The 55,542-nt window shown below is 74.6% G+C and carries 52 protein-coding genes and 2 pseudogenes (2 of these 54 running past the window's edge); 22 read left to right on the top strand and 32 right to left on the bottom strand.

Annotated elements, in window-relative coordinates:
• Positions 1 to 43, top strand: the end of a protein-coding gene (locus tag OO63_RS19635) for a DUF885 domain-containing protein (RefSeq protein WP_030358688.1). Its footprint begins 1,670 nt before the window's first position; the window shows 43 of its 1,713 coding nt (coding positions 1,671-1,713); the start codon falls outside the window, past its left edge; its stop codon occupies positions 41 to 43.
• A gap of 83 nt (positions 44 to 126) precedes the next feature.
• Here the strand turns inward: OO63_RS19635 and OO63_RS19630 are convergent, their stop codons facing one another.
• Entirely contained in the window at positions 127 to 969 is an 843-nt protein-coding gene (locus OO63_RS19630; RefSeq protein WP_030358687.1) for an SDR family oxidoreductase, read from the bottom strand.
• A 138-nt stretch (positions 970 to 1,107) separates the two neighbouring features.
• Between OO63_RS19630 and OO63_RS19625 the strand changes: the two genes are divergently transcribed.
• A complete protein-coding gene (locus OO63_RS19625; RefSeq protein WP_030358686.1) occupies positions 1,108 to 1,485 on the top strand; it encodes a nuclear transport factor 2 family protein in 378 nt (125 codons plus the stop codon).
• Positions 1,486 to 1,513: 28 nt separating this feature from the next.
• Here the strand turns inward: OO63_RS19625 and OO63_RS19620 are convergent, their stop codons facing one another.
• Complete coding sequence (locus OO63_RS19620) at positions 1,514 to 2,068, bottom strand: rhodanese-like domain-containing protein (protein ID WP_078619232.1); 555 nt, start codon at positions 2,066 to 2,068, stop codon at positions 1,514 to 1,516.
• Between the two features lie 94 nt (positions 2,069 to 2,162).
• Here OO63_RS19620 and OO63_RS19615 point away from each other — a divergent pair, with 94 nt between their 5' ends.
• On the top strand, positions 2,163 to 2,609 hold the full coding sequence (locus tag OO63_RS19615) for an Lrp/AsnC family transcriptional regulator (RefSeq protein WP_030358684.1): 447 nt from the start codon (positions 2,163 to 2,165) through the stop codon (positions 2,607 to 2,609).
• Between the two features lie 36 nt (positions 2,610 to 2,645).
• Here OO63_RS19615 and OO63_RS19610 read toward each other — a convergent pair whose 3' ends face one another.
• From OO63_RS19610 to OO63_RS19600, 3 genes are all read right to left on the bottom strand, one after another.
• A complete protein-coding gene (locus tag OO63_RS19610; protein ID WP_078619231.1) occupies positions 2,646 to 5,882 on the bottom strand; it encodes an AAA family ATPase in 3,237 nt (1,078 codons plus the stop codon).
• The gene (locus OO63_RS19605; RefSeq protein ID WP_030358682.1) at positions 5,879 to 7,042 is read right to left on the bottom strand and encodes an exonuclease SbcCD subunit D; all 1,164 of its coding nucleotides are present in this window, start codon (positions 7,040 to 7,042) and stop codon (positions 5,879 to 5,881) included. The genes OO63_RS19610 and OO63_RS19605 overlap by 4 nt, the downstream gene beginning before the upstream one ends.
• 141 nt (positions 7,043 to 7,183) lie before the next feature.
• The gene (locus OO63_RS19600) at positions 7,184 to 8,389 is read right to left on the bottom strand and encodes a DUF6777 domain-containing protein (RefSeq protein ID WP_234311181.1); all 1,206 of its coding nucleotides are present in this window, start codon (positions 8,387 to 8,389) and stop codon (positions 7,184 to 7,186) included.
• A 179-nt stretch (positions 8,390 to 8,568) separates the two neighbouring features.
• Between OO63_RS19600 and OO63_RS19595 the strand changes: the two genes are divergently transcribed.
• A complete protein-coding gene (locus OO63_RS19595) occupies positions 8,569 to 9,870 on the top strand; it encodes a streptophobe family protein (protein ID WP_030358680.1) in 1,302 nt (433 codons plus the stop codon).
• Between the two features lie 95 nt (positions 9,871 to 9,965).
• Here OO63_RS19595 and OO63_RS19590 read toward each other — a convergent pair whose 3' ends face one another.
• The 4 genes from OO63_RS19590 to OO63_RS19575 all read right to left on the bottom strand — a co-directional run bounded on the left by OO63_RS19590 (position 9,966) and on the right by OO63_RS19575 (position 14,970).
• Positions 9,966 to 10,985 (bottom strand): serine/threonine-protein kinase, encoded by a 1,020-nt coding sequence (locus tag OO63_RS19590; RefSeq protein WP_030358679.1) that lies wholly within the window; start codon positions 10,983 to 10,985, stop codon positions 9,966 to 9,968.
• Positions 10,985 to 11,794, bottom strand: a complete 810-nt coding sequence (locus OO63_RS43635; protein WP_033264265.1) for a hypothetical protein — start codon at positions 11,792 to 11,794, stop codon at positions 10,985 to 10,987. The genes OO63_RS19590 and OO63_RS43635 overlap by 1 nt, the downstream gene beginning before the upstream one ends.
• A gap of 76 nt (positions 11,795 to 11,870) precedes the next feature.
• Complete coding sequence (locus tag OO63_RS19580) at positions 11,871 to 14,243, bottom strand: FHA domain-containing protein (RefSeq protein ID WP_030358677.1); 2,373 nt, start codon at positions 14,241 to 14,243, stop codon at positions 11,871 to 11,873.
• 100 nt (positions 14,244 to 14,343) lie between these two features.
• Complete coding sequence (locus OO63_RS19575) at positions 14,344 to 14,970, bottom strand: YigZ family protein (protein ID WP_030358676.1); 627 nt, start codon at positions 14,968 to 14,970, stop codon at positions 14,344 to 14,346.
• A gap of 157 nt (positions 14,971 to 15,127) precedes the next feature.
• Between OO63_RS19575 and OO63_RS19570 the strand changes: the two genes are divergently transcribed.
• Positions 15,128 to 15,796 (top strand): 4'-phosphopantetheinyl transferase family protein, encoded by a 669-nt coding sequence (locus tag OO63_RS19570; protein ID WP_106983354.1) that lies wholly within the window; start codon positions 15,128 to 15,130, stop codon positions 15,794 to 15,796.
• Between the two features lie 42 nt (positions 15,797 to 15,838).
• On the opposite strand, the gene OO63_RS19565 is transcribed toward OO63_RS19570, so the two are convergent.
• The gene (locus OO63_RS19565; protein ID WP_030358674.1) at positions 15,839 to 16,531 is read right to left on the bottom strand and encodes a heme oxygenase-like domain-containing protein; all 693 of its coding nucleotides are present in this window, start codon (positions 16,529 to 16,531) and stop codon (positions 15,839 to 15,841) included.
• 172 nt (positions 16,532 to 16,703) lie between these two features.
• On the opposite strand from OO63_RS19565, the gene OO63_RS19560 reads away from it, so the two are divergent.
• The gene (locus OO63_RS19560) at positions 16,704 to 17,159 is read left to right on the top strand and encodes a tellurite resistance TerB family protein (protein WP_030358673.1); all 456 of its coding nucleotides are present in this window, start codon (positions 16,704 to 16,706) and stop codon (positions 17,157 to 17,159) included.
• A 32-nt stretch (positions 17,160 to 17,191) separates the two neighbouring features.
• On the opposite strand, the gene OO63_RS19555 is transcribed toward OO63_RS19560, so the two are convergent.
• Together OO63_RS19555 and OO63_RS19550 are read right to left on the bottom strand one after the other, a co-directional pair.
• Entirely contained in the window at positions 17,192 to 18,190 is a 999-nt protein-coding gene (locus tag OO63_RS19555; protein WP_030358672.1) for a M48 family metalloprotease, read from the bottom strand.
• A 9-nt stretch (positions 18,191 to 18,199) separates the two neighbouring features.
• Positions 18,200 to 18,610, bottom strand: a complete 411-nt coding sequence (locus OO63_RS19550) for a BlaI/MecI/CopY family transcriptional regulator (protein WP_030358671.1) — start codon at positions 18,608 to 18,610, stop codon at positions 18,200 to 18,202.
• A 243-nt stretch (positions 18,611 to 18,853) separates the two neighbouring features.
• Here OO63_RS19550 and OO63_RS19545 point away from each other — a divergent pair, with 243 nt between their 5' ends.
• From OO63_RS19545 to OO63_RS19535, 3 genes are all read left to right on the top strand, one after another.
• A complete protein-coding gene (locus OO63_RS19545) occupies positions 18,854 to 19,429 on the top strand; it encodes a TerD family protein (protein WP_030358670.1) in 576 nt (191 codons plus the stop codon).
• 125 nt (positions 19,430 to 19,554) lie between these two features.
• Positions 19,555 to 19,971, top strand: a complete 417-nt coding sequence (locus tag OO63_RS19540; protein ID WP_030358669.1) for a CoA-binding protein — start codon at positions 19,555 to 19,557, stop codon at positions 19,969 to 19,971.
• Positions 19,972 to 20,184: 213 nt separating this feature from the next.
• Positions 20,185 to 20,535 carry a hypothetical protein gene (locus tag OO63_RS19535; RefSeq protein ID WP_030358668.1) on the top strand — a complete coding sequence of 117 codons (351 nt, stop codon included), beginning with the start codon at positions 20,185 to 20,187 and terminating at the stop codon, positions 20,533 to 20,535.
• 74 nt (positions 20,536 to 20,609) lie between these two features.
• Here the strand turns inward: OO63_RS19535 and OO63_RS19530 are convergent, their stop codons facing one another.
• Positions 20,610 to 21,311, bottom strand: a complete 702-nt coding sequence (locus OO63_RS19530) for a hypothetical protein (RefSeq protein WP_234311180.1) — start codon at positions 21,309 to 21,311, stop codon at positions 20,610 to 20,612.
• Between the two features lie 611 nt (positions 21,312 to 21,922).
• Here OO63_RS19530 and OO63_RS19525 point away from each other — a divergent pair.
• A complete protein-coding gene (locus OO63_RS19525) occupies positions 21,923 to 22,963 on the top strand; it encodes a helix-turn-helix transcriptional regulator (RefSeq protein ID WP_063750427.1) in 1,041 nt (346 codons plus the stop codon).
• A 53-nt stretch (positions 22,964 to 23,016) separates the two neighbouring features.
• Positions 23,017 to 24,069 (top strand): NAD-dependent epimerase/dehydratase family protein, encoded by a 1,053-nt coding sequence (locus OO63_RS19520; RefSeq protein WP_030358665.1) that lies wholly within the window; start codon positions 23,017 to 23,019, stop codon positions 24,067 to 24,069.
• 434 nt (positions 24,070 to 24,503) lie between these two features.
• Here the strand turns inward: OO63_RS19520 and OO63_RS19515 are convergent, their stop codons facing one another.
• Together OO63_RS19515 and OO63_RS19510 are read right to left on the bottom strand one after the other, a co-directional pair.
• Positions 24,504 to 25,619, bottom strand: coding sequence for a sensor histidine kinase (locus OO63_RS19515; RefSeq protein ID WP_030358664.1), 1,116 nt, complete (start codon positions 25,617 to 25,619; stop codon positions 24,504 to 24,506).
• 428 nt (positions 25,620 to 26,047) lie between these two features.
• Positions 26,048 to 26,788: pseudogene (locus OO63_RS19510) on the bottom strand (response regulator transcription factor); the annotation flags it as partial.
• 373 nt (positions 26,789 to 27,161) lie between these two features.
• Between OO63_RS19510 and OO63_RS19505 the strand changes: the two are divergent.
• The 3 genes and pseudogenes from OO63_RS19505 to OO63_RS41490 form a co-directional block, all read left to right on the top strand.
• Positions 27,162 to 27,839, top strand: a complete 678-nt coding sequence (locus OO63_RS19505) for a glycosyltransferase family 2 protein (protein ID WP_051811006.1) — start codon at positions 27,162 to 27,164, stop codon at positions 27,837 to 27,839.
• Positions 27,836 to 28,477 carry a TIGR04282 family arsenosugar biosynthesis glycosyltransferase gene (locus OO63_RS19500; protein WP_030358661.1) on the top strand — a complete coding sequence of 214 codons (642 nt, stop codon included), beginning with the start codon at positions 27,836 to 27,838 and terminating at the stop codon, positions 28,475 to 28,477. Before OO63_RS19505 ends, OO63_RS19500 begins: the two co-directional genes overlap by 4 nt.
• Positions 28,474 to 29,235: pseudogene (locus OO63_RS41490) on the top strand (methyltransferase domain-containing protein); the annotation flags it as partial. The gene OO63_RS19500 and the pseudogene OO63_RS41490, both read left to right, overlap by 4 nt.
• 86 nt (positions 29,236 to 29,321) lie before the next feature.
• Here OO63_RS41490 and OO63_RS19490 read toward each other — a convergent pair.
• Together OO63_RS19490 and OO63_RS19485 are read right to left on the bottom strand one after the other, a co-directional pair.
• Positions 29,322 to 29,864, bottom strand: a complete 543-nt coding sequence (locus OO63_RS19490; protein WP_234311179.1) for a hypothetical protein — start codon at positions 29,862 to 29,864, stop codon at positions 29,322 to 29,324.
• Positions 29,864 to 31,201, bottom strand: a complete 1,338-nt coding sequence (locus OO63_RS19485; RefSeq protein WP_078619230.1) for a molybdopterin-dependent oxidoreductase — start codon at positions 31,199 to 31,201, stop codon at positions 29,864 to 29,866. Before OO63_RS19485 ends, OO63_RS19490 begins: the two co-directional genes overlap by 1 nt.
• Before the next feature lie 193 nt (positions 31,202 to 31,394).
• On the opposite strand from OO63_RS19485, the gene OO63_RS19480 reads away from it, so the two are divergent.
• Entirely contained in the window at positions 31,395 to 32,762 is a 1,368-nt protein-coding gene (locus OO63_RS19480; protein ID WP_030358657.1) for a hypothetical protein, read from the top strand.
• 12 nt (positions 32,763 to 32,774) lie between these two features.
• Here the strand turns inward: OO63_RS19480 and OO63_RS19475 are convergent, their stop codons facing one another.
• The 3 genes from OO63_RS19475 to OO63_RS19465 all read right to left on the bottom strand — a co-directional run bounded on the left by OO63_RS19475 (position 32,775) and on the right by OO63_RS19465 (position 35,592).
• Positions 32,775 to 33,812, bottom strand: coding sequence for a phytase (locus OO63_RS19475; protein WP_030358656.1), 1,038 nt, complete (start codon positions 33,810 to 33,812; stop codon positions 32,775 to 32,777).
• 104 nt (positions 33,813 to 33,916) lie between these two features.
• On the bottom strand, positions 33,917 to 34,741 hold the full coding sequence (locus tag OO63_RS19470) for a lysophospholipid acyltransferase family protein (protein ID WP_234311178.1): 825 nt from the start codon (positions 34,739 to 34,741) through the stop codon (positions 33,917 to 33,919).
• Positions 34,738 to 35,592 carry a GNAT family N-acetyltransferase gene (locus OO63_RS19465; protein WP_030358654.1) on the bottom strand — a complete coding sequence of 285 codons (855 nt, stop codon included), beginning with the start codon at positions 35,590 to 35,592 and terminating at the stop codon, positions 34,738 to 34,740. Before OO63_RS19465 ends, OO63_RS19470 begins: the two co-directional genes overlap by 4 nt.
• 382 nt (positions 35,593 to 35,974) lie before the next feature.
• Between OO63_RS19465 and OO63_RS19460 the strand changes: the two genes are divergently transcribed.
• Both OO63_RS19460 and OO63_RS19455 read left to right on the top strand, forming a co-directional pair.
• Positions 35,975 to 36,388, top strand: coding sequence for a VOC family protein (locus OO63_RS19460; protein ID WP_199819491.1), 414 nt, complete (start codon positions 35,975 to 35,977; stop codon positions 36,386 to 36,388).
• A gap of 5 nt (positions 36,389 to 36,393) precedes the next feature.
• Positions 36,394 to 37,590 (top strand): CaiB/BaiF CoA transferase family protein, encoded by a 1,197-nt coding sequence (locus tag OO63_RS19455; RefSeq protein ID WP_030358652.1) that lies wholly within the window; start codon positions 36,394 to 36,396, stop codon positions 37,588 to 37,590.
• A 61-nt stretch (positions 37,591 to 37,651) separates the two neighbouring features.
• Here OO63_RS19455 and OO63_RS19450 read toward each other — a convergent pair whose 3' ends face one another.
• Complete coding sequence (locus tag OO63_RS19450; RefSeq protein WP_030358651.1) at positions 37,652 to 38,206, bottom strand: YbaK/EbsC family protein; 555 nt, start codon at positions 38,204 to 38,206, stop codon at positions 37,652 to 37,654.
• Between the two features lie 14 nt (positions 38,207 to 38,220).
• Positions 38,221 to 38,805, bottom strand: a complete 585-nt coding sequence (locus OO63_RS19445; protein WP_030358650.1) for a helix-turn-helix domain-containing protein — start codon at positions 38,803 to 38,805, stop codon at positions 38,221 to 38,223.
• A gap of 112 nt (positions 38,806 to 38,917) precedes the next feature.
• Here OO63_RS19445 and OO63_RS19440 point away from each other — a divergent pair, with 112 nt between their 5' ends.
• A complete protein-coding gene (locus OO63_RS19440) occupies positions 38,918 to 39,784 on the top strand; it encodes a DMT family transporter (protein WP_030358649.1) in 867 nt (288 codons plus the stop codon).
• 40 nt (positions 39,785 to 39,824) lie between these two features.
• Here the strand turns inward: OO63_RS19440 and OO63_RS19435 are convergent, their stop codons facing one another.
• Positions 39,825 to 40,598, bottom strand: coding sequence for an acyltransferase (locus tag OO63_RS19435; RefSeq protein ID WP_030358648.1), 774 nt, complete (start codon positions 40,596 to 40,598; stop codon positions 39,825 to 39,827).
• A 164-nt stretch (positions 40,599 to 40,762) separates the two neighbouring features.
• On the opposite strand from OO63_RS19435, the gene OO63_RS19430 reads away from it, so the two are divergent.
• Positions 40,763 to 41,317 (top strand): gamma carbonic anhydrase family protein, encoded by a 555-nt coding sequence (locus tag OO63_RS19430; RefSeq protein WP_030358647.1) that lies wholly within the window; start codon positions 40,763 to 40,765, stop codon positions 41,315 to 41,317.
• Between the two features lie 80 nt (positions 41,318 to 41,397).
• On the opposite strand, the gene OO63_RS19425 is transcribed toward OO63_RS19430, so the two are convergent.
• The 7 genes from OO63_RS19425 to OO63_RS19395 all read right to left on the bottom strand — a co-directional run bounded on the left by OO63_RS19425 (position 41,398) and on the right by OO63_RS19395 (position 49,214).
• Positions 41,398 to 43,008 carry an alpha/beta hydrolase gene (locus OO63_RS19425; RefSeq protein WP_030358646.1) on the bottom strand — a complete coding sequence of 537 codons (1,611 nt, stop codon included), beginning with the start codon at positions 43,006 to 43,008 and terminating at the stop codon, positions 41,398 to 41,400.
• Positions 43,005 to 44,342, bottom strand: a complete 1,338-nt coding sequence (locus OO63_RS19420) for a serine hydrolase domain-containing protein (RefSeq protein ID WP_063750426.1) — start codon at positions 44,340 to 44,342, stop codon at positions 43,005 to 43,007. The genes OO63_RS19425 and OO63_RS19420 overlap by 4 nt, the downstream gene beginning before the upstream one ends.
• Before the next feature lie 274 nt (positions 44,343 to 44,616).
• Complete coding sequence (locus OO63_RS19415) at positions 44,617 to 45,369, bottom strand: DedA family protein (protein ID WP_078619229.1); 753 nt, start codon at positions 45,367 to 45,369, stop codon at positions 44,617 to 44,619.
• An 81-nt stretch (positions 45,370 to 45,450) separates the two neighbouring features.
• On the bottom strand, positions 45,451 to 47,199 hold the full coding sequence (locus tag OO63_RS19410; protein WP_234311177.1) for a carboxylesterase/lipase family protein: 1,749 nt from the start codon (positions 47,197 to 47,199) through the stop codon (positions 45,451 to 45,453).
• Positions 47,200 to 47,550: 351 nt separating this feature from the next.
• Positions 47,551 to 48,105, bottom strand: a complete 555-nt coding sequence (locus tag OO63_RS19405; RefSeq protein WP_030358642.1) for a hypothetical protein — start codon at positions 48,103 to 48,105, stop codon at positions 47,551 to 47,553.
• 93 nt (positions 48,106 to 48,198) lie between these two features.
• Entirely contained in the window at positions 48,199 to 48,666 is a 468-nt protein-coding gene (locus OO63_RS19400) for a DUF6234 family protein (RefSeq protein WP_157854016.1), read from the bottom strand.
• A gap of 89 nt (positions 48,667 to 48,755) precedes the next feature.
• Positions 48,756 to 49,214 carry a DUF4442 domain-containing protein gene (locus tag OO63_RS19395; protein WP_199819490.1) on the bottom strand — a complete coding sequence of 153 codons (459 nt, stop codon included), beginning with the start codon at positions 49,212 to 49,214 and terminating at the stop codon, positions 48,756 to 48,758.
• Between the two features lie 191 nt (positions 49,215 to 49,405).
• Here OO63_RS19395 and OO63_RS19390 point away from each other — a divergent pair, with 191 nt between their 5' ends.
• From OO63_RS19390 to OO63_RS19380, 3 genes are all read left to right on the top strand, one after another.
• Entirely contained in the window at positions 49,406 to 50,425 is a 1,020-nt protein-coding gene (locus OO63_RS19390) for a DUF8017 domain-containing protein (RefSeq protein WP_030358639.1), read from the top strand.
• A 192-nt stretch (positions 50,426 to 50,617) separates the two neighbouring features.
• Positions 50,618 to 51,721 (top strand): DUF8017 domain-containing protein, encoded by a 1,104-nt coding sequence (locus OO63_RS19385; protein ID WP_030358638.1) that lies wholly within the window; start codon positions 50,618 to 50,620, stop codon positions 51,719 to 51,721.
• Between the two features lie 81 nt (positions 51,722 to 51,802).
• Entirely contained in the window at positions 51,803 to 53,107 is a 1,305-nt protein-coding gene (locus OO63_RS19380; protein WP_030358637.1) for an MFS transporter, read from the top strand.
• Positions 53,108 to 53,227: 120 nt separating this feature from the next.
• Here the strand turns inward: OO63_RS19380 and OO63_RS19375 are convergent, their stop codons facing one another.
• Positions 53,228 to 54,022 (bottom strand): spermidine synthase, encoded by a 795-nt coding sequence (locus OO63_RS19375; RefSeq protein WP_051811001.1) that lies wholly within the window; start codon positions 54,020 to 54,022, stop codon positions 53,228 to 53,230.
• Between the two features lie 584 nt (positions 54,023 to 54,606).
• On the bottom strand, positions 54,607 to 55,542 hold the 3' portion of the coding sequence (gene tuf / locus OO63_RS19370; protein WP_030358635.1) for an elongation factor Tu. Its footprint extends 240 nt past the window's final position; the window shows 936 of its 1,176 coding nt (coding positions 241-1,176); its start codon lies beyond the right edge, outside the window; its stop codon occupies positions 54,607 to 54,609.

Genomic DNA, 55,542 nt, shown 5'->3' with positions numbered 1-55,542 from the left:
GCTGGGGCTCGACGACCTGGTGGACGAGCTCTCGGCGCTCTGAGGCGGGCGGGGCGGGCGCCTTCGGGCTCCCGCCCCGTCTCCCCCGGCCTCGTCGGTCTCCCCGGTCCCGGACCGGGGCCTGCGTCAGCGGATGCCGCCCTCCGAGTTGATGACCTGCCCCGTGATCCACTCGGCCTCGTCCGTGGCGAGCCAGGCGAGCAGGCGGGCCGGGTCGTCGGGCATGCCCCAGCGGCCCGCCGGGAAGAGGGCGGCGATGTTCTCGTACGCCTCCCCGGACATGTAGCCCGTGTCCACGGGGCCGGGGTTGACGGTGTTCACCGTGACGGCGAGGTCGGACAGCGAGGTGGCGAGCGAGCGGGTCACCGAGGCGAGGGCGCCCTTCTGCAGGCTGTAGGCGATCTCGTCCGGCATGCCGCCCGCGCTGTCCTGGCCGGACGTCATCATCATGACGCGGCCGCCGGGCGTGCGCGGCGGGAGCCCGGCGCGCAACCGCGCGTACGCCTGCACGAGCAGGATCACCGAGCGAGTGTCGACCGCCCAGTGCACGTCGAGCATGGCCGCGTCGATCTCGTCGAGGGTGCCGTCCATGCCGCTGCGGGCGTGGTTGGCGACGAGGATGTCCAGGCGCCCGCCGAGGGCTTCGGCCGCCGTGGCGACGAGTGCGGCGGGCGCGTCGGCGTCGGCGAGGTCGGCCGGGCCGTGACGAACGAGGGCGTCCGGGTCGGCCCGCGCCTCGCGGACGGAGGCGGCGACGTCCTCCGGCCGGTCGGCACCCCAGGGCATCTCGGCGTCGTGCGGGACGTGGTGGTGCAGATAGACGCTCGCCCCGTACGCGGCGAGGCGGCGGGCGACGGCGTAGCCGATGCCCCCGCGACGGCTCGCGCCGGTGACGAGGGCGGTGCGCCCCCGCAACGGCAGCGGGTCGCGGCGGAGTTCGGCTGCGGTGGGCTGGGGAAGCTGAGGCATGACAGATCATGATGGGGCTCGCGGCTGGCGGGCGCACCCGATTAATCCGGGCACGGCCAGGACCAGGGCGCCCAGGGCGGACACGTCCGGGGCCCGGGCAGGCGCCCGTTGTCAGTGGCTGCTGCCACGATGCCCGTCATGACACCTACGGAGATCGTCACGGCGTTGTGGGACCGCATGCAGGCACGGGACTGGGCGGGGGTGGAGGCGCTGCTCGCCGAGGACATCGTCGTCGAGTGGCCGGTCAGCGCCGAGCGCATCGTGGGCAGGGACAACTACCTGCGTGTGAACGCGGAGTATCCGGAAGGCTGGTCGATCCGGCTGCTGCGGACCGTCGCGGCCGGCGACACGGTGGTCTCGGAGGTGGAGGTGCCGCACGAGACCATGGGGATACATCGCGTGGCGTCCTTCTGGACGGTGTGGGACGGGCGGATCGTGGCGGGCCGCGAGTACTGGAGCGAGCTGGGATCGGACCCGTCGCCCCCGTGGCGGGCGGACTTCGTGCAGCCGATGTGAGCCGGGGCCCGCCCTCCGTCCGCGCGGCTCAGCAGCCGCAGTCCGCCTCGTCCGCGGGAGCCGTCAGCGGGTCAGCGGCGCGCCGCTCGGGGCCCTCCCAGGTCTCGTACGCGAAGCCCTCCCTGACCCAGTACTCGAAGCCGCCGAGCATCTCCTTGACCTGGAAGCCCAGCTGGGCGAGGGCCAGGGCGGCGCGGGTCGCGCCGTTGCAGCCGGGACCCCAGCAGTACGTGACGACGGGGACCGACTTGTCCAGGATCTGCTCGGCCTGGGCCGGTATGAGCGCGGTGGGCAGGTGGACGGCGCCGGGGACGTGGCCCTGGTCCCAGGACGCGGTGGAGCGGGAGTCGAGGACGACGAAGCCGGGGTCGCCGTCGGCGGCGAGCGCGGAGGCGACGTCGGACACGTCCGCGTGGAAGGCGAGGCTCGCGCCGAAGTAGGCGGCTGCTGCGGCGGGGGCGGCCGCGGGGACGCGCAGGACGGCGTTCGTGACGCCGGGGTTCGCGCCGTCCGTGGCGCCGGGGTTCGCGGCGTCCGTGCTGGTCGCGGCGTTCGTGAGAGGTGCGGAAGCGGTGTGGTTCATGGCCAAAAATCTATGGCCATGGCCGTCTGTCCTGAAGGGGCGATTCCCTGTCCACCTCTTGATCAGCCGGGGTTTTCCCTGTTTCCTCTCGGACATGACCGCTTATTCCACGGACGCCACCGACTGGCGCATCCTCGACGTCCTCCAACGGCAGGGCCGAGCCAGTTACGCCGAGCTGGCGCGCGCCGTCTCCATGTCCCCGAGCGCGGTCACCGAACGCGTGCGGCGCCTGGAGGAGGCCGGGGTGATCCAGGGCTACGCGGCCGTGGTCGACCCGGAGCGCCTCGGCCTGCCGGTGCTCGCGTTCGTACGGCTCCGCTATCCGAACGGCAACTACAAACCGTTCCACGACCTGGTCGAGGCGACGCCTGAGATCCTGGAGGCGCACCACGTGACCGGCGACGACTGCTTCGTGATCAAGGTCACCGCGCGCTCGATGCGGCACCTGGAGGAGGTCTCCGGCAAGATCGGCGCCCTCGGCTCGGTGACGACGAGCGTTGTCTACTCCTCACCGCTGACCAGGCGGCCCCTGGGCCAGTGAGGCACCACGCGGCCCCGCGTCAGCCGACGTCCCGCCTCAGCCCGCGCCCCGCTGCCGCACCACCGACCCCGCCCTGCCCTTCACGACCTCCAGCTGCGCGTGCACCCGGCGCCGCAGATCCGCGACGTGGCTGACGATGCCCACGCTGCGGTCCCGCTCGCGCAGGGCGTCCAGGACGTCGAGGACCTCGTCGAGCGTCTGGTCGTCCAGGGAGCCGAAGCCCTCGTCGACGAAGAGGGTGTCCAGGCGCACGCCGCCCGCCTCGTCCGTGACGACGTCCGCGAGGCCGAGGGCGAGCGCGAGGGAGGCGAAGAACGTCTCGCCGCCGGAGAGGGTGCTCGCGTCGCGCTCCCGGCCCGTCCACGCGTCGACCACGTGCAGGCCGAGGCCCGAACGGCCGCGGCCGGTGCGGTCGTCGGAGTGGACGAGGGTGTAGCGGCCCGACGACATCCGGTGCAGCCGGGCCGTCGCCGCCGCGGCGACCTGCTCCAGGCGGGCCGCGAGGACGTACGACTCCAGGCGCATCCGGCGTTCGTTGTCGGCGGAGGTGCCCGCGGCCAGCGTGGCGAGGCGGGCCACGCGGTCGTGGCTCTCGCGCAGCGGGGCGAGCCGCCGGGCGGCGGCGGCCGACCGTGCGGAGAGCCGTTCGAGCTCGGAGCGGCGGCGGGCGGCGGCGTCGCACGCGGACGCGACCGTGCGCAAGCGGGCGGCGGCCGCCCCGGCGGCGGACTCGGCGGCGGCGAGCCGCGCGGGGGGTTGCTGCGCCGCGGCGGCCGTGTCGGGCTCGGCGAGCAGTGCGCGGACAGCGGCCTGTTCGTGTCGCCAGGCGTCGATGCGGTGCTGGAGCTCGCGGTGGCCGGAGTCGTCGATGAGGGCCGCCGACGCGGCGGCCGGGGTGTCGAAGCCGGCGCGGTAGGCGGCGTCGGCGAGCCGGGCGTCGGCGTCCTTGAGGCGCTGGGCGGACTCGTCGGCGGCGCGCGCGGCGTCGGCGGCGGCGGTGAGGAGGGCGGCCTGCCGCTCCAGTTGCGCGGCGCGCTGGGCGACGCTCGCGGCGGTGCCGCGCGCACGGGCCAACTCCTCCTCCAGGCCCGTCTGTTCGGCGGCGATGGCGTCCCGGAGTGCAGCGCGCGAGTCCACGCGGCGGGCGGCCTCCTGCTGCGCGGTGACCCGGCGGTCGTGCTCGCGCTCGGCCTGGGCCAGCGCCTCGCGGGCCGCGTGCAGCCGCGAAGCGCGGTCCCGGGCCTCGGTGTGCGCGCCGCGCAACTCCTCGACGGCCGTGGCGAGTTCGGTGACCGGCGTGCCGGAGGCGGCCGCGGTGGCGGCGGCGAGCGACTCCCGTACGGCGGCGAGGTCCCGCTCGGCCGTGCCGCGCGCCTCGTCCGCGCGCTGGTGGGCGGCGAGGGCGGCCTCTTCGGCGGCGCGGTCGACGTGGCCCGCGGACTTCCGCGCGGGGGCGGGGTGTTCGGTGCCGCCGCAGACGGCGCAGGGGGCGCCGGGTTCGAGGTTCGCGGCGAGTTCGGCGGCGATGTCCGCGAGGCGCTGCTCCTTGAGGCCGAGCCAGTGCTCGCGGGCCGACCCGGCGCGCTCGCGGGCGGCGAGGGAGCGTTCCTGGGCGGCGTCGGCCTCCTGGGCGAGGCGGTCGCGGCTGCGGGCGGCGTCGAGCTTCTCCTGCGCCGGCTGGAGCCGTCCCGCGAGGTGCTCGGCACGGGCGGCGGCGTCCTGGGCTTCCTCGATGGCGTCGCGCATCCGGGTCCTGCGGGCGTCCCAGTCGGCGAGCCAGCCCCCGGCCTCGGCGAGGAGTTCGTCGTCGGACCGCTCCTGCTGGTCCAGGTCGGCGCGCTGGGCGGTCAGTTCGGCGAGGCGCGGCTCGGCGCGGCGGGCGGAGGCGAGGCCGCCCAGCTCCTCGCTGGCCCGGCGGGCGGCGTTCGCGAGGCCCGCGGCGCCCTCGTCGGCGTACGTGGCGGGGAGGTACGCCCGCGCCCGCGCCTCCTCGGCCGTGGCGCGGTGGTGCTCCTCGTCGGCCTCGGCGCGCAGGGCGAGGGCCGGGGCGACGGTCTCGGCCTTGCGGGCCTGCTCCATGCGGGCGGTGAGCTCGCGGTGGTCGTCGGCGCGCTCCTCAAGCCGGGCCGCGCGCTCCGTGGCGTCGGCGAACCGCCGTTGCAGCCGCGCCAGTTCGCGTACGTCGTCGAGCTCGGCGGCCGCCGCGGCGTGCGCGGACTCGGCGTGGGCGAGGGCACTGCGGGCGATGTCGAGGCGCTCGCGGGCGCCCGCGCGGGCCACGGCGGCCCACCCGAGCACGGCGTCCGCGAGCCCCGGGTCACCGGGGGCGGCGTCCGGCAGCGGCAGCTCGGCGCCCGCGCCCCCTGCCTCCGCCGCCTGCTGCATGCGGTGCGCGTCCGCGAGCAGTTCCGCGTCGCCCTCGCGCACCCGTGCCTCCGCCGCGCGCCGCTGTTCGGCGAGGCGCGCCTCGACGGCGGCGAACCGGCGGGTGTCGAAGAGCCTGCCGAGGAGCTTGCCGCGGGCCTCGGCGTCCGCCCGCAGGAAGCGCGAGAAGTCGCCCTGCGGCAGGAGCACGACCTGGCAGAACTGCTCCTTGCTCATGCCGAGCAGCTGGCTGATCTCCTCGCCGATCTCCTGGTGGGAACGGCTGAGGTCCCGCCATCCGCCCGCGTCGCCGGAACCGGCGGACACGCCCGCCTCCGTGGCGGGACTCGGCTCCATCGCGGCGTCCGGCCCCGTTGCGGGACCCGGCTCCATCGCGGCGTCCGACCCCGTGGCGGGGTCCGGCTCGACCGAGGCACCCCCGGCCGGGGCGCCCCCCACGGCGACGGCACCCTCGACCCCGGCGCCAGAAGCGCCACCGGCACCCGCGCCGGACGTCCGGTCGGCCCGCGCCCCACCCCCGTACTCCCGCAGCCAGCTCTGCGCCTTGTCCGTCGTCGTGCCCGTGCCGCGCTTCTTCGGGCGCTCCCAGGGCGGCTGCCGGGTGATCTCCAACCGGCGCCCCGCGACGGTCAGTTCGAGGCGCACCTCGGTGCGGGTGTCCGGGCTCGCGTGGTCGCTGCGCAGCGTCGCGCCCTGGCCGCCGCCCTGGCGGGGTCCGGGGACGGAGCCGTACAGGGCGTAGCACACGGCGTCCAGGACGGAGGTCTTCCCGGCGCCCGTCGGGCCGTGCAGCAGGAAGAGCCCGGCGGCCGAGAGCTCGTCGAAGTCGATGTCCTGGGTGGTGCCGAAGGGGCCGAAGGCGGTGATCCGCAGCCGGTGCAGCCTCATCGGGCCACCTCGCGCAGCACGTCGTCGGCGCGGACGGCGTCGAAGGCGTCCCGCAGCACGTCCCGCTCGCGCGCGTCGGGGCCCGCGCCGCGCACATGGGTCACGAAGTCCTCCGCGATCTGCTGGTCGTCGCGGCCCTTGAGCCGCTGGGCGTACGACACGTCGGGGTCCTCTGGGGCGCGGTCCGGGTCGAAGGCGAGGCTGAGGGTGTGCGGGAAGCGCTGGCAGAGGCGGGCCATGGGGTCGTCGGGGCGCACCGGGTCGGTGAGCGTCACCTCGACCCAGGCGTCCTCGTGGCGGGCGAGGTCCGGGTCGGTGAGGAGCGTCTCGATGTCTCCCCGGATGCGGGCGAGGGACCGCGGCACCGGGCAGTCGATCCGCTCGGCCTCGATCTCCCCGGCCGCGCCGAGGTCGAGCAGCCACATGGTCTTGCGGTGGGCGGACTCGGAGAAGGAGTACGGCAGCGGGGAGCCGCTGTAGCGCACGCGCTCGCTGATGGCCTGGCTGCCGTGCAGATGGCCGAGCGCCACATAGTCGACGCCGTCGAAGACTCCGGCGGGCACGGCGGCCACACCGCCGATCGTGATGTCCCGCTCGCTGTCGCTGGCCTCGCCGCCGGTCACGAAGGCGTGGGCGAGGACGACGGACCTGGTGCCCATGGGCCGGTCGGCGAGGTCGGCGCGGACCCGCTCCATGGCGGCGCCGAGCACTGCCTCGTGGCCCGCCCTGCGCACCCCGAACTCGTCCTTGACCAGCGCCGGTTCGAGATACGGCAGGCCGTAGAACGCGACGTCCCCGTGTGTGTCGGCCAGCACCACGGGCTGCCCGCAGCCCGCGGGGTCCGTCCGCAGGTGGATGCCCGCGCGGTCGATGAGCCCGGCGCCGACGCCGAGGCGGCGCGCCGAGTCGTGGTTCCCGGAGATCATCACGGTCGGCACGCCGAGGTCGGCGAGCCGGTGCAGCGCGTCGTCGAACAACTCGACGGCGGCGAGCGGCGGCACCGCCCTGTCGTACACGTCTCCCGACACGACGACGGCGTCCACCTCGCGTTCACGTGCCGTGGCGACGAGGTGGCCGATGAACTCGGCCTGGGCGTCGAGCATGTTCACGCGGTGGAACGCCCGGCCCAGGTGCCAGTCGGACGTGTGCAGAATTCTCAAGACGCCGCTCCGGCCCGCATGCTCGCTCATCCCTCCCGTGCCTCGGATCGAGGACCGCCGGATCGCGGACCGTCCCAGCACGGGCCCCGCCGACAGCACCCACCACGCTAGCGCCTGTCGGCACCTGCTCGATCACGGACCTCAATATGCCCCGGGCGACGGCTGCTCTTCCGGGGACCGGTACTCGGGCGGCTGCTCCTGCTCGGCGGAGGGCGACGCGGACGAGGGGGACGGCGAGGACGGGGAGGCGGACGGCGAGGGGGACGAGACCGAGGGGGACGGGGACGACGGGGACGACGGGGACGACGGGGACATGGACAGGGACGGCGACGGGGACGGCTGGTCCGGCGGCGGCTGCGTCTCCTTGTCGCCGGCGCCCGTGTCGCCCTTGTCGCGCTCGAACCACTTGCCGCTCTTCGGGTCGTACATGACGAACACGTTGACGACGTGGGCGGCGGGTGCCACGAACACGACGTTCGACGAGCGGTAGCCGGGCCAGGCGTCGCCCGTCCGCTTCGGGGTGCCCTGCTGCGCGACGGGCGGCAGCAGCGGGTTGCCGCAGGCGCAGCGCACCCGCGGCACGCCCCGGTCGTCGACGAGCACGGCGGTGCCCGCCTGCAGGACCGCCTGGTAGGCGGTGGGGGCGCCGTCGCGGTAGCCGTGGTTGGTGACGCGGGTGTCCATGCGCAGCTGCGCGGGCGTGAGCGCCCGCAGGTACGCGGGGACGGCGGCCGCCTCGATGTCGAGGACCGAGGCGAACGCCTTGTTCTTCGCCGGGTCCTTCCCGAGGACGTCGACCTGCTTCTCCACGTCGCAGGCCCCGACCTTGCGCGTCCCGCCGTAGAGGCCGGGCGCGGCGCCGTCGACGCCGCGCGTCACGTTGGCCGACGCCGAGGTGCTGGCCACGGGCGTAGGGGACGGCGGGGTGTCGTCGTCCCGGGCCGTCGACTCGGTGAAGGGGTCGGGGCCCGACTTGCCCGCGGCCTGGAGGAGTACCTCGCCGCGGGACTCCTTGGTGCCCTCGGGCCGGGTGAGGACGACGATGAGCGCCACGGCGGCCACGACGGCGAGGCCGAGCACGGCCACGCGTGGCGCCGACCGCCACCAGGGGCGCTCCGGCTCCGGGCGCCCGCCGGGAGGCTCGTGCGGTCCCCCGTCCCCGCCTCCGCCCGGTCCCTGGCCGCCCGGCGGACCCGAAGGCCGGTCCCCGCCGGGCGGCGGCGTCGCACCGGGCGGACCCGCGCCCGGGGTGCCGCTGTGCTGGGTGGCGCCCGGCTGCGAGGGGCCCGAGAGCGGGCCGGACGGGGGTCCTGTGGGGCGACCTGACGAGGGCGGTTCGACGCTCACGGCACTTCTTCCCTGCGTAGGGGACTGCGATGTGCGGGACCGGTCATCACATTTCAACCGTTTCGCACGTTCTATTCCATTACGCGCCCATTGTGTGTACCGGTTCGTGGGAGCCCGCAAGCCGACGCGGTCGGCCCTCCCGAGGGGCGCGCCGACGCGGTGCTGCTTAGCGTGACAACGTGAGTCACCAGACACCGCCCGGCCGGGCGGGCACGCCGAGCGCGCCGCAGAGCCGACGGGACCCCCACGGCTGGCCGCACGCCGTCCTCGCCGTGCTCGCCTCGCTGGTGGCCATGGCCGTCGTCGCCGGGCTCGGCCTGTGGGCCGCCGGGGCCGGGGACCTGCCGGACGGCGCGTTCCCCGCCGTCGTCGCCGCGGTCGTCGTCATGGCGGTCGGCGGCTCCGTCGGCCTCTCCGGCGGCGCCGGGGGGATCGCCGACACGGACGCGGGTCTTTCCGTGGTCCCGCTCTCGGTCTCCCTCGTCGGCGCGCTGGTGATCGCCGCGGGGTTCCTCAGGCCGCTGCGGCACCGGGCCGTCGCCGACACCAAGGAGCTGCTCGGCTGGGCCGCCCGGATCGCGCTGCTGTGGGTCCTGCTCCTCGTGGGCCTCGGCCTGGTGGCCCGCCACCGGTTCACCATCGAGCTCGGGGAGGGGGCGGCCGCCGACATCGGTGACCTCCTCGGCGCCTCGCCCAAAGTCGGGTTCGAGACGGACGTACTGCCGACCGTCGTGTTCGGCCTGCTGTGGCTCGCGGGCGTGTTCGCCATGGCGCTGCTGGTCTCGCGCGGGGCCCCGCTCCCCGCGCGTCTGGTGCGCTTCCAGGAGTCGGTACGTCCCGCGGCGTACGCCATGCTGGTGCTGCTGCTCGCGTACGTCGCCCTGGGGCTTGTCATCGGCGTGGTCGTGGCGGCGACGCAGGGGCACACCGCCGAGACCCTCGCGGTGCTGCTGCTGGGGCTGCCCAACCTCCTCTGGCTCGCCTTCACCCTCGGGCTCGGCGCGTCCTGGGAGGGCCGGGTGGACGGTCCTTTCGGGTTGCCCATGCCGCGCGTGCTCGACCAGGTCCTGCGGACGCCGAGCGACTCCACGCTCAATCTGCGGACGCTCTCCGACCACGACGACCGGGTGTGGTTGCTGCTTGTGGTCGCGGCGGTCATGGTCCTCGGGGCCGCGTTCATGATGGCGGCACGCTCGCCCGCCCGGATGCGGGCCTGGCAGCACGCCGTGCACATGGCGGTGGCGCTGGCCCTCACCGTGCTCACCGTGTGTCTGCTGGCAAGCGTCTCCGCCCACGCCGGCCTGTCGCTCCTGGGCATCGGGGACCTCGGCGGCGGCCTCACCGGCCTCGTGAAGCTGCGGCCGCTCTTGGGGAGCGCGCTGCTGCTCGCGGTGGCCTGGGGCCTGGTCGCCGGGTTCATCGGGGGCCTGCTCGCGCGGCCGGTGCACCGGCGCGGCGAGGTGGGGGCGGAAGGGCCCTGACGGAGACGGACGGGCACCGTCGGGCGCCGACAGACATCGACGGCCACCGACAGAGACCGGCAGACACCGACAGACACCGACAGGCCCGGACGGGCCTACTCGGGCAGCCGCCGGAACACCGGCCTGGCCCAGCGGGGCGGGTCCGGAGGCGCCCCCGGGTCCACCGGGGCCCCCACGACCTGGAGGTCGACCTGCGTCGGCGGGTGCCCCTGGGCGCTGCCCGTGACGGCGGCGCGCAGCGCGGCCACGAACTCCAGGCAGGAGCCGTACCGCTCGTCGGGGCTCTTGGCCAGCGCCTTCGCGAGGACTCCGTCGAGGGCTCCGGGGCTGCCGGGGCGCTTCTCGGTCAGGCGGGGCGGCTGGTCGTACTGGTGGGCCCAGAGCAGCGCCATGTCGTCGTCGCGCTGGAACGGCGGCCCGCCGGCCATGGTCTCGTGGATGACGCAGGCGAGGCTGTAGACGTCGCACCTGCCGTCCACGGGGCGCCCGGAGATCTGCTCCGGCGCCACGTAGTCGAGCGTCCCCACGAACTGGCCCACGGACGTGAACCCGGTCAGCGAGAGCGACTTCTTCGTCAGGCCGAAGTCGGTGAGGTAGACGTGCTCCGGGTGGTCGCTGTCCGTGCCCTTGGCCACCAGGATGTTGCCGGGCTTCACGTCGCGGTGGACGAGGCCGTGGTCGTGGGCCGCGTCGAGCGCGGACGCGACCTGCGCGGCGATGCGCAGGGCCGTGCCGACGGGGAGCGGGCCCGAGCGGTCGAGCAGATGGCGCAGGTCGAGCCCGGGGACGTAGCGCATGGCGATGTAGAGCACGCCGTCGGTCTCGCCCGCCTCGAAGACCGGCACGATGTGCGGATGCTCGATGGCTGCGGCCACGCGTGACTCGTGCGTGAAGCGCTGCCGGAACGTGTCGTTGCGGGCCAGCTCGGGGGCGAGCAGCTTCAGCGCGACGGTCCGGTCCAGGCGCAGGTCCTTGGCGCGATAGACGACGGCCATCCCGCCGCGCCCGATCTCGCTCTCCACCCGGTAGCCCGCGATCTGCTTCCCGATCAGGTCGGACGGCCGCCCGGAGTGCGAGCTGCGGCTCGCCGGCGCGTCGTGCGGGGCGCCGCCCATCAGGCGTCACCGGGCCGGGCGGGCGGGTCGGGGTCGACCGTGACGGGCGGGATGCGGCGGGTGGGGTCCTCGCCGTACGGGTCGGGGGTGCCGCTTCGGCCGTACGGGTCGGGGGTGCGGCTCTGGTCGTACGGGGCGGGGGCGGCGCTTCGGCCGTACGGGTCCGCGGTGCCGTTCCCGCCGTCCGGACGGTCCGCCGTACCCGGAACCGGACCCGACCCCGGATCCGGCACGGCCTCGACCACCTGCGTCGGCTCCGGCGCCCCCGCCTGGCCCGCCTGCCCCCCGTTCGCCGCGGTCCCGCCGCCCCCGTCACCGTGCGCGCTCGGCCCCTCCCCCGCCGCGTACGTGCTGAGCCGCGTCCCGTCGCAGTACACCCACCGCTCGTGTTCGGCGTCGTAGAGCCACACCGACTCGCCGTCCACGATCATGCCGACGCGCAGGCCGCGGGTCCGGCGGTGGAAGGACTCGCCGTCCGCGGTGCCGCTCACCAGTTCCTCGGCCGCGCGCCGGTAGCGGGTGAGCGCGTCCTCGGAGCGCGCGAGGAGCGGGCGCGGGTCGGCCGTCCGGGTCAGGGGGTGGCCCGCGGCCGGCGGGTCCTGCGGCACGGCGACCAGGAGACGGCCGTCGACCCAGGCCGACCAGCCGTTGGCGCAGACGACGCGGCCCCAGTCGCCGATCCTGTCGACCAGGCACACGGGCAGCAGCGCGTCGAGCGGTGTGGTCGGCCGGGTGGCGTCCGGCGCCTCCCAGGCGGGCAGCCCGTCCTGGGGGACGACATGTGTGGGCCGGAAGTCCGCAGTGGTCATCTCGTCCGCTCCCGCTCCTGTTCGCCGCTCCCGCGCTGTCCCTGTTCGCCGGTCACCCGTCGTCGGCCGCTGCTCGCTACTTCCGCATGATCGCCGGTTCGTGCCGCCGCAGCAGCCTGGCGACGGCGTACCCGAAGACGACCGAGAGGGCCACCAGCGCGCCCATGTTCAGCAGCCAGACACCCGCGGAGTGCCGGAACAGCGGATCGGCCGTCAGCTCGCCCGGGACGATCCGGCCGAGGCCGATGGTCCCGGCCATCGCGCCGAGCGCCCACCGCGAGGGCACGAGCCACGCCAGCTGCTCGACGCCGGGCACCCCGTGGAGCTTCAGGAGCGCGCCGCAGAACACGACCTGGACGATGGCCAGGAGCACGAGCAGCGGCATCGTCACCTCTTCCTTGCGCACCAGGGCCGAGACGAGCAGGCCGAGCATCATGGCCGTGAAGGCGAGCAGGGCCACCGCCAAGGTGATCTCGACCAGCGGCGGCAGCAGCACGCCCTCCCCCGCGGGCGCGTTGAGGTCGACGCCGAGCAGGGCCACCAGGGTCAGCACGACGGCCTGCAGCACGGTGACGGTGCCGAGCACGACGACCTTGGACATCAGATACGCCGATCTGGAGAGCCCCACAGCCCGTTCGCGCTGGTAGATCACGCGCTCCTTGACCAGCTCCCGCACGGCGTTGGCGGCGCCGGTCAGGACGCCGCCGACGCACAGGATGAGCAGCGCGTTCATCGCCGTCTCCTGGGTCAGCCTGCTCCCGGCGAGCGCGCGGGCCATGGCGCCCATCACGAACGGCAGCGCGATCATGATGGCGAGGAACGTCCGGTCCGCGCCGAGGGCGGCCGCGTACCGCCGCACCAGGGTGCGCAGTTGGGAGCCCCAGCTCTGTGCCTTCGGCGGCGGCGCGAAGGCGACGGCGCCCGCGCCGCCCTGACCGACGCCGCCCCGCGGCAGCAGATACGGCTGCGCCGAGGAGTTGACGATGTACTGCTGGTGGAAGGGCGACTGCCGGTAGCCCCCGGCCCAGTCCCGGTCGCGGTCCCCCTCGAAGGCCTCGAACGCCTCGGGCCACTGCGCGTAGCCGAAGAACGGGAGCGCGTCCTGCGGCGGCCCGTAGTAGGCGATCCTGCCGCCCGCCGCGAGCACGAGGAGCCGGTCGCACACGTCGAGGCTGAGCACGCTGTGCGTGACGACGATGACGGTGCGGCCGTCGTCGGCGAGTCCGCGCAGCATGTGCATCACGGAGCGGTCCATGCCGGGGTCGAGCCCGGACGTCGGCTCGTCGAGGAAGAGCAGCGACGGCTTCGTGAGCAGTTCGAGGGCGACGCTCACGCGCTTGCGCTGGCCGCCGGAGAGGCTGTGGATGGGCTGGTCGACGCGTTGTTCCAGGCCGAGTTCGCGGATGACCTCGTCGACCCTGGCCCGGCGTTCGGCCTTCTCGGTGTCCTGGGGGAAGCGCAGTTCGGCCGCGTAGCCGAGGGCTCTGCGCACGGTGAGCTGCGTGTGCAGGATGTCGTCCTGCGGTACCAGGCCGATGCGCTGGCGGAGTTCGGCGAAGTCGCGGTAGAGGTCGCGGCCGTCGTAGAGGACGGTGCCGCCGTCGGCGGGGCGCAGTCCGGTGAGGGCGTTGAGGAGGGTGGACTTCCCCGCGCCGCTGGGGCCGACGACGGCGAGCAGGCACTTCTCTCCGACGGGGAAGGAGATCCGGTCGAGCAGCGTCCTGCGGCCCCGGTCGACGGCGACGGTCAGCTCCTGCACGTCGAGCGACACCTCGCCCGTGTCGACGTACTCCTGCAGCTGGTCCCCGACGAGGCAGTACGCGCGGTGGCCGACGCCGACGATGTCCCCGGGCAGGACCGGGGCGCGGGCGACCGGCTGGCCGTTGAGGTAGGTGCCGTTGTGGCTGCCGAGGTCCACGATCTCGTAGCTGCCGTCGGCGAGGAACCGCAGCTCCGCGTGGCGGCGGGAGACGACCAGGTCGTCGATGACCACGTCGTTGTCGGCGGCGCGGCCGATGCGGACGGTGCGGGTGGGCAGCGGGCGCACGGTCGTGGGCTGGCGGAAGGTGCCCGTGGCCGAGGGCGTGCGGACGGCGGAGGGGCGCTCGGGGGCGGCGGGCGGGGGCGGTTCGCGGCCGACGAGCACCGCGCGCGGGCCGTCCGTGGCGTTGCCGAAGCGCAGGACGCTGCCGGGGCCGACGCTCCACTCCTGGACGCGGTGTCCGTCGGCGTAGGTGCCGTTCGTGCTGTGCTCGTCGGCGATCGTCCAGTGGTCGAGCTCGGCGTGCAGGACCGCGTGGTGCCAGGAGACGCGGGCGTCGTCGATGACGACGTCGCTGAGCGGGTCGCGGCCGACGTGATAGTCCCGGCTCGGACTCATCACCGTGGAGCCGGTGTCGGTCTCGAGGACGAGTTCGGGCGCAGTCGGCGTCACGGGCCGCTTCCCCATGCCCGAATTCTACCTATTCACACCCGTTCACGCCTGGGCGCGGGGTCGAGGTCGCCCCTCCCCGGGGCCCGATCCCACCCGGGCCGGGCCTCGACCGCCCTCAGGCGTCCCCGTACGCCTCTCCCCCGAGCTCGAAGGACGCGCTGCCCGCCGTGGCGTCCGCGAGCCACCCCTTGAAGGCCTCGACGTCGGCGTCGGGAAGGCCGATCTCGATGGTCACCGCGTCCCCGTACCGCACGTCGCGCACCTCGCGCCCCGCCGACCGCAGATCGTTCTGGATCTTGCCCGCGCGCTGGTGGTCGACGGTGACGGTGGCGAGCCGGAAGCGCCTGCGGGTCAGCGTGCCGATCGTGTCGAGCGCCTCGCCGACGGCTCCTCCATAGGCACGGATCAGGCCGCCCGCGCCGAGCTTGACGCCTCCGTAGTAGCGGGTCACGACGGCGACGACGTAGCGCATGTCGCGGCGCAGCAGCATCTGGAGCATGGGGACGCCCGCGGTGCCGCCCGGTTCGCCGTCGTCGCTCGCCTTCTGCACGGAGGCGTCGGCGCCGATGACGTACGCGAAGCAGTTGTGGCTGGCCGTCGGATGTTCCTTGCGGACGCGGGCGACGAAGTCCTGGGCCTCCCGCTCGGTGGCGGCGGGTGCGAGCGCGCACAGGAAGCGCGAGCGGTTGATCTCGGTCTCGTGCACGCCCTCACGGGCCACGGTGCGGTACTCGTCCTGCATCAGGCCACCCTATGCGCTCCCTGCACGGGCCCCCGCGCGCCGGTCGCCGGGCCCGACGCGGGAATCCCGGACCGCGCCGCGCGGGCCGCCGGTACAGTGATCGACTGTGACGTCACCCTCGAAGTCCACCGGCGAAGTAACCGACGAGACCGGCATATTGGGCGCGCTCCTGGCCGCGGAGCCCGTCGTCGTGGTCGAGACCCGCGAGGACCCGGCCGACGCCGTCCTGTTCCCCGAAGAGGTCGCGTACGTGGCGAAGGCGGTGCCGAAGCGCCAGCGCGAGTTCACCACCGCGCGGCACTGCGCCCGCACCGCGCTCGCCCGGATCGATGTGCCGCCCGGGCCCATCCCGCGCGGAGACAAGGGCGCGCCGGTGTGGCCCGAGGGCGTCGTCGGCAGCATGACGCACTGCCTGGGCTACCGCGCGGCGGTCGTCGCCCGCGCCGGCGCCGTCATCTCCGTCGGTGTCGACGCCGAACCGGCCGAGCCGCTGTCCGACCCGGGCGTCCTGGAACTGGTCAGCGACGAGAAGGAGCGCGCCGCGCTGGCCGCGCTCGCCGTCACAGAGCCCGCCGTCCCGTGGGACCGGCTGCTGTTCAGCGCCAAGGAGACGGTCTACAAGGCGTGGTTCCCGCTCGCCAGGCGCTGGCTCGGCTTCGAGGACGCGCACCTGGACATCCGCGCGGACGGCACGTTCAGCGCCGCACTCCTGGTGGAGGGCCCTGTGGTCGCGGGCGCACGCCTGACGGGGTTCTCCGGCACCTGGCTGGTGCGGGACGGGGTCGTCGTGACGGCCATCGTGATGCGGGCGGGGCAGGCGGGTTAGGACTCAGTACGTCCTCCCCCGCGCCGTGCGGCCGGGGCGCGCTCAGGCGAGCCCCGCCAGCGTCCCCCAGAACATCTCCTCGTAGTCCTGGAGCAGCCGCCCCTGGCGCAGCGCCGTCGCGGGCGTGAGGCGCTCCAGGTCGATGCCCTCCTGGAGCGCGGCGAGGGTCGCGCGGTCGAGGTCGGGCGCGGGCCCGGCGAAGAACTCGAAGAAGCCGCAGGCCTCGTCGGAGAAGCCGTAGTGCCCGCGCAGCGCCCGCGCGAGCGCGCCGCAGTAGCCGCCCCACGCCGCGAAGTTGGCGGTCAGGGCGAGCACGGCGTCGGCCGGTTCGGCGTTCAGGGCGAGCCACGCCACGTAGGCGGGATAGGCCTGGCAGCCCGCCGTCGGGACGTACGCCGCCGCCTGCTCCGCGTCCACCCCGCAGGCGGTGAGCAGCGGGCCGAGCCGGTCGAGGGCCGCCTCCTCCCCCTCGGCGAGCGCCGCGAAGAAGGCCGCGCACGCGGGCAGGCCCGCGTCGGCCGAGCGGGCGGCCAGGTGCAGGAAGGACCGGCGGTCGGCCGGGATGACGCGGCACTGCTCCAGGGCGAGTGCGGCGAGCGCGCGCCGGTCGGCGGCGCCGTCCGCGACGAGCGGGACCAGCGGGTTGGCGTGCGGCTTCGGGGCGAGCTCCGCCGTCGCGCCGTCCAGGAGTTCGCGTGCCGTGCTGTGCGGACGCTCGCGGGGCGTCGGTGTCATCGGTCGGCCTCTCCGTACGTACGGAACTGATGGAACCCATGAAACACAAGTGACTTGCGTGACTCACGCGACCAACGGCGCATTTCGGTACGGCTGCCGCGGATGCTAACTTCTACAGTGCTGTAGAAATTGGTCGGCGGCAACCGCCGGCACCAACTGATGGAGTTTTTCCATGGCCCTGTGGGACCGCTTGAAGGAATCCGCCTCGACGATGCAGGCGCAGCTGACGGCGAAGAAGAACGACCTCACGAGCGGGGCTTTCCGCGACTCCAGCATGGCGATGTGCGCCCTTGTCGCCGCCGCCGACGGCACCGTGGACGCCGCCGAGCGCCAGCGCGTCGCGCAGCTGATCGCCACGAACGAGGTGCTGCAGAACTTCGCCGCGGACGACCTGCGGGCCCGCTTCGACGCGTACGTGGACAAGCTGACGGCCGACTTCGCGTTCGGCAAGGTGAGCGTGTTGCAGGAGGTCGCGAAGGCCAAGAAGAAGCCGGCCGAGGCACGTGCCGTCATCCAGATCGGCATCGTCATCGGCGGCGCCGACGGCGACTTCGACAAGGACGAGCAGGCCGTGGTGCGCGAGGCGTGCTTCGCCCTCGACCTGCCGCCGCACGAGTTCGACCTCTGATCCGACCTCTGACCGGCCGGCGGGCGGGCGCGTCACAGCGGCGTGGCGGCCCGCAGGACGAGCACCATCGTCACCGTCGCGTTCGCCGAGGACATCGCGGACACGACGGTGCCGCACGCGGCGCCCCAGAGCGCGAGGCCCATCGCCGTGAACAGCGAGGGCCGGGTGCGGGCCGCGGGCGCCGGGCCGAGCAGTGCGGCGACGCGGCGCGGCACCGGGCCCGCGGCGGCAAGCCCCGCGAGCGCGGGCCCGGGCGTGCGCGGCCGGGCGAGCGCGGCCTTGCCGATGGCGCGCGCCACCACACGCCGGTCCCGTACGACCGCCGCCGCCTCCTCGTCGGCCCACCGCTCGGCGGTGTACGCGGTGGCTGTGCAGAGCGGCCGCAGGAACGGGTTGGCGCGCGCCGCCAACTGCGTCACCAGCAGGAACCGGTGGTGGCGCGCGGTGAGATGGGCTCGCTCGTGGGCGAACAGGGCACGCCGTTCGGCGGGTTGGAGCCGGTCGAGCAGCGCGCGGCTGACGACGACACGCCCGTGCGGCGCGCCCCGGCCGCTCCTCCCGGTCCGGCGCCGACCCCGCGAACGGCCCTCGGCCCGCCGCTCCTTCCCGGGCAGCGCGTAGGCATACGCCTCGGTCTCGTCCGGCACCACGGCCACCGACGTACCGGGCAGCCCCGCGAGCGCACGCCACCCACGGCGCCGTACCGTCGCATGCCGCCACAGCGTGCGCGCGAGAGCCCCGCAGACGAGCGTCAGCGCCGGGATCGCGGCCCGGCCCGCGACCTCGTCGTAGGGCAGCGCGGCGCGGACCTCGGGGTCCGACCAGCCGTCGGGCAGCGGGTTGCCGGGGAGTTGGGCGGTGCCGACGACCATGAGCAGGGCCAGGCAGAGCGTGCTGCACACGGCCATGACGGCGGCCAGCGCGGTCAGCAGGCGGGTCGCGGTGCGCGGGTGCAGGTGCTGGGCGGCGAGCCGGGCGACCGGCCAGGCGGACAGCGGCAGCACGAGCGGCAGAAAGACGAAGAGCCCCATGGCGAGCGGTCAGTCCTCCGCGCCCGCGGTGCCGCCCGCCTCGCCGAGCAGATCGCGCAGCAGCCGCTCGTCGTCGGCGGACAGGGTGGTGACGAAGCTCGCGAGGACCGCTGACCGGTCGCTCTCACCGTCGAGGACCTTGCGCATCCGCAGCGCGGCGAGCCCGGCCTCGTCGGCGGTGGACCGCCACACGAAGGAGCGGCCCGCGCGTTCACGTGTCACCACGTTCTTGGCGAGCAGGCGCGTGAGGATCGTCATGACCGTCGTGTACGCGAGGTCGCCGCCGATGCGCTCCTGCACCCAGGCCGCGCTCACCGGGCCGCGCGCGCCGTGCAGCGCCGCGAGCACCTGGGCCTCCAGCTCGCCCTGCCCGCGTCTGCGCGGACGCGGCTCCCGCGGCCCTTCCGCATGCTGCGTCATACCGTGCCCTCGCCTCCCGTCGCGGTGTGCCGCGCCTGCCGCCGCCGCGCGTGCTTCCGTCGTCTCTCGCTCCCTCGCATCACATACCTCACGTATGTCGCGTACGTCTCATAGGGAGCGCCACATCGTAACGGCCGGAAGGGGCTGTACCCCCTTCGGACGCTTCTACACTCATGTAGATTCTAAGTCCCGGCCCTGACCACGGCCGGATGCGATTCTCGGTAGCGGACCACAGGAGGACACGTGGGAGTTTCCCTCTCCAAGGGCGGCAATGTCTCGCTGAGCAAGGAGGCGCCCGGCCTCACGGCCGTGCTGATCGGCCTGGGCTGGGACGTGCGGACCACCACCGGCACGGACTACGACCTCGACGCCAGCGCGCTGCTCTGCGACGACTCCGGAAAGGTCGTCTCCGACCAGCACTTCATCTTCTACAACAACCTCACGAGCCCCGACGGCTCCGTGGAGCACACGGGCGACAACCTCACCGGTGAGGGCGAGGGCGACGACGAGGCCGTCAAGGTCAACCTCGCCGGGGTGCCCCCGCAGATCACGAAGATCGTGTTCCCGGTGTCGATCCACGACGCGGAGAACCGCGGCCAGTCCTTCGGCCAGGTCCGCAACGCGTTCATCCGCGTGGTGAACCAGGCGGACAACCAGGAGATCGCCCGCTACGACCTCTCCGAGGACGCGTCGACGGAGACCGCGATGGTCTTCGGCGAGCTCTACCGCCACGGCGCCGAGTGGAAGTTCCGTGCCGTCGGCCAGGGTTACGCGAGCGGCCTGCGCGGCATCGCGTCGGACTTCGGCGTCAACGTCTGACGCCCGCCCGGCGGCGCCGCGGACACCCCGTCCTGCCGCCCTGCCCGACGGCGGCGCGAGCCGGGAATCACCCGGCTCGCGCCGCCGTTGGCGTAGTGAGACCGACGACACCCTGGAGGCCCGACATGCACGGCGACCCCGCCACCGTCCGCAAGATCCTCACCGGACTCGGTGACACCTGGGCCGTCGTCGGCCTGTCGAACAACGAGCGGCGTGCCGCGTACGGCGTCGCCGAGGTGCTCCAGCGGTACGGCAAACGCGTCGTGCCGGTCCACCCCAAGGCGGAGACGGTGCACGGCGAGAAGGGGTATGCCTCGCTCGCCGAGATTCCCTTCGACGTCGATGTCGTGGACGTGTTCGTGAACAGCGACCTCGCAGGCGCCGTCGCCGACGAGGCCGTCGCCATCGGCGCGAAGGCCGTGTGGTTCCAGCTCGACGTCATCGACGAGGCGGCCTACGCGCGCACGCGCGCCGCGGGCCTCGACATGGTCATGGACCGGTGCCCCGCCATCGAGATACCGCGGCTCGGGCCTGCGGCGTAGGGCGGGCGGGCCGCGGTCGCGGAGGCCCGCATCCGGGGGCGCGCGACGACGCGCGACGCGTGAGCGGATGGATGCGGCCACGCACGGACACCTGAGCAGATGAGTGCGGCTGCGTGCGGCTGAGTTCGGCTGCATGCGGATGAGTGCGGCCACTCAAGGCGTCTGAGTACCCGACCGGTTCTCCGGGGCCTCGGCCACGGCTGGACTGGGGGCATGACCACCGAAAGCCGCAGCACCGCCGCCCCGCGACCCGACGCCGGTGACCGGGCCGCCCGCATCACTGCCCTGGTCGCCCTCGTGCTCCTCGTGCCCACCGCCATCGGCTCCCTCGTGCTCACGCTGTCCTCCGAGCGCGCCTCCGGGTGCCTGACGTACGGCGTCGACTGCGCGCGGGTGTCCCCGGCCCTGGTCGCGGGGGCCTTCCTCGTCTCGGCGGTGTCCGGCGTCCTCGCGGCCGCGTGGCCGCGCCGCCGGGAGCCGTTCGAGGGCTGGCGGGGGCTGCTGATCACGGTGCAGATCAGCGCGCAGGTCACCCTGGCGGCACTGATCCTCAGCTACGCCTGAGTGTGGGTGAACTGCCGTGCGCGCGGCGTCAGAACGGCCGCTCGGGCCAGTGGGGGCCGGGCGCGGGCCGGGCGTCATGCGCAGTCGGCGTGGGGCCAGGGGTCGTCCGCGGGGCCGGTGTCCGCGCGGCTCGCGGGTGGGGCCTCGGCCGCGCGGGCGGGGCGGGGGCGGCCCGGGGCGAGCGGCACCGCGCAGGGCACGGCCCAGAAGAACGCGCCGGTGGCGTCGTACGCGTGCAGCAGGGCACTGCCGCCGACCGCCATCGGCTCCCCCGCCACGGACGGGTCCTGCCGGATCTCGACGACGGCCACGGTCCCGTCCGGCGCGGCCACTTCGGCCTGGCCCGACTCCAGGTCGACCCAGCCGGTGCGGACCGTGCCCACCGAGCCGACGAGGTCCTGGGGCGACGTGGCGGCGCCGCTCGGGTCCCGCGCCGGTGCGCGGACGAGGGCGCGCGTCGCCCCGTACGCGACGAGCGCGGCCACCGCGAGCAGCCCGAGGTCCCCCGCCGCGTGCGCGAGCCCCGTCCAGCCGGTCCGCTCGAGCGCGACGGAGCCCGCCAGGGTCACCAGCCAGCCCGTGCCCACGAGCAGCGACACGGCCACGGCCACCGGCACGCCGCCGAGCCCGGCGGCGCCCAGGTCGGCGTCCTCGTCGAAGCTGTCGGCCCGGCCCAGGCCCACCGCGACGAGCAGCCAGAAGCACACCACCACCGCCATCGCGGAGGTGAAGGCCACTCCTGGGAACCCCACCGCCGCGTCGATCAACTCCCCCATGCCCCCGCCCCCTTGACCGGTCACGCACGGGAGCCGCACGCACCCGGGTGCCGGACCTCGTTTCCGTGATCCGGCACCCGGGCCTCGCCCCCCGTCCCTGCACTCCCATCCTGACGCGACCCACCCCTTCGGCGCACTGCCATTTTCCGGCAGTATTTATGCGTTCTTAATGCCGCACGGGCGCGCGGCCGTCGGGCGGATGCCGACGCGGCAGGTGGGGCGGGTGGGCCAGATGGAGCCGCCGACGGGCGGGGAGCGCGCGCAGCGGGCCGGGGGCGCGCGAAGAAGGTGGGGGCGCGGGTGGCACGGGATGCCCCGAGTGGGGGGTTGGCGCCCCTGACGTGCGGGGGCGTAGAGCCGGGGCATCCCGTGCCGGTCTCGTACCGCGCGCCGCGCGCGGCCCTGCACGGCCTGCGGCGTCGCCGGAAGGCGGAACGCGCCGTGGACGCGGAAATCGCCGTCAGGCAGACTGCCGCTTCCGGCACGCGACTTCGGCGTTCATGACAACCGCATCCATGGCAGGCATGACCGTACCGGGGTCCGCGCCGAAGAGAGCGTCGGAGTTCCGCCAGTGTCGGCATTCCGACGCGCAGAAGAGGGAAGACGGTGGCATGGACGCGACGCCGGAGCAGACCCCGCCACCCCCGCACGCCCCGGTCCTCGCCGGGCTCGGCGTCGGCCCCGGCGAGGAGCGTGTGTACCGCGCGCTCCTCGCGGCCCCCGGCTCGACGCTCGGCGCGCTCGCCCGGGCCACGGGCCTCACCGACGAGTCGGTGCGCGGGCACGTGCGCTCGCTGACCGACCTGGGGCTCCTGACGGGCGCCGCGGACGGCACGGAGCGGCTCACCCCGGCCCCGCCCGACGTGGCGCTCGAAGTCCTCGCGCTGCGCCGCCAGGAGGAGATCGCGCACGCACGCCTCGCCGCGGCCGGGCTCGCCGAGGAGTTCCGGGCCGGGCGGCTGCGCGGCGAGGGCTCGCCGGTGCTGATCCTGCGCGGGCGCGAGGCCATCGCCCAGCAGTTCTTCCAGACCCAGCAGATGGCCAAGAGCGAGATGCTGATCCTGGACAAACCGCCCTACGTGGTGGAGCCGTTGCGGCGGCAGGACACCGTGCAGCGCGAGCGCCTCGACAAGGGCCTGCGCTATCGCGCGATCTACGACCAGGCGGGCCTCGACGGCCCCGGCCGGGTGGAGGCCACCCGGGAGCTCGCCGAGCGCGGCGAGGAGAGCCGGGTGCTCGCGGACGTACCGCTGAAGCTGGTGGTCGCCGACCGCAAGGTGGCGCTCGTGCCGTTCGTGCTGCCCAGCGAGGAGGAGATCCTGGTCCTCCAGCAGTCCGCCCTGCTCGAAGGGCTCATCGCCCTCTTCGAACTCCTCTGGCAGCGCGCCACGCCCCTGTGGCCCGCGGCCCCGGCCGCCCACGCCGGGCTCTCCCCCGACGACGAGCTGCTGCTCGCCCATCTGCGCGCAGGACTCACCGACAGCGCCATCGCCCGCCGGCTCGGCGTGGCCCAGCGCACGGTGGAGCGCCGGATGAGCCGGATCATGGCGGTGCTCGGGGTGCGGACGCGGTTCCAGGCGGGGGTCCGTACGACGGCGCTGTACGGCCATGGCGACGACGGCCGTCCCGGGCAGGGTCTTACGGAACGGTGACGCGGGGCCGTGGCGCGGTCCGTGCGGGCCGTCCGCTGCTTAGCGTGGGCTGCATGCGGGTACTGGTCACCGGCGGAGCCGGGTTCATCGGAACACACGTCGTCGACGCGCTGCTCGCGCGCGGCCACGAAGTCGTCTCCTACGACGCGGTCCTCGCGTCGGCGCACGGCGGGCCGCCGCGCGCGGCCCGGGCCGGCGAGCGGTTCGTCGTCGGCGACGTGCGCGACCCCGACGGCGTGGAGTCGGCGCTGGCCGGTGTCGACGCGGTGTGCCACCAGGCAGCCATGGTGGGGCTCGGCAAGGACTTCGCGGACGCGCCCGCGTACGTCGGCTGCAACGACCTGGGCACGGCGGTGCTGCTCGCCGCGATGGCACGGGCCGGACTGCGGGACCTGGTGCTCGCCGGGTCGATGGTCGTCTACGGAGAGGGGCGGTACGTGTGCGCGCGGCACGGCGTGGTGCGGCCGGGGCCGCGCGCCGAGAAGGACCTGGCGGCCGGGCGGTTCGAGCCGCTCTGCCCGTCCTGCGGCGCCGAGTTGGCGCCCGGCCTGGTGGCCGAGGACGCGCCCCTCGACCCGCGCAACGTGTACGCCACGACGAAGCTGGCCCAGGAACACCTGAGCGCGGCGTGGGCCCGCTCGACCGACGGCCGCGCGGTGTCGCTGCGCTACCACAACGTGTACGGCCCCGGCATGCCCCGCGACACCCCCTATGCCGGGGTGGCCGCCCTGTTCCGCTCCGCGCTCGCCCGCGGTGAGGCGCCGCGCGTCTTCGAGGACGGCGGCCAGCGGCGGGACTTCGTGCACGTACGGGACGTGGCGGCGGCCGCGGCGACGGCCCTGGAGTCCGTGCGGGACGTGGCGGCCGCCGGGACGTTCACGGCCTTCAACACGGGCAGCGGCGACCCGCACACCGTCGGCGAGATGGCCCGCGCCCTCGCCGACGCCCACGGCGGACCCGCGCCCGTGGTCACCGGGGAGTACCGGCTCGGCGACGTCCGCCATGTGACGGCGGACTCGGCGCGGCTGCGGGCGGCGCTCGGGTGGCGACCCGAGGTCCGCTTCGCGGCGGGGATGCGGGAGTTCGCGGGGGCGGAGCTGCGGTGAGGGCGCCTGCGCGGCGGGCGTTGTGGGGAGGGGCACTCGCACGGCCCGAAGCGACGGCGACGTCGTGGCACCGGCCGTGAGGGCCGCTTCACGGGGCCCGGAGTGAGGGCGGCTTCGCGGGGTGCGGCGCGAGGGCGGCTTCACGGGGTGCGGCGCGAGGGCGGCTTCACGGGGTGCGGCGCGAGGGCGGCTTCGTGGCGCCCACGGTGAAGGCGGCTTCACGGGGCCCGGAGCAAGGGCGGCTTCGTAGGACCCACGGTGAAGGCGGCTTCACGAGGCCCGGAGCAAGGGCGGCTTCGTAGGACCCACAGTGACGGCGGCTTCGCGGAGCGCGCGGTGAGGGCGGCCGGGGCGGCGGCGCCCTCAGCGGCCCGGGGCTCCTCTGCGGGTCGCCCGGCCCCGCGACCTGGCCGAAGGCGACGGGCCCGCCTGCCCTACGCAGGTCCCGCCTGGGGCAGGACCACTTCGAACCGGCAGCCTCCGGAGACGTTGCGTACCGCCGCGCGGCCCTCGTGGGCCTCGACGATGCCGCGGACGATGGCGAGGCCGAGGCCCGCGCCCGCCGGGGGCGTACGCGCGTGGGTGCCGCGCCAGCCCGTGTCGAAGACCCGGCCCAGGTCCTCCTCGGGGATGCCGCCGCAGCCGTCCGTCACCGACAGGACGACGCCGGCGTCCGAGCACTCCGCCGCGACGGCGACCGTACCGTCGGCCGGGGTCCGCCGGATCGCGTTGACCAGCAGGTTCCCCAGGACCCTGCTCATCTCCTTGCTGTCGACCTCGATCGGCACCGCGTCGATGCGGCGCCCCACGAGCCGTACGCCGTGCTCCCGCGCCAGCGGGTCCGCCCCGGCGAGCGCGTCGCCCACGAGGTCGTACACGGAGATCCGCGACGGCGAGAGGGCGAGGGCGCCCGCGTGGATGCGGGAGAGCTCGAAGAGGTCGCCGACCATGCCGTTCAGGCGCTCCACCTCCGTGCGGATCTGCCGCAGATAGCGGTCGGGGTCCGCCGCCACGCCGTCCTCCAGCGCCTCCGCCATGGCCCGCAGTCCGGCGAGCGGCGTCCGCAGGTCGTGCGAGATCCAGGCGACCAGCTCACGGCGGGAGCTCTCCAGGGCCCGCTCACGCTCCCTCGACTCGGCGAGCCGCGCGCTGGTCGACTCCAGCTCCCGGGTGAGGGCCGCGAGTTCGGCGGTCGCGGGCTCGTCGGGTGCGGCGAAGCTGCCGCCCGTGCCGAAGGAGCGGGCCGCGAGCGTCAGTGCCTTGCTGCGGGCCACTACCCACCGGCCGAGCAGCAGCGCGGTGGCCAGCGACACCGCGGCGGCCATGGCGACGACCACGGTGACCACTGTCAGGTCGTGCCGGGACAGAAACATCTGCCAGGCCACGGCCAGCGTCCCGGCGAGCATCGCGGTCACGGCGACCGCGACGACGACGGTCAGCGACACGACCAGGGAGCGGTGCCGCAGCAGGCGCAGGACGAGGGCGCCGAGCAGACCGGCGGCGACAGCGCCGAGGAAGGCGTAGAGGGCGATGAGGAGGATGTCGGTCATGGGTGGGGGTGACTTCCGTCGGGGTGGGGGTGGCTCCCGCCGGGCTGGGGGCGCCTCCCGCCGGGCTGAGGGTGCGGGGCCACGCCCGCGTGGGCCGCGTGTGCGGCTGACTTCGGGTCCATGGCCGCACGCGTCGCCTGGGCTGCGGTGGCCCTCGGGTCCGCAGCCTGCGCCGGGTCCGTACCCGTCGCCAGGTCCACATCCGCGTCCGCCCGCTGATCGGCATCCGCCCGCTGATCGACGTCCGCCGCTGGATCTACGTCCGCCCCCGGCTCCCAGTCCGCCCTGCCGAGGGGGCCCGCCTCGCTGAGGGGCCCCGCCGCGCCGAGGGGGCCCTCCCCGCCGAGGCGCCTCGCCGCACCGAGGGGGCCCTCCCCGCCAGGGGAGCCCGCCCCGTCGACCAGGCCCGCCCCATCGAACGGATCCGCCCCGTCGAGGCGGTACCCGACCCCCCACACCGTCTGGATCAGCCGCGGCGCCGCCGGATCGTCCTCCACCTTCCCGCGCAGCCTGCGCACATGGACCGTCACCGTGGACAGATCGCCGAAGTCCCAGCCCCAGACCTCGCGCATCAGCTCCTCCCGGCCGAAGGCCCGCCCGGGGTGGCGCAGGAAGAACGCGAGGAGGTCGAACTCCCTTACGGTCAAGGCGAGTTCGGTGCCGTTCTTGGTGGCGCGGCGGGCCTCGGGGTCGAGGCCGATGCCCGCCGTGCGCAGCAGCGCGCCGCCGGGGCGCGGGCGGGGGCGGGCGGACGCCTGGCTGCGGCGCAGCACCGACTCGACCCGGAGCACCAGTTCGCGCGGGCTGAACGGCTTGGTGACGTAGTCGTCGGCCCCCACCTCCAGGCCCAGGATCCGGTCGTCCTCGTCGCCCCGCGCCGTCAGCATGATCACGGGCACGGGCCCCCGCGCCCGGAGCCTGCGGCAGACCTCCAGGCCGTCCATTCCGGGCAGCATCAGGTCGAGCACGACGAGGTCGGGGCGGCGGGCGGCGGCGCGTTCGAGGGCGGCCGGGCCGTCCTCCGCCTGCTCCACCTCGAACCCGGCGCGCTCCAGGTAGCCGGTGACGACCTCGGCGACGGTGCGGTCGTCGTCCACGACGAGGACGCGGGCGCCGGGGCCGGGGTGTGCGGGCTCGTGGGCGTCGGGCCCCGAGGGTGGTGTGTCCATGCGACAAGCCTCGCACCACGTGCCCGCGCGCGAGGACGGAGAGCTGCCACGGCCTGCGGTTGTCCTCGTTTCGTAAGGACTTGGCGGCCGTCGGCGCGAAGGGGGGGCCACCGTCCCCGAAAGCCCGGCGTCGCCCTGTTCCACGGGGACGGGACGTCCGTGTTTCGTAAGGAAGCGATGCCCCTTTTGCACCTTTTCGCTTCGTAGGGTGAATGCCGTGAACCACTCCTCCCCCGACGCCCACGGCTCGCACGCCGCCCCCGGCACCTCCGCGTCTCCGGACGACCTGGCGCCCCCGGACGACCTCACGTCGCCGGCCCCCGCGCCCCCGGACCCGGCCGCCGCGCCGCCGCCCACGCGGGCCGACCTCGTCCTGCCCTGCCTCGACGAGGCGGCCGCGCTGCCGTGGGTGCTCGCGCGGGTCCCGGCGGGCTGGCGCGCGATCGTCGTGGACAACGGTTCCACGGACGGCTCCGCGGAGGTGGCGCGCTCGCTCGGGGCGACCGTGGTGCACGAGCCGAGGCGCGGCTTCGGCGCCGCGTGCCACGCGGGGCTCACCGCGGCGGACGCGGACGTGGTCTGCTTCTGCGACTGCGACGGGTCCCTGGATCCGCGCGACCTCGAACCGTTCGTACGCGACGTGGCCGCGGGCCGCACCGATCTCGTCCTGGGCCGTCGGCGCCCCCAGGCGCGCGGCACCTGGCCCGCCCACGCCCGCGCGGGCAACCTCGCCCTCGCCCGGATGCTGCGCCGCCGCACCGGCCTGCGCCTGCACGACCTGGGCCCGCTGCGGGCGGCCCGCCGCGCGGACCTGCTCGCCCTGGCCCTGACGGACCGGCGCAGCGGCTACCCGCTGCAGATGGTGGTGCGGGCCGCCGACGCGGGCTGGCGGGTCGAGGAGCGCGACGTGCCCTACCTGCCGCGCACCGGCAAGTCGAAGGTCACCGGTACGTGGCGGGGCACCTGGCAGGCGGTACGGGACATGCGCGCCGTACTCGCCGAACCTCCGGGCACGGCGGCGCGGCCGACGCGGGAGGGCTGGACGCGATGACCACCGACCTCACCCTCCTCATCATCGCCAAGGCCCCCGTCCCCGGCCGGGTGAAGACCCGGCTCACCCCGCCCTACTCGCCCGCTGAGGCCGCCCGGCTCGCCGAGGCCGCGCTCGTCGACACCCTGCACGTCGTGCTCGACGTGCCCGCGCGGCGGCGGGTGCTCGTCCTCGACGGGGCGCCCGGGCCCTGGCTCCCGGACGGCTTCGAGGTAGTGCCGCAGGGTGCGGGCGGGTTGGACGAGCGGCTCGCCGGGGCGTTCGGGGTCTGTGCGGGGCCCGCGCTGCTCGTCGGCATGGACACCCCGCAGGTCTCCCCCGCGCTGCTCGCCCCCGTGCTCGCGGGGGACGCCTGGCGGGCCGCCGACGCCTGGTTCGGTCCTGCGGCGGACGGCGGGTTCTGGGCACTCGGCCTGGCCGTACCCGATCCGGGGCTGCTGCGGGGCGTGCCGATGTCGACGCCGACCACGGGCGCCGTGCAGCGCGCCCGCCTCACCGCCGCGGGCCTGCGTGTGCGCGACCTGCCGGTGCTGCGGGACGTCGACACGGCGGCCGACGCGGCGGCGGTCGCGGCGGCCGCGCCGGACACCCGGTTCGCGGCGGAACTCGCCCGCCTGGCCGGGGCCGGGCGCCGATGAGCACGGTCGCACCCCCTCCGGACGCGGTCCCTTCGTGGTGCGCGGGGCCGTACGCCGACGCGCTGCGCGCCGGGCGCGGCCCGCTGTTCCTGCGCCGTACGGACGGCTGGCTGCTGCCGCTGGACGTGGAGCGCTGGTGCGCGGCGCCCGACCCGGCCGACCTGTCGGCGCTGCGTCGCTGCGCGGAGCCCGTCCTCGACATCGGCTGCGGCCCCGGCCGCCTGGTGGCCGCGCTCGCCGCGCTCGGCCGGCGCGCGCTCGGCATCGACGTGAGCGAGGCGGCGGTCCTGCACACACTGGCACTCGGCGGGACGGCCCTGCGCCGGTCGGTGTTCGAGACGCTGCCCGGCGAGGGGCGTTGGGGCACCGCGCTGCTCATGGACGGCAACATCGGCATCGGGGGCGACCCCGCCGCGCTGCTCGCGCGGGTGGCCGAACTCCTGGCGCCGCGCGGTCTGCTCATCGCCGAGACCGCGCCCGTCGACATCGACGAGCGGGTGCGGGTGCATCTCGACGACGGCAGGGGACTTGCCGATCCCGGCGAGGCCTTCCCCTGGGCCAGGATCGGCACGCCCGCGCTCATCGGCCACGCCCGCGCGGCGGGCTGGCAGGTCGCCGACCAATGGTCGGCGGACGGCCGCCGCTTCGTGGCGCTGCGCCGCCGGGACCCCCACGAGGAGGCCGAGGGGCGCGCGGCACGGGCCGTACCGGACGCACAGCGGGCGCGGGCCACGGCAGACCGCCCGACCGCGCACAGCCCTGCCGCACACACACCCAAGGCGCACAGCCCCGCCGCACACACCCCTGCCGTACACACTGCTGCCGCGCACACCCCCACCCCGCGTCACCCCCGCCCCGCGCCCTCCTCCCGCCCCGACCGCGACGCCGACCGTGCCGCCGACCACGCGCGCACCGCGAACCACAGCGCCGAGCCCGCGAACAGCGCCGCCGTCACCAGCAGCCAGCGCGTCAGGAACACGTCGGCGGGCAGTGCCGTCGACCGTTCGTAGCGCGGCACCTGACGGGTGATCAGCGGGTACCAGACCAGCAGGAGCAGCAGGGACAGCGCCGCCGGGACGCGGACGTACATCGTCCGCTCCCGGCGGCCACCGTCGCGTCCGCCGACGAGTGCCGTCACCGCGCGGTCGGCGGCCGCGTACACCGGCACCAGGACCAGGTCGTGCAGCAGCGCCGCCCCCACGAACCACACCGCGACCATCACCCAGTCGTCGGCGAGCAGCCGCACGCCCGCGTAGAGCGCGAGCGCGAACGAGGCGAGCAGCAGCAGAAGGTGGAGCGGGCCTTCCCCGTACCAGCGCCGCACGAGGGCGGTCACGCGCTTCAGCGGGGCGGTCACCTGCTTCGTCGAGGCGTGCACACGCTTCATCACAGTTCTCCGAAGGTCAGCCGGGACACCCATTTGGTGTTCAGTACGCCCGGCGCGGCGGGCACGATGACGCGGGCCGGGTAGCCGTGGTCCGGCGTCAGGTCGGCGCCGTTGACGCGCAGCGCCAGCAGGGAGCGGGGGTCGCGGACCTGGTTGTCGCGCAGGGCCGCCTTGCGGAAGGAGCCCCGGAGCTGGAGTGATTCGACGAGTACGGCGGGTGCGTCGTCCTCGTACCCGGCGAGCGCGGCGAGGTCCCGCAGCCGTACGCCGCTCCACGCCTGGTCGGACGTCGACCAGCCCTCGACGCAGGCGATGGGCAGGTCGGCGGTGTGCTGGGCCAGGCCGAGCAGGTCGGCGCGGGTCAGGCGCAGGGTGCGGCCGGGGCCCGCGACGACGAGCCGCCAGGACTCGCCGGTGCGGTCCGGGCCGACGCCCACGGACCGGGCGGTCTTGTTGACCTGGAAGGCGCCGGGCCCGCGGCCGGGTTCGGCGCCGCCGTGCGGGGCGAACAGGGCGGTGGCGCGCGGCCACCCGTCGAAGCTCTGCCCCGCCGTCGTGGCGAACAGGAGCAGCGAGCCACCGCCGACGAGGCCGAGCGCACCGCGCCGGGACACGGTGGGCTCGGCGGGCCGGGGCGCGGCGAGGCCGTCCTCGCCCTCGTCGTCGGGGCCGTGCCCCTCGTGGGTGCGCAGCCGCTCCCGCAGCCCGCCCGCGCGCAGCACCCGTACCGTCTGCGGCAGCTTCAGCGCCGCGTGCGCGACGAAGGCGGCGAAGAACACCCACGCGCCGTAGAAGTGCAGCGGGTAGAACGACCCGGGGAAGACGTACTCCAACTGGACGTTGAGGACGCCGGTCGCGAACACGAAGAGCGCGCCGCCCACGAGCAGGAGCAGCGAGAGCCGTTCCAGGGCGTGGCCGAGGGACCGCGCGGGTGGCAGCGCGAACAGCTTCGGGAGCACCGACCACAGCTTGGCGAGGAGCACCGGGATCAGCGTGATCCCGACGGTGACGTGCAGGCCCTGGGTGAGCCGGTACAGCCAGTGCGGGTCGGTGGGCCAGGAGAAGAGGTAGAAGCCGAGCAGGCCCTTGTCGGGTGTCTTGTCGTTGACCGGCGCGAGGTCGGGGTTGTACGCGGCGTACGACAGCAGGCCGGTGACGAACAGGAGGGTCATCCCGAACAGGAGCACCGTGCCGAGCACGGCGGTGAACCACGTCCCGCGCAGCGGACTGCGCCAGAAGCCGGGCGCCGACGGCGAGCGGTCCTTGAGTCTCGTCGGGGCCGCGCGGAGCGATGTCCGAAGGCGGGTCCTGCGGGATGGTGGGGGTACGTCACGCATGCTGCGTCCTCAGCGGTCCACGCGACGTGGGTCCGTCGCCCTGCCCCGACCGTAAGCCGCGCGACCTGCGGTTCGACGGTCACGACTCATGACGAAACGCTGACGGCGCCTCGGGGCCACAAGATCTGACGGTTCGGTGACGCGGGCCCGCAGACCCGCCGTCCACCGCCCTCGGCGCCCTACCGTGCCAAGGGTGAACCACCCCGAACCCCGCCCGCCCGGCCCCCGCCGGGACCTCGCCGTCGCCGCCCTCGCCGTCCTCCTCGTCACCGCGGCCGTCGTCGTCGGCCGGTACCTGGAGAACCACGACGGCAGCCTCCACGTCAACTGGCCTCCCCTGTACGCCAAGTGGGACCCGCACATCGGGCCGGGCACCCCGGCCGCGCTCGCCGTGGCCGCCCTCGTCGTCGCGTACGGGCCCGCGCTCGCCGCACGCCTGCCCTGGCGGGCCCTCCTCACCGCCGCGTGGGCGGGCTCCACCGCCTGGATCTGGTCCCTCGCCCTGGTCGACGGCTGGCACCGCGGCGTCGCGGAGCGCCTCACCACGAAGTACGAGTACTTGCGGGTGATCGACCGGTTCGACGACATCCCGGCGACGCTGCGGGACTTCACGCACCACATCGTGCAGGTGCCCGGCGAGTACCACTGGCCCGCGCACACCGCGGGCCACCCCCCGGCCGCGCCGCTGACGTTCGTCCTCCTGGACCGGATCGGCCTGGGCGGCGGTGGCTGGGCGGGCGCGTTCGTCATCACGGCGGGCGGCACGGCGGTCCTCGCCGTGCTCCTCACCGTGCGGGCGCTGGCGGACGAGGCGACGGCCCGCCGCGCGGCGCCGTTCCTGGTGCTCGCGCCCGCCGCCGTATGGATGGGGGCGTCGGCGGACGGCTACTTCGCGGCCGTCGCGGCCTGGATGATCGCGCTGCTCACCCTGGCGGCGACGCGCACGGTCCGCTCCCCCGCCCTCGCCGCCACCGGCGCCGGCCTGCTGTTCGGCCTGACCTGCTACCTGTCGTACGGCCTGACGCTCTTCGCAGTGATCGCCGCCGGTGTCCTGCTGATCGCCCGCTCGCCGCGCCCGCTGCCGTACTTCGTGGCGGGCGCGGTGGTGGTGCCGCTGGTGTTCACGGCGTTCGGCTTCGACTGGTGGGAGGCGTACCACCTGTTGGTGGAGCGCTACTACCAGGGGGCGGCGGGCGTCCGCCCGTACTGGTACTGGGTGTGGGCCAATCCGGCGTGCACGGTGTTCGTCGTCGGGCTCGCGACGGTGGCGGGGCTGCGGCGGACGCTCACGGCGGCGCCGGGCGCGGTACACCGCTGGCGGACCCGGGACACGACGGCGACGGACCGTCTCGTGGGCCTGGCCCTCGCAGCCCTCCTCGCGGTCGCCGCCGCGGACCTGTCCGGCATGAGCAAGGCGGAGACGGAACGCATCTGGCTGCCGTTCGCGCTGTTCCTGCTGCCCGCGGCGGCGCTCCTGCCACGCCCGTCCGCGCGGGCGTGGCTGACGGCTCAGGCGGTGCTCGCCCTCGCCGTCAACCACCTCCTGTTCACGGGCTGGTGAGCCCGGCCGGGCTCAGACGCGGTCGGTGATCCGCTCCAGCGGTACGAACTTGAAGTTCTGGTTGCCGCTGGAGCCGGGCGCGCCGTTGGAGCCGTCCTGGCAGATGAACACGCCCTTGGGGAAGGCGGACCCGAGGGCCGTGGCGGTCGCGTCGATGCCGTCGGTGTCCTCGCAGTCGTCGGCGGCGGTGCCGGACGCGACACCGAAGCGGCCGAGGTAGGCGCCGCTGCGCCGGTCGTACACGGTGAAGTCGTCGCTGCCCTGCGAGGAGACGAACAGGCGGTTCCCGGCGGCGGCGATGCCCTCGGTGTCGGCGGTCAGGTGGCCGCCGGAGCCGGTGGAGTCGAGCTTGGTGCGGGCGGTCCCGGCGCCCGGCTCGGCGCCGTACACCCACACGCCGACGTCCTCCTCGCCGAGGTAGAGCTTGCCGTTGCTCTCGTCCGCGTAGCAGCCCTCGACGGCGGACCCGGCGTCGAAGAGCCGCACGGAGGTCGCCGTCACCGAGTCGCCGCTGACGGCGAGTTCCCACTGCTCGACGCGGCCCGAGGTGGAGTTCGGGTAGGCGTAGAGCTTCCCGGACTGCGGGGACCGGTACAGGCAGACGCCGTGCGCGGTGACCTCGGTCGGGACGTCCTTGAGGTGCTTGAGGCGCCGCGTGGCCGGGTCGATCCGGTACACGTGCAGCGCGCCGTCGCCGCCCGCGGCCTCGTCGTCCGCGGACACGACGACATCGCCGCGCACGTCGACGTTGTTGCCGTGGTCCCCGTCGATCCGCTGGACGCGCGCACCCTTGAGGTCGTACACCTCGAGTGCGCCCTTCTTGTCCGTGCCCACCACGACGGACTTCGCCGGGTCGTCCGGGTGCACCCAGATCGCCGGGTCGTCGGCGGCGTCCCCGCTGTGCGACACCGGCGCGGTCTCCACCGTCGCGGTCACGTCGAAGTCCACGGCGGCCTGCGCGGGCAGCGCGGTCTGGAGGACGAGCGCGGCGGCGCCCGCGAGGGCGCTCGCGGAGAGCAGGGGGGTACGGAGCTTTCGGGTGACGGGCACCGGTGGTCCTCTTTCGTCGGGGGGTGGGCGAGCGGGACGAGCGTGCCAGCGGTGCGCGAGCACCCCGTGAACACGAGTTGAACGTACGCGGTCACACGCCGTGGTCACGAGAGGGCGACCCGCCCGTGTTCCCCCGCCGCCTCCGCCACGGCGTCGTCCCCCGCGCACACCGCCGCCCACGCCTGCGCCGCCAGCATCTTCCGGTCGTGCCCGTGCAGCGGCGCGTGCGCGCTGACCCGCACCGTGAGCCCCCGCGCGAGGGCCACCCGCCGCAGCGACCCCCCGAACCCCTCGTCCGCCAGGAACGCCGCCGCCGTACTGGCCGCGCCGCCCTGCCGGTACGCCACCGTCACCGGCCGCACCGGCACGCCCGCGTCCACCGCCGCCTGGAACGCGGCCCGCCGGAACCTCCCGGAGCCGACCGAGCACCACGTGGTGGCCTGCGGGAACACAAGGACCGACCGCCCGGACGCCAGCGTCTTGGCCAACTCGCCGACCATGAGCGGCAGTTCCCGCCGACCGCCCTCGCGGTCGATGAACTGCGTGCCCATGCGGCGGGCGAGCGTACCGACCACGGGCCAGCGGCCGATCTCCTTCTTGGCCACGAAGGACACCGGCTCGACCGCGAGCAGCGCGACGACGTCCAGCCACGAGATGTGGTTGGCGACGATCAGCGTGCCGGTGTCGGTGCCCGGCACGCTCAGCGGCGCGAGGGCCGCCTCCAGGTCGACGCCGAGTGCCCGCAGGACCCGCCGCGCCTGCACGCGCGGCGCAGCGTCCCCCGCGAGGCGTTCACCGAGGAGCAGGCTGCGCCCGAGTTCCCGGGCGACGGCCGCGTACCGCAGCGCCTCCTCGGCGGGCCCGACCCGGGTCGCGGGCCGCACCGCGCAGGTCCGGGGACAGCCCGCGTCCACGGCCCAGGGGTTCACACGCCCCTCCCCTGCGCGGCGTGGCCACGCTCGGCGTCGCCGAGGAAGAACCTGCGGTGCCGGTCGCTCAGGCGCTCGGTGTCGAGCAGCACGAAGAAGTCGGCGGAGTCGAACTCCGGGTCGTGCGCGGGCGCCCCGCACATCCAGGCGCCCAGGCGCAGATAGCCGCGCAGGAGCGGCGGCAGGTCGGCGTAGCTCGGCCGGTGTCCGGCGCGCTCGCCGGGCGTCCACGGGCGGTGCGGGTGCACGCGCAGCTCGGGCGGCGAGACGTGCTTGGCGGTGCCGAGCAGCCAGGCGCTGGCGGCCGCGGTGCCGCCGTCGGTGAGCGGCACGGAGGCGCAGCCCGCCAGGTAGCGGTGGCCGGACAGCAGGACGTAGCGGGCGAGGGCCGACCACATCAGGTTGATCACGGCGCCGGAGCGGTGGTCGGGGTGCACGCAGGAGCGTCCGGCCTCGACGGTGGCGGAGCGCAGGGGCCGCAGCGCCGCGAGGTCGAACTCGCCGTCGGAGTAGGAGCGTTCGGTGCGTCCCGGCGGGATCAGGCGGTAGGTGCCGACGACGTCGCCACTCGCGGTGTCGGTGATGATCAGGTGGTCCGCGAGCGCGTCGAAGGCGTCGATGTCGTGCCCGGGCACGGGGGTGTCGAGCGCGGCGCCCATCTCCTCGCCGAAGACCTGGAAGCGCAGCCGCTGGGCGGCCCGGATCTGGTCCTCGGAGTCGGCGATGGAGGGGACGTAGCGGGGGGCGTCGGGGGTGGCCGGGGCGACCGGAGGGGGAGCGGCGGTCGGGGCGACCGGGGTGCCGGGCGCGGCCGGGGTCGCGGGGGCGGGGGTGAGGGGTGTCGCGGGCATGACACGTTCTCCGTTCGATGGGACGGACGGGGAGTCCGCTGAGACCGACGGGCGGGAGTGACAGGAGCGGGGAGGGAGGAGAGGGGGAAGCGGGGCGACACGGGGAGCGAAGGGAGTGCGGCGAAGCGGTGGTGCGGGTGAGCGTGCGGCCGACTGCGGGAAAGGCGCCTGTTCAGCACGGTGACCGCCCTGGCTGAACTGCGCACAAGGTGCGCGAGACCGATCGTGCCGACCCTCGTGAGCATCAGGTGAACGGCGGTGGTCGCGCCCCGGCCCGCGCTCCCGGGCACGGCCGCCGCGCCCCGGCCCGCACCCCCGGGTACGGTCGTCGCACACCGGGCGGCCGATCCCGTCCGGCGCGGCCACGGGAGGGGCGTACCGCATGATGGGCAGCAAGCAGTTGAAGATCGGCCTGCGGGTCAGGGATCTCCAGGTCTCCGGCGACCTCTACTTGAGGCTCGGCTTCCGCGAGCTGCCGAACGACGAGCAGCCGCACCTGCGCTATCTCACCTTCGGCCACACCTGGCTGATCCTGACGGACCGGGACGCGCACGGGTACTACGACGAGGAGCGCGGCGCGGCGGCCCGCCGGGGCCCGCTCGGCCTCGGCTTCACGCTGGCCGTGCCGACGCCCGACCTCGACGCGGCCCACGCCCTGTGGCGCGCCGAGGGCCTGCCGGTGCTCACGGAGCCCGAGGACACCGACTGGGCGCGGATCTTCGTGGGCCTGGACCCGGACGGCTACGAGGTGTCGTTCGAGCAGTTCCACGAGGAGTACCGCGGGACGAGGGGCTGAGGGCCGTGCCGCATCCGCTGCCGCTCGCCGGCATCACGGTCGTGAGCCTGGAGCAGGCAGTCGCCGCGCCCTTCGCGACCCGTCAGCTCGCCGACCTCGGCGCCCGGGTGATCAAGGTGGAGCGCCCCGGCGGGGGCGACTTCGCGCGGCGCTACGACACCACCGTGCACGGCGAGGCCAGCTATTTCGTGTGGCTGAACCGCTCCAAGGAGTCGCTCACGCTGGATGTGAAGTCGGCGTCCGGGCAGGAGGTCCTGCGCGAACTCGTCGCGGGCGCCGACGTGTTCGTGCAGAATCTCGCGCCGGGCGCGGCCGACCGCCTCGGTCTCGCGGCGGCGGACCTCCAGGCCCGCCACCCGTCCCTGATCACCTGCACGGTCAGCGGCTACGGCACCAGCGGCTCCTGGGCGGACCGCAAGGCGTACGACCTGCTCGTGCAGTGCCAGACCGGGCTGCTCTCGCTCACGGGCACGCCCGGCGAGGCCGTGCGGGTGGGGATCTCGGTGGCCGACATAGCGGCGGGGATGTACGCCTACAGCGGCATCCTGTCGGCGCTGTTCACGCGCGCGACGACCGGCCGGGCGCCCGCCGTGGAGGTGTCCCTCTTCGACGCGCTCGCCGAGTGGATGAGCCAGCCCGCGTACTACACGCGGTACGGCGGCACGCAGCCCCCGCGCGTCGGCGCCCGGCACGCGACGGTGGCGCCGTACGGCGTGTTCACCGCGGCCGACGGCAAGGAGGTGCTGCTCTCCGTGCAGAACGAACGGGAGTGGGCGGCGCTCTGCGAGGACTTCCTGGGGCGGCCCGAGCTGGTGGCCGACCCGCGCTTCGCCGACGGTTCGGCGCGGGTGGCGCACCGCGAGGAGCTGGACGCGGCGATCCAGGCGCGGTTCGCGGACCTCGACGGCGCGGCGGCGACGGCGCTCCTGGACGCGGCGAACATCGCCAACGCGGGCGTGAACTCCGTCCCGGACTTCCTCCACCACCCGGCGCTCACGGAACGCGGCCGCTGGCACGACGTCGGTCTGCCCGGCACGGCACCCGGCATCCAGGCCCTCGTCCCGCCCGCCGACCTGTCCGGGGTGAGCCCGCGCATGGACCCGGTGCCGGGCGTGGGCGAGCACACGGAGAGGATCCTGGCGGAGCTGGGCCGGAAGGCGGCCGACATCGAGCGACTGCGGGCCGAGGGGGTCATCTCCTAGCACCGGCAGGGGTGTTGAAGCCGACCGGGGCGAAGGCCAAGGTGCCCGCCCACGCGTCCCGTCAGACGCCGAGCCCCTCGATCACCGTCGCGTTCGGCAGCCCCGCGAACGCCTTGCCCGGCACGATCAGCTTGCCGCGCCGGCTGCCGCTGCCGACGAGGACGTACGGCAGGTCCGCCACCGCGGCGTCGACAAGGAGCGGCCAGGTGTCGGGCAGGCCGATGGGGGTGATGCCGCCGTACTCCATGCCGGTCTCGCCGACGGCGGTGTCCATGGGCGCGAACGAGGCCTTGCGGGCACCGAGTTGGCGGCGTACGACGCCGTTGACGTCGACGCGCGCGGCCGAGAGGACCAGGCACGCGGCGAGCGTCGTCTCGCCCCCGCGCTTCCCGGCGACGATGACGCAGTTCGCGGACTGGGAGAACAGCTCGGGTCCGTAGTGCTCCACGAACGTGGCTGTGTCGGCCCACTCCGGCTCGGTGTCGACATGGATCAACTCGTCGGCGGGCACGGCCCCGCTCCAGCCGCGGACGGCGGCGGCGACGGGGGCGACCAGGAGGTCGAGGGCTTCGGGGGCGGAGCGGACTACGTCGAAGTCACCGAGAGGAGCGCGCATGGCGGCACCGTAACTCAGTACGCCCCCGCGTGGGCGGGCGGGACCGACACCGCCATCGTCATCTCGACCGGCTCCGCACCCTTGTTGTGGTAGCCGTGCGCCACATTGGCCTCGAACGACGCCGCCGATCCGGCCGCCACCAGGTGCTCGTCGCCGTCCACGACCAGCGTCAGTTCGCCGGACCTGACGTGCAGCAGCTCCATCGTCCCGGGCGGGTGCGCGTCGGAGTCGCTGCCCTCGCCCGGCGTCAGGTGCCACGTCCACAGCTCGAAGGGACCCCGCGACTCGGTGCCGACCAGGAGCGTCGTACTGCTGCCCGCTTCCGTGGACCACATCCGCACGGCCTGCTCGGGCGGGACGAGGCGCACGTGCGGGCCCTGTTCGTAGTCGAGCAGGGTGGTGATGCTGACGCCGAGCGCGTCCGCGAGCTTGACCGTGATGCCCACGGAGGGGTTCGTACGGGCCTGCTCGATCTGGATGATCATGCCGCGGCTGACGCCCGCGCGGGCCGCGAGCGCGTCGAGCGTGAAGTTCCGTTCGGTGCGCCAGCGCTTGAGGTTACGCGCGAGCGACTGAGTCAGCTGGTCGAGGTCCGACACATTCCGTCCAATATTTTGGATGACAGAGTTCACTGTACTGAACTACGGTGTGGTGCACCTGAGGGTTCCCGAAGGTTCACCACACTGTACTGCGAGGCATCCCATGACGGGACTGACAGCACTGTTCGCCCTGGCCACCAGCCTGCTCTGGGGCCTCGCCGACTTCGGCGGCGGACTGCTGACCCGACGGATCCCCGCGCTCACGGTGGTGGTCGCCTCCCAGTGCGTCGCGGTCGTCGTCCTCGGCGCGGTCGTGGTCTCCACCGGCGCCTGGAGCGAGTGGGGCCCGCAGCTGTGGTTCGCGGTCGGCGCGGGCCTCGTCGGCCCGGTCGCGATGCTCGCCTTCTACAAGGCCCTCGCGCTCGGCCCCATGGGCGTCGTCTCCCCGCTCGGCTCGCTCGGCGTGGCCGTGCCGGTGGGCGTCGGTCTTATGCTGGGCGAGCGCCCTGGTCTCGGGCAGTTCGCGGGCATCGCGGTGGCCGTCGTCGGCATCGTCCTCGCGGGCGGGCCCGAGCTGCGTGGCGCCCCGGTGCAGCGGCAGGCGGTGCTCCTGACCCTGCTCGCCGCCTTCGGCTTCGGCGCGGTCATGGCTCTCATCGCGGAGGCGTCGAGCAGCGTCACCGGCCTGTTCCTGGCGCTGTTCGTGCAGCGCGTCACCAATGTGCTCGCGGGCGGCACGGCGCTGTACGTCTCCGTGCGGCGGGGCGGCGCGGCGCTCCCCGAGGGCCACGGCATGGGCGTGATCTGGTCCGCGCTGCCCGCGCTCGCCTTCGTGGGCCTGGCGGACGTCGCCGCCAACGGGACGTACGCCATGGCGGCCCAGCGCGGCCCCGTCACCGTCGCCGCCGTGCTCGCCTCGCTCTACCCGATCGTGACGGCGCTCGCGGCGCGCGGCCTCCTCAAGGAGCGGCTGCGCGGGGTGCAGGCCGCGGGAGCGGGCCTCGCGCTGGTGGGCACGGTGCTGCTGGCGACGGGCTGAACCACAGCGGCGCGCCCCTTCAGGGCGCCACCGGGACCCCTCAGACGTTCCCCTCGACCTCGGCCAGTCGCGCCGCCTCCAGGTCGGTCAACTCGCCCAGCGCGAGGAGTTGTTCCGGCGTGACACCCTCGGGGATCGGCACCGGCGCGGGCGTACGCAGCGGCGGCTCCCAGCCCCGCTCGGCGCACCACGTCCGCACGACCCGGGCGGGCGCCCCGGCCACCACCGCGTGGTCGGGCACCTCGCCCCGCACCACCGCCCCGGCGGCCACCACCACGTTGCGGCCGATCCGGGCGCCGGGCAGGATCACCGCGCCGGTGCCGACCCAGCAGCCGGGCCCGATCTCGACCGGCTCCATCCGCGGCCACTGCTTGCCGATCGGTGTGTGCGGGTCGTCGTACGAGTGGTTCGTCGAGGTCACGTACACATACGGACCGAAGTAGCAGTCGTCGCCGATGGTCACCGTCGTGTCCGCGATGACGTGACTGCCGCGGCCGAGCACCACCCCGTCGCCGATGCGCAGGATCGGGTCCGGGCCGAGGTCGAGGTCGGGCATCAACCCGGCGGTCAGCGTGACCTGTTCACCGACGACGCAGTGCGCGCCGAGCCGGATCCAGGGCGCCCCGAAGACCGTGCCCTGCGGGAACGCGAGGCGCGTGCCCTCGCCGATCGCGCCGAACCGCAGCCGTCCGGGCCGCCGCGCGGTGACGGCGCCGGTGCGCTGCACCCAGTCCCACCCGGCGTGGACGGCGCGCTGCGCCACGCCGCGCCGCCAGGCGGCCAGCGATGAGAACACGTTCTTGTTCCTGGGCACCCGCACACGTTACTCAGCCGGGCGCGCGCCGAGCACGCCGACGACCTGTGATCTTCACCCCACGCGGCCGCGGGCGCCCGGCCGTCCCGTACGGTTCGCTCAGGCGCGACACGGGCACGACGACGCGATGACGCTACGGCGCCGCGGGAAGAGGGAGCGAGCCGATGAGCCAGCAGGCACTCGTCATGGGCTTGGCCGGCAAGGAGCCGAAGGTCGACCAGGAGGCCTTCACGGCGCCCACGTCGGTGGTGATCGGCGAGGTGACGCTGAGCGCGGGCGCGAGCACCTGGTACGGCGCGGTGCTGCGCGCCGACTGCGGGCCCATCGCGATCGGGGCCGACAGCAACATTCAGGACAACTGCACCCTGCACGTCGACCCGGGCTTCCCGATGTCCATCGGCGAGCGCGTCTCGGTCGGCCACAACGCGGTCCTGCACGGCTGCACCGTCGAGGACGACTGCCTCATCGGCATGGGCGCCACGGTCCTCAACGGCGCGGTGATCGGCGCCGGTTCCCTCGTCGCCGCGCAGGCGCTGGTGCCGCAGGGGATGCGGGTGCCGCCCGGCTCGCTGGTCGCGGGCGTCCCCGCGAAGGTCAAGCGCGAGCTGACCGAGGAGGAGCGCGCGGGCATCTCCCTCAACGGCACGCTGTACGTGGAGCTGGCCAAGGCCCACCGCGAGGCGCACGCGTCCCGGGAGGGCCGGGGCGAGGAGGGCTAGCGGCGCCGCGCCGTCGGACCGGACACAGACCGAGCCGCCCGCCCGGGCCGAGAGCGGTCCGAGCGGGCGGCGGGCCTGTGTCAGCCGTCCTCCTTCACGCAGGTCAGGTCCTTGCCCGGCAACTTTCCGCTGTCCAGGTAGGCGTTGACCCGCGCGTCCACGCAGGCGTTGCCGTAATAGCCGTAGATCCCGTGCCGGTTGGCGCCCTTCAGGGTGATCAGCTTCGAGCTGGGCAGCATGCCGTGCAGCGCCACGGTGCCCTGGTAGTCGCTGCGCGGGTCACCGGTCGCGCCCACGAGCAGCGCCGGGGCGTCGCGCCGGACCTGGGTCGGCTCCTCGCGGGGCCGGTCCCAGAAGGCGCACGGGTTGATGTTGTTGGCCAGCGGTCCCATGACCGGGTGCGTGGCGCGGCTGCGCTGGATGTCGCGCCAGTAGCGCTCCGGGTCGCGCGGGGCCGCCGCATCGCCGCACAGGATGGCCGTCTGCACGCTGCCGTAGTGCGACTCCTTGCCGGTGATGTAGCCCCGCAGGGCCTCGGCGAACTCCGGTGAGAGCCGCGTCGGTCGCCCCTCGGCCGCCCGCACGAGCACGGACACCTGCTCGCCGAGGGTCGCGCGGGCATCGTCGGTGTCGTCGGCGATGCCCATGGCGAGCAGGGTCGGCACCGTCGAGTCGTCGAGCCGGAAGGCGTCGGGGGCGGTGCCGACGGTGAGCCCGCGCGCGGACGCCGCGATGGTGCGGTCGACGGCGGCGAGCACCTGGGCGCGGGTGCGGCCGAGGCCGTACGTGTCGTGCCGCCGCGCCGCCCAGCGCGCCCAGTCGGAGAGCGCCTGGTCGTTCTCGGCCTCGGTGCCGCGCAGCAGCCGGGGGGTGTAGCGGCGCGGGTCGAGCGCGCCGTCGAGGACGACGCGGTCGTAGCGGCCGGGGAACATCTGGGTGTAGACGGTGCCGAGGTAGGTGCCGTACGAGTAGCCCAGGTAGGAGATCTTCCGCTCACCGAGCGCGCCACGGATGACGTCCATGTCGCGGGCGGTGTCGCGGGTGGTGACGAACGGCAGCACGGACTTGTTGGTGGTGCGGCACTTGGCGGCCAGGTCCTTGTGCAGGGCGACCTGCCGGTCGAAGCCCGCGCGGCCGACCCCGGCGGAGAAGATGGCGCTGGAGACGGGCCACGCGCAGTCCAGCGGGGTGCTGCGGCCGACGAAGCGCGGGTCGACGCCGATGATGTCGTAGCGCGCGGCGACATCCTTCATCGCCTTGTGGATGTCCGGGGCGTCACCGAGCGAAGTGCCGCCGGGGCCACCGCCGTTGAGGAGCAGCGGGCCGACGCGGTGGCGGGTGTCGGTGGCCTTGATCCGCGATATGGCGACGGTGATGGTGCGGCCGCCGGGGTCGGAGTAGTCAAGGGGTACGGTGACGTCCGCGCAGCGGGCGCCCGCCTTCGCCAGGGCGTGGCCCGTCTCGTCGCCCGGACCGAGGACGCAGGAGCGCCAGTCGAGGCGCTGGTCGTGGAAACGGCCGAGACCGGCGGCGGGAGCGGCGGCGTGAACAGCGGCGGGAGCGGTGGCGCCCGTGCCGCGTTCGGGCGCGGGGGCCGGGGCCGCCGAGGCGAGGGCAGGCGTGGCGGTGAAGCAGGCGGCGAGGGCGAGGCCCACCGAGGTGCGGCGCGCGGCGGCGCTGGTGGCTGTCACGGGTTCTCCTTGAGACGCGAGGTGCGGTCGGGCGGACACAGGGCGCTGTCGACGACGGCCCGGAAGTCCTGTTCGGCGTGGTCGGTGGCGGGCAGCTGGTTGAGGGCGAGGGCGACGGTGCGGCCGCCGGGGCCGACCGCTCCGACGGCGCGGTGCCCGCCGGGGGCCGTGCCGGCGTGCCCCCACCAGCGGCCGCCGCACGCCAGCGGCGAGGAGATCAGGCCGAGGCCGTACCGGGCGCCGGGCCAGAGCCGGTCCGGGTCGGCGGGGACCGTGCGCTTCATCTCGGCGAGCCAGCGCGCGGGCAGCAGCTTCCCGCCGGACAGCGCGCCGAAGAAGCGGTTCACGTCGGCGGGCGTCGAGACCAGGGCGCCGCCTGCGCCGCCGAAGGTCATGTTCCACTCGGTGCCGTCGACGCGGGAGGACGCCTTGCCGCCGCCCCGGGAGGACGCCTCGCCACCGGGCCGGAAGGACACCCTGCCGTCCGGCCCGCCCTCCGGGCCAGGCATGTAGCTCCGCGAGTGCGCGCCCCGGATGCGCGTGTCGTCGCCCGGCCAGTAGGTGTCCCGCAGGCCGAGCTTCCGGATGACGCGGCGATCCACCTCCGCCTCGACGCGGTGCCCGGTGACCTTCTCGACGATGAGCCCGGCGACGACGGTGTTGGTCGTCGCGTAGTGCCACTTCTTGGCCGGGCGCGGCATCTTCAGGGCGGTGGCGATCTGTTCGCGGGGCTCGAAGTGGCGGAAGCGCCACTCCGCCACGGGCCGCTCGGCGAGGGCTTCGACGTAGTCGGGCAGTCCACTCGTGTGCCGGAGGAGCTGACGCACGGTGATCTTGCGGCCGTCATGGCCGTTGCCCCGGATCAGGCCCGGCAGATAGCGCTCGACGGGCGCGTCGAGGCCGATCCGGCCTTCCGCGGCGAGTTGTACGACGACGGTGACGGTGAACGTCTTGCTGACGCTGCCGATCCGCAGCCGGTCCCTCGCGTCCATCGGGCGGCCGCTGTCCAGGTCGGCGACGCCCCGTGCGACGGACCAGCGCCCGCAGCGCCGGTCGACCACTTCGGCGGCGGCGCCGGGGATGCCGTGGCGGTCGACGAGGGGAGCGAGGGAGGCCTTGACCGCGCCGCGCGCCGCGTCACAGTCGGGCGGCGGGGCGGGAGTCGGGGCCGCCGGACGGGACTGCGCGCCGGGGCGGGCCGCCGCGTCTGCCACGGGGACGAGCAGCGTCAACGCCGCCGTCACCACGGCGACCGCGGTCGCCCGCCCGGCTCGACGGCGCCCGGGTAAGGCCCGTGCGGACGTTCTCTTCTCGGTGTGCTCTACACAAGTCATGCCGACCGACGCTAGGGGCCCGGCGCCCCGCGCTCAACGGAGCCTGCCCCCGGAAGCGCACGGGGGCAGACCCCCCCGGATCCGGGAGGAGCGCAGGTCGCGCCCCGCGGAAGGGGACTTGGGCGGACCGGAACAGTCAGGGGCGTGCGGACGCACGGGCGGGAGCCACGGCAAGCGGAACGCAGGGCGCACATGCGCGTACCCGCTCGCGCGCGACGCGCGAGCGGGTACGACAGGGGTGTGCGGGGCCGGTCCGTGGTGGCCCCGGCGCGGCTCAGCTACCGGTGGCACCCCGGGCGGCCGCGAGCGCCGTCTCGCCCTCGGTGGCGGCGGCGCCCTCGGTCCCGCCGTCCGTCCCGGTGGCCGCGTCGGCCCCCGCCTGCGCGGGCACCTCCGCCCCGGCCGAAGCCGCCGCGTGCTCCTCCGCCGCCTTCTTCGCCCGCCGCTTCACGAGCAGCATCGAGCCGATGCCGATGAGGACGGCGATGCCGAGGCCGACGTACGAGAAGCGCTTGAGCCAGTCCTCCGCGACCACGCCGATGTAGTAGATGACGGCCGTGGTGCCGCCCGCCCACACGATGCCGCCGAGAACGTTGGCGATGGCGAACTTCCAGTACGGCATCCGCAGCACACCGGCGAGCGGCCCGGCGAAGATCCGCAGGAGCGCCACGAACCGGCCGAAGAAGACCGCCCACATGCCCCACTTCTGGAACGACCGCTCGGCGCTGCCGACGTTCGCCTCGCTGAAGTGCTTGGGGAACTTCCGCCCCAGCCAGGCGAGGAGCGGTCGGCCGCCCTTGCGTCCGATCGCGTAGCCGATGGAGTCGCCGATCACCGCGCCCGCGACGGCGCAGGCGCCGAGGATCACCGGGTTCACGTCGCCGTGCTGCGACGAGAGCAGCGCGGCGGAGACGAGGACGATCTCGCCGGGCAGCGGGATGCCCAGCGACTCCAGGCCGATCACGAGGCCCACGAGCAGGTAGACGCTGACGGCCGGTACGTTCTCCAGCCACTCCTGGACGTGCAACCCCGGTTCCTTCCGCTGTGCTGGTGACTCCCCCGGCGTGCGCGTCCTTGTCGATCACGCACGACGTGGAAGCCTACCTGCTCAGCGGGGTGCGGCCGGGTCCCACAGAGCGCAGTGGTGGGCCCGGTGCACACCCTTGTCGATCATGGTGCCGCCCGCTGATCCGGTGCGCAGCGAGAGGGTGGCGCCGGGGTGAGTGCGCTGGTCGGGAGCCGGCGGGGCGCCCTTCGCGCGGGGCACCCCGGAGTGGATGAAGGAGCCCCAGTACGCGGTCATCTGCCGGGCGAGGGCGCGCTGTTCGGTGTTCAGGGGCGAGCGCAGGCCGAAGTGTTGGAACAGATATTGCACTTCGTTTACGTGCGTCGCACCGAAGGCGAAGTCCGTGCCGCGGTCGCGCAGGCTGGCGAAGGGCGGCGAGGTGCGGTCCGCGAACTCGTAGGCGTAGACGGGGCCGCGCCCTGCCAGGGAGCGGTCGAGCCGCAGGGCCGGGCAGGCGAACAGCTGGTCGCCGATGGTCGCGGCGAAGGCGTGCGAGGGCGAGGAGTACCGCGCGAGCGGGTAGCGGCGCGCCACCCGTTCCGCGAGCGCGGGCCCGTAGGTCTCGTCCAGGACCGCCGGGTAGCGCTTGGCGGCGAGCGGTTCGCCCTGCCCGTCGAACTGCGCGAACGCGAACAGCGTGCCCTCGTCGGTGTTGGCGCCGTTCAGGACCGGCACCTTCGCCGCGCTGCCCCGCTCGAAGGCCTCCGCAGGCTGTACGGGCAGGAGGCGCCCGCCGACGACCGGCCCCCAGTCGAACTCCGCCTGCGCCGCGAGCAGGTCCTTCGCGGGCTTGCGCCGCAGACACGCGAGGGCGGTCGCCGGGTCCGGGCAGCCCGCCTTCCGCGCGAACGCGGCGCCGTCCCCGGCCGCCTGCCGCCGTGTGCGGCCCGCGCAGTCGTCGTACGCGCCGCTCTGGATGACGGCCGCGCGGAACAGGCCGCGGCCGGTCGGCGAGGCGAGGTGGGTGCAGACGGAGCGGCCGCCCGCGGACTCGCCCGCGACGGTCACGCGGCGCGGGTCGCCTCCGAACCGGCCGACGTTGGTACGCACCCAGCGCAGCGCGGCCTGCTGGTCGAGCAGTCCGTAGTTGCCGGACACTCCGTCGGACGCCTCGTCGTCGAGCGCGGGCGAGCCGAGGAAGCCCAGGGCGCCCAGGCGGTAGTTGACGGTGACGACGACGGTGCCGGTGGCGCGGGCGAAGCGCTCCGGCACGACGTCCTCGCCCGCGCCCGCGGTGAGCCCGCCGCCGTGCAGCCAGACGAGGACGGGCCGCCGCACGTCCACCGGGGTCCGCGCGGCCTTGGTGCCCCGGTCCCCCGCGGGCGCGTACACGTTGAGGGCGAGGCAGTCCTCCGTGTGGCTGGGCTTCTCGTACCCCGGATCCCAACTCGCCGTCTGCACACAACGGTTGCCGAACCCCGTGGCCGCGCGCACCCCGCGCCAGGGGACGACCGGGCGCGGCTCCCGCCAGCGCAGCGCACCGACGGGCTGTCGCGCGTACGGAATCCCCAGGAACCGCCGCCCCTCGTCCGTGACCCGTCCGCGCACCCAGCCCGCGTCGGTCCGCACCACGGCGGGACCGCCGTCGGCCCTGCCCCCGGACCCGGCCCGCAGGGCAGCCCCCGCCGCCCCCGACTGCCCGCGCCACGCGGCCGATTCCACCTGCCCGGCCCGCACGCCCGAGTCCGCCTGCCCCGCCCGCGCCGCCTCCGGCGCGAGCCCCACCGCCCCGGCCACGATCAGCACCCCGACGGCCACCACGAAACGCCCCGCACGCCGACCACTCCTCACACCCGCACCACCTTCACGTCGATGACACCGGAAAGGACCAACTCCTGGGCGCAGACGCCCACACGCATCTCACGACGCCCGGTACCGAGTACCCAGCCGCCCCGCCGCACGCCCCGCGGCGCCAGCGTCCGCGGCGCGATCCGCGGCATCCCCCCGCCCGTAGCGGCGCACCGGTTCGGGGTCGAACGCGGCCGCGAGAGGCAGCGGCGCGGGCAGCGCGGTGGCGGACACGGGCGCCGCTTCTGTCGTCTGACGCACCGTCGGATTCCGCCGGTGCGGCGCACAAGCTACGACCGGTGATGACTCGTGTCAATGCCACGGGCGGGAGCGGCCGTCGAAACGGCACGCGCCCTACTTGGCCGGGAAGAGCCGCAGCTTCGCGGTGTCGCCCACGATGGCGAGGACGGCGATCGACAGTTCGTTGACGGTGGAGGGCCCGCCCTGGTCGGGGCGCTGCCCGAGCAGGCTGGACGTGAATCCGCTCGCGTCGACCGAGGTCAGGTCCACCCCTTCGGGACCGACGGCGCTCACCGTGAACGGTCCGGCCCGAAGGCTCTCGACGCCCGGAATCTCGGCGCCCCTCTTCACCACGACCGTGCAGCTTCCGTCCGCGCATGCCCGCAGTTCGGCCCGCGTCGACGGCTTCAGCGGCTTCTTCGGCCGCACCGCGGTCGGTGACGGCGACGGCGACTTGGCGGGCTTCGTGGGCGTCGGCGAGGCGGGTGACGATTTCGCGGGACGCGAGGGCGAGGACGGCGCGGACGCCCCCTCGTCGTCGCCCGAGTCGGAGCCGCATCCGGTCACGGCGGCGGCCAGGGTCAGGAAGGCGCCGACGGCCGCCACCGCGCCCCGCGCCGAGGACAGCCGGACCGCCCGGCGGCGGGCCGAAGTTTCCGATGTGGTCATGGGACCGTTCTCTGCGCGGACGCCCGGGAGGGGTCCCGCACGCGCGGGGTTCAGGAACCCGCGAGGCTCAAACCCGCCGGATTCAGGGACCCTTCATCGCCCCGAACCGGCGCACTCGTCACTGTCGCCCCCGCTGCGGCACCCCACCTGCCCGCTCCAAGTGGACGCGGGCGCGGGCTGATTCCGCTCGCGTTCCCGCTCCTGGGCCCGGTCCGGATACGCCGGGCCGCACCACACCGCCGCCGCGACCAGCGCCGCCATGAACCCCTGACTCCACGCGGTCGCCGCGGCCCGCCTCCGGAAGGCGAGGGCAGCGGCCAGGACGGCGAAGAGCCCGACCGCCCCGGCGGCGACGAGGTAGCCGCCGAGGGAGTCGGGCTCGACTTCGGCGCCGCCCGCGGGGAAGAAGGAGACCCCCGACAGGAGCCACGCCCCGAACACCACGACGAGGACGGCCCCTTCGACCAGGAAGAGGCCGACGGCGGCCATGATGTCGGCGCGTCCGTCGGCACCGGTGTCGTCGGAGGCGTCGAAGGCGGGCGGCGCGCTCGGCAGGCTCATGCCGCCCATGCTCGGCGCCGGGCCCCGCCCGCACCTGAGTACGGATACTCAGTCACTCGACGGGACGGCCACCGAGCCGTCCGCCCGGACTACTTCGGGTCGTTGGGGCGCAGCGTCCACACCACGGTCATCTCGCCCGTCACGGCGCCGTCCGCGCGCGTGATGGCGATGCCGACCGGAAACTCGGGGCGCTGCCCCGCGTCCAGCTCGGCGACCACGTCGGCGACCGGACGGCCGAGCGTCGCGGTGGCCGTGACCTCCCCCATCGCCAGCTTCTTGTACGCGATGTCGGCGCGCACCGCGAGCGGCACGGCCCGCGACAGGTGCGCCCCGAAGGCGGCAAGGACGATGGCGCCGCTCGCGGACTCGCCCAGCGTGAACATCGCTCCGGCGTGCGGTCCGCCCACGTGGTTGTGGTACTCGCTCTGGTCCGGAAGGACGACCACGGCCCGCTCGGGCGTGGTCTCGCCGAACTTGAGGTTCAGGGTCTTGGCCATCGGCACGGTGGCGGCGAGCATCTCGCCGATCGACATCTGGTCTGTGCTCATGCCAGGGATGTTACCCACGAGTAGCCTCCCTTGGCCAGGGCTTCACGGGCCGCAGCCCCAGCCCCCGGCACCCCTCCCCGTACCGGACCGCCGTCCGCCACCGCACCCAATCCCCCAGCATCCGGGGCACTCTCGGCAACAGCGAGGGCGCTCGCGGCCGCCGCCACCCCGCACCCGTATCGTGATCCGCCATGAGCTCGCAGGACCAGAATCCTTACCAGCAGCCCGGGTACCAGCAGCCGAACCCCTATCAGCAGCCGGGATATCAGCAGCCCCAGCAGCCTGGTCACCCGCAGCACGGCGCCTACCAGCAACCCCCCGCGGGGCCGCAGGGGCCCTGGGCCGGCGCCCCGACCCACCCGGGCGCGCCGCAGCCGCCGGGCGGGAGCGGTGGCGGCGGTGGCGGGAACAGGACCAAGGTCATCGCGATCGTCGCCGCGGCCGCCGTGGTCGTGGCCGCGGGCGTCACCGGCTTCCTCATAGTCGGCGACGGCAACGACAAGGACGACAAGTCCGACAAGGCCAAGTCCGACTCCTCGGAGCAGGCGTCCGACAAGCCGTCCTCGCCGTCGGACGGCGACGACAGCGACCGGGGCACGGACGACGGCGGGCCGAAGGCGACCGTTCCGGGCTGGAACGTCGTCGTGAACCCCAAGTGGGGCACCGCCTTCGACGTACCGCCCGACTGGCAGGTGGCGGGCCCGGGCCGGGCCATCAACATGGAGGACCACAAGACGGGCGAGCCGGTGGCGACGATGGGCTCGCCCGCCGTCCTCAAGCCCAAGTGGTGCACCTCCGACGAGGACAAGGACGGCCGCTCCGAGGACACCGAGCTGGCCGCCGCGGGCACCAAGGGCGGGCGCGGTGGCAAGAACACCGACGAGGTGGCGGTCAACACCGTCGGCTGGTGGATCTACGGCGGCTACACGCAGCCGGACAAGAAGACCATGACGTACGACGAGAAGGCGAAGCCCTACACCACCAAGTCCGGGATCAAGGGCAGCATCGCGTGGGGCAAGTCGACGGACACCCCGCAGCGGGGCAAGTGCGCCTCGGACGGCAAGGCGATCACGTTCGGCTTCAAGAACTCCGAGGGCGATTTCGTGTCCTGGAGCCTGTACGGCGCCCGGGGCGTCAAGGAGGAGATCCCGGACTCGACGATCATGAAGATCCTCGCCACGGTGCGGCTGCACGGCAAACCGACGGGCTGACGGGCTGAGGACGTCCAGGGGCTGAGGGGGCGAGGGCACGGTCCGAAGGGGGCGTGACGACGCGATCTCACGCCCATCAGTACGACTTCTTCACCACTTCGTCACCGCTTCGTCCGCCCCCGGCTCCGGTGCCGGTCCGGCAGCCGACCGGGCGTGGCACCCGGGGCCCCGGCCCATCTATGGTTACTGGCCATGTGGCCAGAACAGCAGCCGCCCGGGGGCGAGCAGAACCCGCAGGACCAGGGTCAGAACCCGTATCAGCAGCCCGGGTACCAGCAGCCCAATCCGTATCAACAGCCCGGGTACCAGCAACAGCCCGGGCCCCAGCAGCCCAATCCCTACCAGCAGCCGCCCGCCGGGCAGCCCCCCGTGGGCCAGCCCGGCCAGCCCGGGCAGCCGCAGTGGGGCGCGCCGACGTTCCCGATGGGGACGCCCCAGGCGGGCGGGCCCGACCCGAGCGGCGGTGGGAGCGGCGGCGGCAACAGGACGAAGGTCACGGCCATCGTCGCGGCGGCCGCCGTGGTCGTGGCCGCGGGCGTCACCGGCTTCCTGGTCCTCGGCGGTGACGGCGACGACGACAAGTCGGACAAGGCGGCCCCCAAGCCGTCCAAGTCGGTCACCAAGAAGCCGAGCCCCACGGCGTCGGACGACGACAACCCGCGCGGCACGGACGGCGACCCCAAGCCGACCATCCCCGGCTGGCAGGTCGTGGTGAACCCCAAGTGGGGCACCGCCTTCGACGTACCGGCGGACTGGACGATCAAGTCGCCGGACACCTTCATCGGTTTCGAGGACCGCAAGAAGGGCGACGGCAGCGCGCTGATCATCATGTCCGCGCCCGCGATCTACAAAGAGAAGTGGTGCTCGTCCGACGACGACAAGGACGGGCAGAAGGACGACACCTCGCTCGCGGTCGTCGGCACCAAGGGCCAGAACGGCGCCAAGAACACCAAGGACGTCTCCCGCAACGACTCGGCGTGGTGGGTCTTCGGCGGCTACACCGGCCAGAAGAAGTCCGACAAGAAGAAGATCAAGATCGGCAAGGTCAAGTCGTACACCACGAAGTCCGGCATCACGGGCAGCGTGACGACGTCCACCACGGTCGGTGCCGAGAAGTCGGACAAGTGCGACTCCGACGGCAAGGCGACGACGTTCGCGTTCAAGAACGCGGCGGGCGACTACGTGGCGTGGTCCATGTACGGCGCCAAGGGCGTGAAGGAGGAGGTCTCCGACGCCCAGGTGAAGAAGATCCTCTCCACGGTGCGGCTGCAGGGCGACCCCGAGGACGCCTCCTGAGTCCTGAACTGACGCTCCGGCCGCCGTCACGGCGGCCGGAGAATCGGTTTGTCATGGCGGTGGTCCGCCGGGGATAGTCCCGTGGTGACCTCACCCCCCGCCTCCCGCCGCCCCTCCTGGGCCGGTCGCAACTACACGCTCCTCACCACCGCCGCGATCATCACGAATCTCGGCGGCCACGGTGCGCTCATCGCGGCGGCGTTCGCCGTCCTCGATGCCGGGGGCGACGGCGGCGACGTGGGTCTGGTCGCCGCGGCCCGCACGCTGCCGCTCGTGCTGTTCCTGCTCATCGGCGGCGCGGTGGCCGACCGGCTGCCGCGGCACCACGTCATGGTCGCCGCCAACACCCTCAACTGCGTCTCCCAGGCCGCGTTCGCCGCCGTCGTGCTCGCCGGTGACCCGCAGCTGTGGCAGATGATGCTGCTCACCGCGCTCGGCGGCACCGGCCAGGCCTTCTTCGGGCCCGCGTCCGAGGGCATGCTCCTGTCCTCCGTCACCGGCGAGCAGGCCGGGCGTGCCTTCGCCCTGTACCGGATGGCGATGCAGGGCGCGGGCCTCGGCGGCGCGGCGCTCGGCGGCCTCATGGTCGCGGTGATCGGGCCCGGCTGGGTGCTCGCCGTGGACGCGGCGGCGTTCGCCGCGGCCGGGGCGCTGCGCGCGTTCCTCGACGTCGGCCACATCCCACGGCGCGCCCCCGGCGGCGGTCTCCTCGCCGATCTGCGGGACGGCTGGCGGGAGGTCGTCGGGCGGCCCTGGCTGTGGTCGATCGTGGCGCAGTTCTCGGTGGTGGTGGCGGTGGTCGGCGCGGCCGAGTCCGTGTTCGGGCCGCTGGTGGCCGAGGACGAGCTGGGCGGAGCGGGGCCCTGGGGGCTCGCGCTCGGGGCGTTCGGCGCGGGGACGGTCGGCGGGGCGCTCCTGATGATGCGCTGGAAGCCGCGACGGCTCCTTTTCGCCGGTACGTTGTGCGTCTTCCCGCTGGCCGCGCCGTCCGCCGCGCTCGCGGTGCCGCTGCCGGTGGCCGGGCTCGCGGTGGTGATGTTCGTGAGCGGTGTCGCCATCGAGGTGTTCGGCGTCTCGTGGATGACGGCCATGCACCAGGAGATCCCGGAGGAGAAGCTGTCGCGCGTATCGGCGTACGACTGGTTCGGCTCCGTGGCGATGGTGCCGCTCGCGACGGCGCTCGCGGGCCCCGCCGAGCAGGCCTTCGGCCGGTCGGCCTCGCTGTGGGGGTGCGCGGCGCTGGTGGTCGTGGTGACGGCGGCGGTGCTGCTGGTTCCGGACGTACGGAATCTGACGCGGCGTACGCAGGCGGTGGTGGCCGCGGAGGGGCCGGGCGCCGGGGCGGCGCCGGTGGACGCCGTGGCGTCGGAGAAGCCCTCCGCCTGAGCCGATGCCGCGGCCCGGGCGGGGCCGAGTCAGGCCGGGCGGGGCGGGGCCGAGCCGTGCGGGGCCGGGCCGGACGCTCCCCCGCCGGTCCCCCGCCGCTCCGCTCCCCTGCCGCTCCGCTCAGCCGACGCTGAACGCCCCGTCCGGCGGCTGTGGCGAGGCCTCGGCGTCCGCGTCCCGTACGACTCGCGCGTTCCCGATGAACCTCCGCAGCGCCTCCCCGTGCACGACCCGTGCGGGGAACGCGTCCGCGGCGGTGCGCCGGACGAGGGCGTCCACGTCGACCGGTGTGTGGGAGGCGAGGAGCACGGCGTTGCCGAAGCGGCGCCCGCGCAGCACGGCGGGCTCGGCGATCAGCGTCAGCTCATCGAAGACCGTGGCGAAGGTGGCCAGTTGGGAGCGGAGGAAGGCGAAGGGCGCGCCGTCGGCGAGGTTCGCGGCGTAACAGCCGTCCGCGCGCAGCACGCGGCGCACGGCACGGGCGTACGCGTCCGACGTGAGGTGCGCGGGCACCCGGGAGCCGCCGAAGGCGTCGCCGACGAGCACGTCGGCGGTGGCCGCGGGAGCGGCCTCCACCCAGGCGCGGGCGTCCGCGGCGTGCACGGCGATCCCGGAGCCCGCGGGCAGCGGCAGTTCCGCCACGACGAGTTCGAGCAGTCCCCGGTCCGCGTCGACCACGTCCTGCCGGGACCCCGGCCGGGTCGCGGCGACGTAGCGCGGCAGGGTGAGCGCGCCCCCGCCGAGGTGCACGACGTCGAGCGGGCGGCCCGGCGCGGCGAGGGTGTCGAGGACGTGCCCGAGCCTGCGGGCGTACTCGAACTCCAGGTACGTGGGCTCGTCCAGGTCGACGTAGGACTGCGGGGCCCCGTCCACGGTCAGGAGCCAGGCCCGCGCCCGGTCCACGTCGGGGAGCAGCTTCGCGGTGCCGTGGTCGACGGCGCGGGTGACGGGGACGGGGTCGGGGTCGGGGGCGACGTCGGCGTCGGCGTCGGCGTCGGCGGGATCGGAGGGTGCGTCAGGCGCTGAGGACGCGTCCTCGGAGGGTGCGGCGGGCCCGGACGGCGCGGCGGGCCCAGCGGCCCGCCTCCCGGCGCCTGCTTCGGGGGGCGATTCGGCGCGCGCCGCGGGTATCGCCCCCGTGGGCGCGTCGGCTATCGCCTCGGGTGCGGGTCGCTCGGCGGGCTCGTTCACCGCTCCATTGTGCCCGCATCCGTCCCTCTTTCCAGGCCCCCGGGAGGGGGTGGGGCCGCCCGCCGACCGGAAGCACAACTGCCCCCGGGACGGGGTGCGCCCGCCCCTGACCGGAATTGCACAACTGTCCCCGGGCGGGGCGCGCCCGCTCCCCTCAGGGGCGGGGCGCCCCCGCCCCTGACCGGAAGCGGACCTGCCCTCTGGTGGGGATGCAGGTCCGCCCTCCGGCCGGGCGCGGCCCCCGCCGCGGCGCCCCGCCGCCGGCAGGTGGCGGGGCGCCGTTCCGGGCGGCGCTTCACCGCACGGCGTCAGCCGACCTCCGTGACCGTGCCCGCCCCGACGGTCCGCCCGCCCTCGCGGATCGCGAAGCCGAGCCCCGGCTCCAGGGGGATCTCGCGGCCCAGCTCGACGGCCATGGTGACCGTGTCGCCGGGCCGGGCGACGGCCGCGGCGCCGAGGTCGATGTCGCCGACCACGTCCGCGGTGCGGATGTAGAACTGCGGGCGGTACCCCGTGGACACCGGGGTGCTGCGACCGCCCTCGCGGGTGGACAGGACGTACACCTGCGCGGTGAAGCGGCGGCTCGGACTGAGGCTGCCGGGGGCCGCGACCACATGGCCGCGGCGGACCCCGTCGCGTGGCATGCCGCGCAGGAGCAGCGCGACGTTGTCGCCGGCCTGCGCGGAGTCCATCGGCTTGCCGAAGGTCTCCAGGCCGGTGACGACCGTCTCGGTGTCACCGTCGCCGCCGAGCACCTGCACCCGGTCGCCGACGCGCACGGTGCCGCGCTCGACGGCGCCGGTGACGACGGTGCCCCGGCCGGTGATCGTGAGGACGTTCTCGACCGGGAGCAGGAAGGGCGCGTCGACGTAGCGCTCCGGCATCGGGACATAGGTGTCCACCGCGTCGAGCAGCGCCTCGATCGACGCCGTCCACCGCGGGTCCCCCGACAGGGCCCCGAGGCCGGAGACCCGGACCACGGGCACGGCGTCCCCGCCGTACCCGTGCGCGGACAGCAGCTCGCGGACCTCCAGCTCGACCAGGTCGGTCAGCTCCGGGTCACCCGCGTCCGCCTTGTTCAGGGCCACCACGATGTGGTCGACGCCGACCTGCCGGGCGAGGAGCACGTGCTCGGCGGTCTGCGGCATGATGCCGTCGAGCGCGGACACGACGAGGATCGCGCCGTCGAGTTGGGCGGCGCCCGTGACCATGTTCTTCACGTAGTCGGCGTGGCCGGGCATGTC

Source organism: Streptomyces alboflavus, assembly GCF_000716675.1.
Taxonomy (GTDB): Bacteria; Actinomycetota; Actinomycetes; order Streptomycetales; family Streptomycetaceae; genus Streptomyces; species Streptomyces alboflavus.
The sequence above is the reverse complement of the archived record's forward strand: the minus strand, read 5'-3'. Positions and strand labels throughout refer to the sequence as shown.

What these genes read in the sequence shown, in the direction of transcription:
- OO63_RS19420 (WP_063750426.1), bottom strand. Translation starts at nt 44,342, where the DNA reads ATGACTTGTGTAGAGCACACCGAGAAGAGAACGTCCGCACGGGCCTTA.
- OO63_RS19430 (WP_030358647.1), top strand. Translation starts at nt 40,763, where the DNA reads ATGAGCCAGCAGGCACTCGTCATGGGCTTGGCCGGCAAGGAGCCGAAG.
- OO63_RS19490 (WP_234311179.1), bottom strand. Translation starts at nt 29,864, where the DNA reads ATGAAGCGTGTGCACGCCTCGACGAAGCAGGTGACCGCCCCGCTGAAG.
- OO63_RS19575 (WP_030358676.1), bottom strand. Translation starts at nt 14,970, where the DNA reads ATGCAGGACGAGTACCGCACCGTGGCCCGTGAGGGCGTGCACGAGACC.
- OO63_RS19395 (WP_199819490.1), bottom strand. Translation starts at nt 49,214, where the DNA reads ATGAGCACAGACCAGATGTCGATCGGCGAGATGCTCGCCGCCACCGTG.
- OO63_RS19485 (WP_078619230.1), bottom strand. Translation starts at nt 31,201, where the DNA reads ATGCGTGACGTACCCCCACCATCCCGCAGGACCCGCCTTCGGACATCG.
- OO63_RS19405 (WP_030358642.1), bottom strand. Translation starts at nt 48,105, where the DNA reads ATGACCACATCGGAAACTTCGGCCCGCCGCCGGGCGGTCCGGCTGTCC.
- OO63_RS19540 (WP_030358669.1), top strand. Translation starts at nt 19,555, where the DNA reads ATGCACGGCGACCCCGCCACCGTCCGCAAGATCCTCACCGGACTCGGT.
- OO63_RS19560 (WP_030358673.1), top strand. Translation starts at nt 16,704, where the DNA reads ATGGCCCTGTGGGACCGCTTGAAGGAATCCGCCTCGACGATGCAGGCG.
- OO63_RS19465 (WP_030358654.1), bottom strand. Translation starts at nt 35,592, where the DNA reads ATGCCCGCGACACCCCTCACCCCCGCCCCCGCGACCCCGGCCGCGCCC.
- OO63_RS19565 (WP_030358674.1), bottom strand. Translation starts at nt 16,531, where the DNA reads ATGACACCGACGCCCCGCGAGCGTCCGCACAGCACGGCACGCGAACTC.
- OO63_RS19460 (WP_199819491.1), top strand. Translation starts at nt 35,975, where the DNA reads ATGATGGGCAGCAAGCAGTTGAAGATCGGCCTGCGGGTCAGGGATCTC.
- OO63_RS19590 (WP_030358679.1), bottom strand. Translation starts at nt 10,985, where the DNA reads ATGGGCGGCGCCCCGCACGACGCGCCGGCGAGCCGCAGCTCGCACTCC.
- OO63_RS19555 (WP_030358672.1), bottom strand. Translation starts at nt 18,190, where the DNA reads ATGGGGCTCTTCGTCTTTCTGCCGCTCGTGCTGCCGCTGTCCGCCTGG.
- OO63_RS19535 (WP_030358668.1), top strand. Translation starts at nt 20,185, where the DNA reads ATGACCACCGAAAGCCGCAGCACCGCCGCCCCGCGACCCGACGCCGGT.
- OO63_RS19500 (WP_030358661.1), top strand. Translation starts at nt 27,836, where the DNA reads ATGACCACCGACCTCACCCTCCTCATCATCGCCAAGGCCCCCGTCCCC.
- OO63_RS19515 (WP_030358664.1), bottom strand. Translation starts at nt 25,619, where the DNA reads ATGACCGACATCCTCCTCATCGCCCTCTACGCCTTCCTCGGCGCTGTC.
- OO63_RS19630 (WP_030358687.1), bottom strand. Translation starts at nt 969, where the DNA reads ATGCCTCAGCTTCCCCAGCCCACCGCAGCCGAACTCCGCCGCGACCCG.
- OO63_RS19390 (WP_030358639.1), top strand. Translation starts at nt 49,406, where the DNA reads ATGAGCTCGCAGGACCAGAATCCTTACCAGCAGCCCGGGTACCAGCAG.
- OO63_RS19625 (WP_030358686.1), top strand. Translation starts at nt 1,108, where the DNA reads ATGACACCTACGGAGATCGTCACGGCGTTGTGGGACCGCATGCAGGCA.
- OO63_RS19550 (WP_030358671.1), bottom strand. Translation starts at nt 18,610, where the DNA reads ATGACGCAGCATGCGGAAGGGCCGCGGGAGCCGCGTCCGCGCAGACGC.
- OO63_RS19580 (WP_030358677.1), bottom strand. Translation starts at nt 14,243, where the DNA reads ATGGGGAAGCGGCCCGTGACGCCGACTGCGCCCGAACTCGTCCTCGAG.
- OO63_RS19450 (WP_030358651.1), bottom strand. Translation starts at nt 38,206, where the DNA reads ATGCGCGCTCCTCTCGGTGACTTCGACGTAGTCCGCTCCGCCCCCGAA.
- OO63_RS19525 (WP_063750427.1), top strand. Translation starts at nt 21,923, where the DNA reads ATGGACGCGACGCCGGAGCAGACCCCGCCACCCCCGCACGCCCCGGTC.
- OO63_RS19620 (WP_078619232.1), bottom strand. Translation starts at nt 2,068, where the DNA reads ATGAACCACACCGCTTCCGCACCTCTCACGAACGCCGCGACCAGCACG.
- OO63_RS19530 (WP_234311180.1), bottom strand. Translation starts at nt 21,311, where the DNA reads ATGGGGGAGTTGATCGACGCGGCGGTGGGGTTCCCAGGAGTGGCCTTC.
- OO63_RS43635 (WP_033264265.1), bottom strand. Translation starts at nt 11,794, where the DNA reads ATGACCACTGCGGACTTCCGGCCCACACATGTCGTCCCCCAGGACGGG.
- OO63_RS19385 (WP_030358638.1), top strand. Translation starts at nt 50,618, where the DNA reads ATGTGGCCAGAACAGCAGCCGCCCGGGGGCGAGCAGAACCCGCAGGAC.
- OO63_RS19610 (WP_078619231.1), bottom strand. Translation starts at nt 5,882, where the DNA reads ATGAGGCTGCACCGGCTGCGGATCACCGCCTTCGGCCCCTTCGGCACC.
- OO63_RS19400 (WP_157854016.1), bottom strand. Translation starts at nt 48,666, where the DNA reads ATGAGCCTGCCGAGCGCGCCGCCCGCCTTCGACGCCTCCGACGACACC.
- OO63_RS19615 (WP_030358684.1), top strand. Translation starts at nt 2,163, where the DNA reads ATGACCGCTTATTCCACGGACGCCACCGACTGGCGCATCCTCGACGTC.
- OO63_RS19520 (WP_030358665.1), top strand. Translation starts at nt 23,017, where the DNA reads ATGCGGGTACTGGTCACCGGCGGAGCCGGGTTCATCGGAACACACGTC.